55 protein-coding genes and 2 pseudogenes (2 of these 57 only partly in view) are annotated in these 55,667 nt (G+C 60.4%); 38 read left to right on the plus strand and 19 right to left on the minus strand.

The window, feature by feature from the left end; genetic code table 11:
- Both M2397_RS05610 and M2397_RS05615 read right to left on the minus strand, forming a co-directional pair.
- Nucleotides 1-154, minus strand: the start of a protein-coding gene (locus M2397_RS05610; protein ID WP_145338056.1) for an EscU/YscU/HrcU family type III secretion system export apparatus switch protein. 176 nt of this gene lie to the left of the window's left edge; the window shows 154 of its 330 coding nt (coding positions 1-154); its start codon is at nt 152-154; its stop codon lies off the left edge, out of view.
- The gene (locus M2397_RS05615; RefSeq protein WP_259242454.1) at nt 151-1,728 is read right to left on the minus strand and encodes a flagellar hook-length control protein FliK; all 1,578 of its coding nucleotides are present in this window, start codon (nt 1,726-1,728) and stop codon (nt 151-153) included. Before M2397_RS05615 ends, M2397_RS05610 begins: the two co-directional genes overlap by 4 nt.
- Before the next feature lie 200 nt (nt 1,729-1,928).
- On the opposite strand from M2397_RS05615, the gene ccmA reads away from it, so the two are divergent.
- From ccmA to M2397_RS05685, 14 genes and pseudogenes are all read left to right on the plus strand, one after another.
- The gene (gene ccmA / locus M2397_RS05620; RefSeq protein ID WP_259242408.1) at nt 1,929-2,564 is read left to right on the plus strand and encodes a cytochrome c biogenesis heme-transporting ATPase CcmA; all 636 of its coding nucleotides are present in this window, start codon (nt 1,929-1,931) and stop codon (nt 2,562-2,564) included.
- Complete coding sequence (gene ccmB, locus M2397_RS05625) at nt 2,561-3,229, plus strand: heme exporter protein CcmB (protein WP_131699492.1); 669 nt, start codon at nt 2,561-2,563, stop codon at nt 3,227-3,229. Before ccmA ends, ccmB begins: the two co-directional genes overlap by 4 nt.
- Nucleotides 3,230-3,320: 91 nt before the next feature.
- The gene (locus tag M2397_RS05630; RefSeq protein ID WP_131699491.1) at nt 3,321-4,076 is read left to right on the plus strand and encodes a heme ABC transporter permease; all 756 of its coding nucleotides are present in this window, start codon (nt 3,321-3,323) and stop codon (nt 4,074-4,076) included.
- Nucleotides 4,073-4,249: a heme exporter protein CcmD gene (gene ccmD / locus M2397_RS05635; RefSeq protein WP_065924460.1), complete on the plus strand. Its 177-nt coding sequence runs from the start codon at nt 4,073-4,075 to the stop codon at nt 4,247-4,249. The genes M2397_RS05630 and ccmD overlap by 4 nt, the downstream gene beginning before the upstream one ends.
- Nucleotides 4,246-4,701 (plus strand): cytochrome c maturation protein CcmE, encoded by a 456-nt coding sequence (ccmE, locus tag M2397_RS05640; RefSeq protein WP_027607026.1) that lies wholly within the window; start codon nt 4,246-4,248, stop codon nt 4,699-4,701. The genes ccmD and ccmE overlap by 4 nt, the downstream gene beginning before the upstream one ends.
- Before the next feature lie 3 nt (nt 4,702-4,704).
- Entirely contained in the window at nt 4,705-6,693 is a 1,989-nt protein-coding gene (locus tag M2397_RS05645) for a heme lyase CcmF/NrfE family subunit (protein ID WP_259242409.1), read from the plus strand.
- A complete protein-coding gene (locus M2397_RS05650; protein WP_090407195.1) occupies nt 6,690-7,226 on the plus strand; it encodes a DsbE family thiol:disulfide interchange protein in 537 nt (178 codons plus the stop codon). Before M2397_RS05645 ends, M2397_RS05650 begins: the two co-directional genes overlap by 4 nt.
- Nucleotides 7,223-7,696, plus strand: a complete 474-nt coding sequence (locus tag M2397_RS05655; protein ID WP_053130594.1) for a cytochrome c-type biogenesis protein — start codon at nt 7,223-7,225, stop codon at nt 7,694-7,696. The genes M2397_RS05650 and M2397_RS05655 overlap by 4 nt, the downstream gene beginning before the upstream one ends.
- Nucleotides 7,689-8,873, plus strand: coding sequence for a c-type cytochrome biogenesis protein CcmI (gene ccmI, locus M2397_RS05660; protein ID WP_131699488.1), 1,185 nt, complete (start codon nt 7,689-7,691; stop codon nt 8,871-8,873). Before M2397_RS05655 ends, ccmI begins: the two co-directional genes overlap by 8 nt.
- Before the next feature lie 15 nt (nt 8,874-8,888).
- Nucleotides 8,889-9,284, plus strand: coding sequence for a hypothetical protein (locus M2397_RS05665; RefSeq protein WP_131699487.1), 396 nt, complete (start codon nt 8,889-8,891; stop codon nt 9,282-9,284).
- 456 nt (nt 9,285-9,740) lie between these two features.
- The gene (locus tag M2397_RS05670; RefSeq protein WP_259242410.1) at nt 9,741-9,869 is read left to right on the plus strand and encodes a histidine phosphatase family protein; all 129 of its coding nucleotides are present in this window, start codon (nt 9,741-9,743) and stop codon (nt 9,867-9,869) included.
- 83 nt (nt 9,870-9,952) lie between these two features.
- Nucleotides 9,953-10,123 (plus strand): annotated as a pseudogene (locus tag M2397_RS05675) (alpha-D-ribose 1-methylphosphonate 5-triphosphate diphosphatase); the annotation flags it as partial.
- Complete coding sequence (gene phnN, locus M2397_RS05680; RefSeq protein WP_259242411.1) at nt 10,123-10,695, plus strand: phosphonate metabolism protein/1,5-bisphosphokinase (PRPP-forming) PhnN; 573 nt, start codon at nt 10,123-10,125, stop codon at nt 10,693-10,695. The pseudogene M2397_RS05675 and the gene phnN, both read left to right, overlap by 1 nt.
- Before the next feature lie 387 nt (nt 10,696-11,082).
- Entirely contained in the window at nt 11,083-12,576 is a 1,494-nt protein-coding gene (locus tag M2397_RS05685; RefSeq protein ID WP_184746426.1) for a M10 family metallopeptidase C-terminal domain-containing protein, read from the plus strand.
- On the opposite strand, the gene M2397_RS05690 is transcribed toward M2397_RS05685, so the two are convergent.
- Entirely contained in the window at nt 12,566-13,447 is an 882-nt protein-coding gene (locus M2397_RS05690; RefSeq protein WP_259242412.1) for a LysR family transcriptional regulator, read from the minus strand. The genes M2397_RS05685 and M2397_RS05690 overlap by 11 nt on opposite strands.
- 196 nt (nt 13,448-13,643) lie before the next feature.
- On the opposite strand from M2397_RS05690, the gene M2397_RS05695 reads away from it, so the two are divergent.
- Both M2397_RS05695 and M2397_RS05700 read left to right on the plus strand, forming a co-directional pair.
- Nucleotides 13,644-13,832, plus strand: coding sequence for a type II toxin-antitoxin system HicA family toxin (locus tag M2397_RS05695; protein ID WP_065901605.1), 189 nt, complete (start codon nt 13,644-13,646; stop codon nt 13,830-13,832).
- 11 nt (nt 13,833-13,843) lie between these two features.
- Nucleotides 13,844-14,248 (plus strand): type II toxin-antitoxin system HicB family antitoxin, encoded by a 405-nt coding sequence (locus M2397_RS05700; protein ID WP_259242413.1) that lies wholly within the window; start codon nt 13,844-13,846, stop codon nt 14,246-14,248.
- A gap of 6 nt (nt 14,249-14,254) precedes the next feature.
- Here the strand turns inward: M2397_RS05700 and M2397_RS05705 are convergent, their stop codons facing one another.
- Nucleotides 14,255-15,451: an MFS transporter gene (locus M2397_RS05705; protein ID WP_145338040.1), complete on the minus strand. Its 1,197-nt coding sequence runs from the start codon at nt 15,449-15,451 to the stop codon at nt 14,255-14,257.
- 176 nt (nt 15,452-15,627) lie between these two features.
- Here M2397_RS05705 and M2397_RS05710 point away from each other — a divergent pair, with 176 nt between their 5' ends.
- Entirely contained in the window at nt 15,628-16,242 is a 615-nt protein-coding gene (locus tag M2397_RS05710; protein WP_131699480.1) for a DUF5666 domain-containing protein, read from the plus strand.
- Nucleotides 16,243-16,319: 77 nt separating this feature from the next.
- Here M2397_RS05710 and M2397_RS05715 read toward each other — a convergent pair whose 3' ends face one another.
- The 8 genes and pseudogenes from M2397_RS05715 to gcl form a co-directional block, all read right to left on the minus strand.
- Entirely contained in the window at nt 16,320-17,324 is a 1,005-nt protein-coding gene (locus M2397_RS05715; protein ID WP_145338038.1) for a sulfate ABC transporter substrate-binding protein, read from the minus strand.
- 96 nt (nt 17,325-17,420) lie between these two features.
- A complete protein-coding gene (locus M2397_RS05720) occupies nt 17,421-18,245 on the minus strand; it encodes an ion transporter (protein ID WP_115488098.1) in 825 nt (274 codons plus the stop codon).
- Between the two features lie 31 nt (nt 18,246-18,276).
- On the minus strand, nt 18,277-19,152 hold the full coding sequence (locus M2397_RS05725) for an urea transporter (RefSeq protein WP_259242414.1): 876 nt from the start codon (nt 19,150-19,152) through the stop codon (nt 18,277-18,279).
- Between the two features lie 211 nt (nt 19,153-19,363).
- Nucleotides 19,364-19,561 (minus strand): annotated as a pseudogene (locus M2397_RS05730) (pyruvate kinase); the annotation flags it as partial.
- Nucleotides 19,551-20,831, minus strand: a complete 1,281-nt coding sequence (locus M2397_RS05735; RefSeq protein ID WP_145338035.1) for a glycerate kinase — start codon at nt 20,829-20,831, stop codon at nt 19,551-19,553. The pseudogene M2397_RS05730 and the gene M2397_RS05735, both read right to left, overlap by 11 nt.
- A gap of 55 nt (nt 20,832-20,886) precedes the next feature.
- Complete coding sequence (locus M2397_RS05740; protein WP_145338033.1) at nt 20,887-21,777, minus strand: 2-hydroxy-3-oxopropionate reductase; 891 nt, start codon at nt 21,775-21,777, stop codon at nt 20,887-20,889.
- 29 nt (nt 21,778-21,806) lie between these two features.
- The gene (gene hyi / locus M2397_RS05745) at nt 21,807-22,589 is read right to left on the minus strand and encodes a hydroxypyruvate isomerase (RefSeq protein ID WP_259242416.1); all 783 of its coding nucleotides are present in this window, start codon (nt 22,587-22,589) and stop codon (nt 21,807-21,809) included.
- A 10-nt stretch (nt 22,590-22,599) separates the two neighbouring features.
- Nucleotides 22,600-24,375: a glyoxylate carboligase gene (gene gcl, locus M2397_RS05750; RefSeq protein ID WP_131699474.1), complete on the minus strand. Its 1,776-nt coding sequence runs from the start codon at nt 24,373-24,375 to the stop codon at nt 22,600-22,602.
- Between the two features lie 256 nt (nt 24,376-24,631).
- Between gcl and M2397_RS05755 the strand changes: the two genes are divergently transcribed.
- Complete coding sequence (locus tag M2397_RS05755) at nt 24,632-25,072, plus strand: heme-binding protein (protein WP_131699473.1); 441 nt, start codon at nt 24,632-24,634, stop codon at nt 25,070-25,072.
- 119 nt (nt 25,073-25,191) lie between these two features.
- Here M2397_RS05755 and M2397_RS05760 read toward each other — a convergent pair whose 3' ends face one another.
- Nucleotides 25,192-25,797, minus strand: a complete 606-nt coding sequence (locus M2397_RS05760) for a TetR/AcrR family transcriptional regulator (protein ID WP_131699472.1) — start codon at nt 25,795-25,797, stop codon at nt 25,192-25,194.
- A gap of 291 nt (nt 25,798-26,088) precedes the next feature.
- On the opposite strand from M2397_RS05760, the gene M2397_RS05765 reads away from it, so the two are divergent.
- On the plus strand, nt 26,089-27,003 hold the full coding sequence (locus M2397_RS05765) for a DUF808 domain-containing protein (protein ID WP_145338027.1): 915 nt from the start codon (nt 26,089-26,091) through the stop codon (nt 27,001-27,003).
- 71 nt (nt 27,004-27,074) lie between these two features.
- On the opposite strand, the gene M2397_RS05770 is transcribed toward M2397_RS05765, so the two are convergent.
- The 3 genes from M2397_RS05770 to M2397_RS05780 form a co-directional block, all read right to left on the minus strand.
- Nucleotides 27,075-27,584 carry a hypothetical protein gene (locus M2397_RS05770; RefSeq protein WP_145338025.1) on the minus strand — a complete coding sequence of 170 codons (510 nt, stop codon included), beginning with the start codon at nt 27,582-27,584 and terminating at the stop codon, nt 27,075-27,077.
- A gap of 307 nt (nt 27,585-27,891) precedes the next feature.
- Entirely contained in the window at nt 27,892-28,680 is a 789-nt protein-coding gene (locus M2397_RS05775; protein WP_027607049.1) for a VacJ family lipoprotein, read from the minus strand.
- On the minus strand, nt 28,673-29,971 hold the full coding sequence (locus tag M2397_RS05780; RefSeq protein WP_027607050.1) for a serine/threonine protein kinase: 1,299 nt from the start codon (nt 29,969-29,971) through the stop codon (nt 28,673-28,675). The genes M2397_RS05775 and M2397_RS05780 overlap by 8 nt, the downstream gene beginning before the upstream one ends.
- A gap of 236 nt (nt 29,972-30,207) precedes the next feature.
- Between M2397_RS05780 and M2397_RS05785 the strand changes: the two genes are divergently transcribed.
- Nucleotides 30,208-30,576, plus strand: coding sequence for a hypothetical protein (locus M2397_RS05785; protein ID WP_145338021.1), 369 nt, complete (start codon nt 30,208-30,210; stop codon nt 30,574-30,576).
- Nucleotides 30,577-30,655: 79 nt separating this feature from the next.
- On the opposite strand, the gene M2397_RS05790 is transcribed toward M2397_RS05785, so the two are convergent.
- Nucleotides 30,656-32,209, minus strand: a complete 1,554-nt coding sequence (locus tag M2397_RS05790) for a glycosyl hydrolase family 17 protein (protein WP_131699468.1) — start codon at nt 32,207-32,209, stop codon at nt 30,656-30,658.
- Between the two features lie 332 nt (nt 32,210-32,541).
- On the opposite strand from M2397_RS05790, the gene M2397_RS05795 reads away from it, so the two are divergent.
- The 3 genes from M2397_RS05795 to M2397_RS05805 all read left to right on the plus strand — a co-directional run bounded on the left by M2397_RS05795 (nt 32,542) and on the right by M2397_RS05805 (nt 35,622).
- On the plus strand, nt 32,542-33,393 hold the full coding sequence (locus M2397_RS05795) for a glycine betaine ABC transporter substrate-binding protein (RefSeq protein WP_131699467.1): 852 nt from the start codon (nt 32,542-32,544) through the stop codon (nt 33,391-33,393).
- A 262-nt stretch (nt 33,394-33,655) separates the two neighbouring features.
- Nucleotides 33,656-33,967 carry a DUF485 domain-containing protein gene (locus M2397_RS05800; protein WP_027607054.1) on the plus strand — a complete coding sequence of 104 codons (312 nt, stop codon included), beginning with the start codon at nt 33,656-33,658 and terminating at the stop codon, nt 33,965-33,967.
- Nucleotides 33,964-35,622: a cation acetate symporter gene (locus M2397_RS05805; protein ID WP_131699466.1), complete on the plus strand. Its 1,659-nt coding sequence runs from the start codon at nt 33,964-33,966 to the stop codon at nt 35,620-35,622. The genes M2397_RS05800 and M2397_RS05805 overlap by 4 nt, the downstream gene beginning before the upstream one ends.
- A 240-nt stretch (nt 35,623-35,862) precedes the next feature.
- On the opposite strand, the gene gltA is transcribed toward M2397_RS05805, so the two are convergent.
- Nucleotides 35,863-37,152: a citrate synthase gene (gene gltA / locus M2397_RS05810; protein WP_003172803.1), complete on the minus strand. Its 1,290-nt coding sequence runs from the start codon at nt 37,150-37,152 to the stop codon at nt 35,863-35,865.
- Between the two features lie 364 nt (nt 37,153-37,516).
- On the opposite strand from gltA, the gene sdhC reads away from it, so the two are divergent.
- From sdhC to M2397_RS05865, 11 genes are all read left to right on the plus strand, one after another.
- Nucleotides 37,517-37,891 carry a succinate dehydrogenase, cytochrome b556 subunit gene (gene sdhC, locus M2397_RS05815; protein WP_003172804.1) on the plus strand — a complete coding sequence of 125 codons (375 nt, stop codon included), beginning with the start codon at nt 37,517-37,519 and terminating at the stop codon, nt 37,889-37,891.
- Entirely contained in the window at nt 37,885-38,253 is a 369-nt protein-coding gene (gene sdhD / locus M2397_RS05820; RefSeq protein WP_003172805.1) for a succinate dehydrogenase, hydrophobic membrane anchor protein, read from the plus strand. Before sdhC ends, sdhD begins: the two co-directional genes overlap by 7 nt.
- A 3-nt stretch (nt 38,254-38,256) precedes the next feature.
- The gene (gene sdhA / locus M2397_RS05825; RefSeq protein WP_053130512.1) at nt 38,257-40,029 is read left to right on the plus strand and encodes a succinate dehydrogenase flavoprotein subunit; all 1,773 of its coding nucleotides are present in this window, start codon (nt 38,257-38,259) and stop codon (nt 40,027-40,029) included.
- 11 nt (nt 40,030-40,040) lie between these two features.
- Nucleotides 40,041-40,745 carry a succinate dehydrogenase iron-sulfur subunit gene (locus tag M2397_RS05830; protein ID WP_003172807.1) on the plus strand — a complete coding sequence of 235 codons (705 nt, stop codon included), beginning with the start codon at nt 40,041-40,043 and terminating at the stop codon, nt 40,743-40,745.
- A 261-nt stretch (nt 40,746-41,006) separates the two neighbouring features.
- The gene (locus tag M2397_RS05835; RefSeq protein ID WP_131699465.1) at nt 41,007-43,838 is read left to right on the plus strand and encodes a 2-oxoglutarate dehydrogenase E1 component; all 2,832 of its coding nucleotides are present in this window, start codon (nt 41,007-41,009) and stop codon (nt 43,836-43,838) included.
- A 44-nt stretch (nt 43,839-43,882) separates the two neighbouring features.
- Complete coding sequence (gene odhB / locus M2397_RS05840) at nt 43,883-45,106, plus strand: 2-oxoglutarate dehydrogenase complex dihydrolipoyllysine-residue succinyltransferase (protein WP_065924489.1); 1,224 nt, start codon at nt 43,883-43,885, stop codon at nt 45,104-45,106.
- A gap of 101 nt (nt 45,107-45,207) precedes the next feature.
- On the plus strand, nt 45,208-46,644 hold the full coding sequence (gene lpdA, locus M2397_RS05845) for a dihydrolipoyl dehydrogenase (RefSeq protein WP_065924490.1): 1,437 nt from the start codon (nt 45,208-45,210) through the stop codon (nt 46,642-46,644).
- A gap of 204 nt (nt 46,645-46,848) precedes the next feature.
- Nucleotides 46,849-48,015, plus strand: a complete 1,167-nt coding sequence (gene sucC / locus M2397_RS05850) for an ADP-forming succinate--CoA ligase subunit beta (protein WP_003233235.1) — start codon at nt 46,849-46,851, stop codon at nt 48,013-48,015.
- Entirely contained in the window at nt 48,015-48,896 is an 882-nt protein-coding gene (sucD, locus tag M2397_RS05855) for a succinate--CoA ligase subunit alpha (RefSeq protein ID WP_003172813.1), read from the plus strand. Before sucC ends, sucD begins: the two co-directional genes overlap by 1 nt.
- A gap of 415 nt (nt 48,897-49,311) precedes the next feature.
- Nucleotides 49,312-50,625 carry a branched-chain amino acid transport system II carrier protein gene (brnQ, locus tag M2397_RS05860; protein ID WP_024074306.1) on the plus strand — a complete coding sequence of 438 codons (1,314 nt, stop codon included), beginning with the start codon at nt 49,312-49,314 and terminating at the stop codon, nt 50,623-50,625.
- A 143-nt stretch (nt 50,626-50,768) separates the two neighbouring features.
- Nucleotides 50,769-51,506 (plus strand): DUF599 domain-containing protein, encoded by a 738-nt coding sequence (locus tag M2397_RS05865; protein ID WP_145338015.1) that lies wholly within the window; start codon nt 50,769-50,771, stop codon nt 51,504-51,506.
- A gap of 94 nt (nt 51,507-51,600) precedes the next feature.
- Here M2397_RS05865 and M2397_RS05870 read toward each other — a convergent pair whose 3' ends face one another.
- Nucleotides 51,601-51,852 (minus strand): hypothetical protein, encoded by a 252-nt coding sequence (locus M2397_RS05870; protein ID WP_090407089.1) that lies wholly within the window; start codon nt 51,850-51,852, stop codon nt 51,601-51,603.
- Nucleotides 51,853-52,010: 158 nt separating this feature from the next.
- Here M2397_RS05870 and M2397_RS05875 point away from each other — a divergent pair, with 158 nt between their 5' ends.
- From M2397_RS05875 to M2397_RS05890, 4 genes are all read left to right on the plus strand, one after another.
- Nucleotides 52,011-52,487, plus strand: a complete 477-nt coding sequence (locus tag M2397_RS05875) for a PaaI family thioesterase (protein WP_131699461.1) — start codon at nt 52,011-52,013, stop codon at nt 52,485-52,487.
- A complete protein-coding gene (locus tag M2397_RS05880) occupies nt 52,484-52,936 on the plus strand; it encodes a PaaI family thioesterase (protein ID WP_090407082.1) in 453 nt (150 codons plus the stop codon). Before M2397_RS05875 ends, M2397_RS05880 begins: the two co-directional genes overlap by 4 nt.
- Before the next feature lie 89 nt (nt 52,937-53,025).
- Nucleotides 53,026-54,930 carry a molecular chaperone HtpG gene (gene htpG / locus M2397_RS05885; protein WP_259242418.1) on the plus strand — a complete coding sequence of 635 codons (1,905 nt, stop codon included), beginning with the start codon at nt 53,026-53,028 and terminating at the stop codon, nt 54,928-54,930.
- Nucleotides 54,931-54,996: 66 nt separating this feature from the next.
- A protein-coding gene (locus M2397_RS05890) for a dienelactone hydrolase family protein (RefSeq protein WP_167656183.1) crosses the window boundary here: on the plus strand, nt 54,997-55,667 show its 5' portion. 58 nt of this gene lie beyond the right edge of the window; 671 of the gene's 729 nt are visible here — the first part of the coding sequence; it begins with the start codon at nt 54,997-54,999; its stop codon lies off the right edge, out of view.

Genomic DNA, 55,667 nt, shown 5'->3' on the forward strand with positions numbered 1-55,667 from the left:
GCTCGGCGTTCTCATAGATAGGCACTTCATTTTCCCGCGCCAACTTGAGGATGGCTTCAGCCAGGGCGTCATCGCCCTTGGCGGACAGGGTCGGGGCTTGTTGGCCGTCGTACTTGAGGGCAATCGCCTGGCGTGGCGGGTTGGGGTTATTCATGCGGTTTCATCCACCCAGCGTTGTTCCAGTCCGGTTTTTGGCCCGCGGGGTGGCGTGCCGAGGTGGCAATCCAGGTCGCCGACGTTGATGCCCGAAGTCACCAGCCGTTCGCGCAGATTGCCCAGATGACTTTCGATCAGGCTGGCGGTGAAAGGTCGCGTTGCCCACAGCTGGCTGGACAGTTTGCCCTGGGTCAGTTGCGCCTGGACCTGCAACGGCCCCAGGGGCTCCATATCGAAGGCCAGTTCGACGCGCCAGAGCATCTGCTTCGGATCTTTTTTGTCCTTGCGTTCGGGTTGGTCCTTATCCGGCACCGGTTCTTCGCGCTGGAACTTGACCTGCAACGGCACGATGTCCTGCAGGGTGCGCATGGGGATTTCCAACTGCCAAGTGGTTTGCAGGCGGCCGTCGGCGGTGGTGCCGGTTTGCTCCAGGCTCGACAGCTGGTGACTCTGCAACCTGGAAATGGCCCCGGCGGCCAGACGCAGCAGGTTTTCCAGGTCGCCTTCGCCTTCAAGCTTCGCCATCAGCCGCTCGGGCAGTGGAAAGCTGACCGGTGCCTGCCGCGCGCTGACTTGGCCCAGCGTGTTCAGTGGGCTGCGCACAAAATTGGGCAATACCTGGGCCAGCGTGTTGGCCGCAAGAATGGCGTTGAGGTTGGTACTGGCGGGCAGGGCGGGCAATAAGTCCGCGACAAGGCGCAGCAGTGCGCCCTTCATGTCCAGGGGTGGTATCTGAGGATTCTGCCCTGCGAGTAATTTGGCTTCCAGAAAGGCGCCGCTGTTCTGGATCACTTGAGCCAGGACTTTGGGGTTACTGACCTGTGCCAGGTCGGGCAACGCGGCGAGCAAACGGTCGGCGGCGGCGCGCAGGTCGGCGGAAGTACTGTCGCCACGGGGCAGGTTTTGCAGTGCGGTGAAGACCGCATCCAGGGAGCCCTGGCGACTTTGCTGGGTCGACAGTTGCTGGGTGACCGCCAATTGATCCTTGAGCCCGCTCAGCGGCACAAAATTCAGGGTCTGCGCGTTCTGCACCACAGCGCTGAGCAAACTGCCCACGCGCAGCGGTTGTGGGCTTTCCACCGTCAGTGTCGCGCCGGCCAAGGCGTTATTCAGCACCGTCACCAACGAACGATAGATCGCCGGTTGCGCCGTGCCCTGGGGCAGCACCTGAGTGGTCAATACCTTGGCTTGCAACAGCGTACCTTCCGGGACCTTGGCGGTATCGATGCGGGTGAGGGCGGCGACGTTGGCACTCAAGGCCTGTTGCAGGCTGAGGGTCAGGTTGCCCGCTGGCGTCTGACTCACCGCCACATTGCTGCCTAAGGGCAAGGGCTGCGCGCTGCTGGCCTGCACCAGCGTCTGGCGGCCGCCGTCCAAGGTCAGCTTGAGCAGCAACTGAAAGGCCTCACCGCCTTGTTTAAGGGCGATGACTTCGGCATTCGCGGTTTTCCCTGGGTCGATCAGCCCGGTCTGCGGCTCCAGCAGTTTCAGCAGTGCCCCAGGCACAGGCGCAGGGCTTTGCCCGGCTGCCGGGGTGGGAGGAAGCGTAGGAAGGTTGATCTCGCCGGTCATCGTGCGCATCGTCTCTGGGGAAATAGCCCTCTTTAGCGTAGGGCATCGCATGTATAATGCCGCCCGTCTGCAAAGAGAGCGGTAAAAACCTCACAACTATTTGATCCAGCTCTCTAAAATCGGTCGCCAAAGCCGTTATTGTGCTTCTTTCTATAACGGCCGCTGCACCGCCGACTTGAACCGTAAAGGCCCGCGATCTCTTGACCAGCCCTCTTCTTGAAGCCGTAGCGCTCTCCTGTGAACGCGACTTGCGTCTGCTGTTCGAGCACCTCGACCTGCGTGTGGCGGGCGGCGACATGCTGCAGATCAGCGGCCCCAACGGCAGCGGCAAGACCAGTCTGCTGCGCCTGCTGGCCGGCTTGATGCAGCCCACGGCCGGTGAAGTTCGACTCAACGGCAAGCCGCTCAACGAACAACGCACTGAACTTGCGCGCAACCTGATCTGGATCGGCCACGCCGCCGGCATCAAAGATGTGCTCACCGCCGAAGAAAACCTCAGCTGGCTCAGTGCCCTGCATCATCCCGCGACCCGCGACGCCATCTGGCAGGCCCTGGCCGCCGTCGGCCTCAAGGGTTTCGAAGACGTTCCCTGTCACACCCTGTCTGCCGGCCAACAGCGCCGCGTGGCCCTGGCGCGCCTGTACCTGCCGGGCCCGCCACTGTGGATTCTCGACGAACCCTTCACCGCCCTCGACAAACAAGGCGTCACCCAATTGGAAGAACACCTGGCGCGGCACTGCGAGCAGGGCGGCCAGGTGGTGCTCACCACCCACCACACCCTGGCGCGCATGCCCGTCGGTTACCGTGACCTCGACCTGGGCCGGTGGTCGGTATGAGTGTGTTCGCCCTGTTGGTCGCCCGCGAAGCCCGGTTGCTGTGCCGTCGCCCGGCCGAATTGGCCAACCCGCTGGTGTTCTTTGCCATCGTGATCGCGCTGTTCCCGTTGGCGGTCGGCCCCGAGACTAAACTGTTGCAAACCTTGTCGCCGGGACTGGTGTGGGTCGCGGCCCTTTTGTCTGTCCTGCTCTCGCTGGACGGGCTGTTTCGCAGTGATTTCGAAGACGGTTCCCTCGAACAGTGGGTCCTTTCGTCGCACCCCCTGGCACTTCTGGTACTGGCCAAGGTGCTGGCACACTGGGCTTTTTCCGGCTTGGCACTGGTGCTGCTCTCACCGTTGCTGGCGATGATGCTAGGGTTGCCCTCCGAGTGCCTGCCGGTGTTGCTCCTTTCCTTGCTGCTCGGCACGCCAGCCTTGAGTTTGCTGGGGGCGGTGGGCGCGGCACTGACCGTCGGTTTGAAGCGTGGTGGCCTGCTATTGGCCCTGTTGATTCTGCCGTTGTACATCCCGGTACTGATCCTGGGCAGCGGCGCGTTGCAAGCCGCGCTCATGGGCATGCCGGCGACCGGTTACCTCCTGTGGCTTGGCAGCCTGACCGCCCTGGCGGTAACCCTGACACCCTTTGCTATAGCCGCCGGCCTGAAGATCAGCGTCGGCGAATAATGAGGTCTGACCCAGCGACATTGTCAGCTCTTCAACATAAGAAAGACCCTACGCTTCTCGCAATGACGAGAAGCAACCGTGAGAAACAGCAATGAACTGGACCTGGTTTCACAAGCTCGGCTCGCCCAAATGGTTCTACGGCATCAGTGGCAAACTGCTGCCTTGGTTCAGCATCGCAGCCGTGTTGCTGATCGGCATAGGCCTGGTCTGGGGCCTGGCCTTTGCGCCGCCGGACTACCAGCAAGGCAACAGCTTTCGCATCATCTACATCCACGTGCCTGCCGCGATGCTGGCCCAGTCCTGCTACGTGATGCTGGCGGTATGCGGTGTCGTCGGCCTGGTCTGGAAGATGAAACTTGCGGACGTCGCCCTGCAATGCGCCGCGCCCATCGGTGCGTGGATGACCGCCGTGGCGCTGGTCACCGGCGCGATCTGGGGCAAACCCACCTGGGGCTCGTGGTGGGTGTGGGATGCGCGACTAACGTCCATGTTGATCCTGCTGTTCCTGTACTTCGGTCTGATTGCGCTGGGCAACGCGATCAGCAATCGTGACAGCGCCGCCAAGGCCTGCGCGGTGCTGGCGATTGTCGGCGTGATCAACATCCCGATCATCAAGTACTCGGTGGAGTGGTGGAACACCCTGCACCAGGGCGCCACCTTCACCCTCACCGAAAAGCCGGCGATGCCCGTGGAAATGTGGGCGCCGCTGCTGTTGATGGTGCTGGGCTTCTACTGTTTCTTCGGCGCCGTACTGCTGATGCGCATGCGCCTCGAAGTGCTCAAGCGTGAAGCCCGCGCGAGCTGGGTCAAGGCTGAAGTGCAAACCTGCCTGGGAGTGCGTGGATGAGCTTTGCTTCTTTCAGTGATTTTCTCGCCATGGGCCACCACGGCCTGTATGTCTGGACGGCCTATGGCATCTGCCTGGCCGTGCTGGCCCTCAACGTCGTCGCGCCGATCCTGGCCCGCAAGCGTTACCTGCAACAAGAGGCGCGTCGTCTGCGCCGGGAGACCGAAAAGTGAATCCGCTGCGTAGAAAGCGTCTGTTGATCATCCTTGCCATTCTGGCCGGCGTCAGTATTGCCGTGGGCCTGGCGATGAGCGCCCTGCGGGAGAACATCAACCTGTTCTACACCCCGACCCAGATCGCCAACGGCGAAGCGCCGCTGGACACGCGCATCCGCGCCGGCGGCATGGTGGAGAAGGGCTCCCTGAAGCGCTCCGGCGATTCCCTCGACGTCACCTTCGTGGTCACCGATTTCAACAAGGCCGTGACCATCACTTATCGCGGTATCCTCCCGGACCTGTTCCGCGAAGGCCAGGGCATCGTCGCCCTGGGCAAGCTCAACGCCGACGGCGTGGTGGTGGCCGATGAAGTGCTGGCCAAGCACGATGAGAAATACATGCCGCCTGAGGTGACCAAAGCCCTCAAGGACAGCGGCCAGTCCGCACCCACCCCCGCCAAGGAGGGCTAAGCCATGACGTCCGCACTGTTTATTCCGGAGCTGGGCCAGTTGGCGATGATCCTCGCCCTGTGCTTTGCCATCGTCCAGGCCGTGGTGCCGTTGCTCGGCGCCTGGCGTGGTGACCGCCTGTGGATGAGCCTGGCGCAGCCGGCCGCCTGGGGCCAGTGTGCGTTCCTGGTGTTCGCGTTTGGCTGCCTGACCTACGCCTTTATGACCGACGACTTTTCCGTCGCTTATGTGGCCAATAACTCCAACAGCGCCTTGCCCTGGTACTACAAGTTCAGCGCGGTGTGGGGCGCCCACGAAGGCTCGCTGCTGTTGTGGGCGTTGATCCTCGGGGGCTGGACCTTCGCGGTGTCGGTGTTTTCGCGCCAGTTGCCGCAAGTCATGCTCGCCCGGGTGCTGGCGGTGATGGGCATGATCAGCATCGGCTTCCTGCTGTTCCTGATCATGACCTCCAACCCGTTCACCCGCATCCTGCCGCAGATCCCGGCGAACGGTCACGACCTCAACCCGCTGCTGCAAGACATCGGCCTGATCGTGCACCCGCCGATGCTCTACATGGGCTATGTCGGTTTCTCCGTGGCCTTTGCCTTCGCCATCGCCGCCTTGCTCGGCGGGCGCCTTGATGCGGCGTGGGCGCGCTGGTCGCGGCCTTGGACCATCGTCGCCTGGGCCTTCCTCGGCATCGGCATCACCCTCGGTTCGTGGTGGGCCTACTACGAACTCGGCTGGGGCGGCTGGTGGTTCTGGGACCCGGTGGAAAACGCCTCGTTCATGCCATGGCTGGTGGGTACCGCACTGATTCACTCGTTGGCCGTCACCGAAAAACGCGGCGTGTTCAAGAGCTGGACCGTGTTGCTGGCCATCGCGGCATTTTCCCTCAGCCTGCTCGGCACCTTCCTCGTGCGTTCGGGCGTGTTGACCTCGGTGCATGCCTTCGCCTCCGACCCGGAGCGCGGCGTGTTCATCCTGATCTTCCTGCTGTTTGTGGTCGGCGGCTCCCTCACCCTGTTCGCCCTGCGCGCGCCGGTGGTCAAGAGCCAGGTCGGCTTCAACCTGTGGTCGCGGGAAACCCTGCTGCTGGGCAATAACCTGGTGTTGGTGGTGGCCGCGTCGATGATCCTGCTCGGCACCTTGTACCCCTTGGTGCTGGATGCCCTGAGCGGCGCCAAACTGTCCGTCGGCCCGCCGTACTTCAACGCGTTGTTTATCCCGTTGATGGGCCTGTTGATGGTGGTGATGGCGGTCGGCATGCTGGTGCGCTGGAAGGACACCCCGGTCAAATGGCTGGTCGGCATGTTGATGCCGGTGCTGCTCGGCAGCGTGGCCCTGGCCGTGGTCGCCGGCATTGCCTATGGCGACTTCAACTGGGCGGTGCTCGCCACCTTCCTGCTCGCCGCCTGGGTGTTGCTGGCCGGTGTGCGTGACATCTTCGACAAGACCCGCCACAAAGGCCTGGTCAAAGGCCTGCCGACCCTGACCCGCAGCTACTGGGGCATGCAGATCGCCCACATCGGCATCGCCGTGTGCGCCCTCGGCGTGGTGCTGTCCAGCCAGAACAGTGCCGAGCGCGACCTGCGCCTGGCGCCGGGCGAGTCCATGGACCTGGCCGGTTACCACTTCATCTTCGACGGCGCCAAGCACTTCGAAGGGCCGAACTTCACGTCAGACAAAGGCACCGTGCGCGTAGTCCGTAACGGTAAAGAGATCGCCGTGCTACACCCGGAAAAACGCCTGTACACCGTACAAAGCTCGATGATGACCGAAGCCGGCATCGATGCCGGTTTCACCCGTGACCTCTATGTGGCCTTGGGTGAGCCCCTGGGCGATGGCGCCTGGGCCGTGCGCGTGCATGTGAAACCGTTCGTGCGCTGGATCTGGTTCGGTGGTTTGCTCACCGGCTTTGGTGGTTTGCTCGCGGCGCTGGACCGCAGGTATAGGGTCAAGGTCAAGAGCCGGGTGCGTGAAGCGCTGGGCATGCAAGGAGCGGCGGTATGAAGCGTTGGTTGATGGTGTTGCCGCTGGCATTGTTCCTGGTGGTAGCGGTGTTTCTGTATCGCGGCTTGTACCTGGACCCGGCCGAACTGCCCTCGGCGATGATCGGCAAGCCGTTCCCCGCGTTCAGCCTGCCGACCGTGCAGGGTGACAAGACCCTGACCCAGGCCGACCTGCTCGGCAAACCGGCGCTGGTCAACGTGTGGGGCACCTGGTGCATCTCCTGCCGCGTCGAGCACCCGGTGCTGAACAAGCTGGCCGAGAAGGGCGTGGTGATCTACGGCATCAACTACAAGGACGACAATGCAGCGGCCTTGAAGTGGCTGGCGGAGTTCCACAACCCGTACCAGCTGGATATTCGTGATGAAGACGGCAACCTCGGTTTGAACCTCGGCGTGTACGGCGCCCCGGAAACCTTCTTTATCGACGCCAAAGGTGTGATCCGCGACAAATACGTCGGCGTGATCGACGAAGTGGTGTGGCGCGAGCAACTGGCCGCCAAGTACCAGGCGCTGGTCGACGAGGCCAAGCCATGAAGCGCCTGTTAGCCGCTGCCGTCCTGGCGCTGGGCTTGGCCGGGGTGGCCCACGCCGCCATCGACACTTACGAATTCGCCAAGGACGGTGACCGCGAGCGTTTCCGCGAATTGACCAAGGAGCTGCGCTGCCCCAAGTGCCAGAACCAGGACATCGCCGACTCCAACGCGCCCATCGCCGCCGACCTGCGCAAAGAAATCTTCCGCATGCTGGGGGAGGGCAAGGACAACCAGCAGATCATCGACTTCATGGTCGACCGCTACGGTGATTTCGTGCGCTACAAACCGGCCCTCACCGGCAAGACCGCGCTGCTCTGGTTCGGCCCCGCCGGGCTGCTGCTGGCCGGCGTGGTCGTCATGGCCGTGATCGTCCGCCGTCGCCGCGCCGCGCCTACCGATGGTTCCGACGCGCTATCCCCCGAAGAGCGCCAACGCCTCGACCAATTGCTGGACACCAAGACTGATGATTGATTTCTGGCTCGCAGCCGGCTTGCTGCTTCTGATTGCCCTGAGTTTCCTGTTGATCCCTGTATTGCGCGGCCGCCGTGCCCAGCGTGAAGAGGATCGCACCGCGCTGAACGTGGCGCTTTACCAAGAACGTGTGGCCGAGCTGCAAGTGCAGCAGGACGAAGGCGTGCTCAACGCCGCGCAGCTCGACACCGGCCGCGCCGAAGCCGCCCGCGAGCTGCTGGCCGACACCGAAGGCGTGGAAAAACCCCGCGAATCACGCCTGGGCAAACCGCTGCCGTTGCTCGCCGCCGTCCTCGTCCCGGTGCTTGGTCTTGGCCTGTATATGCACTTCGGCGCCAGCGACAAGGTTGAACTGACCCGCGAATTTTCCCAGCCGCCGGTGTCCATGGAAGACATGACCCAGCGCCTGGAACGCGCCGCCGCCGCCCAACCGGACTCGGCGGAAGGTTTGTACTTCCTCGGCCGCGCCTATATGGCCCAGGATCGTTCCGCCGATGCCGCCAAGGTCTTCGAACGCACCGTGGCTTTGGCCGGGCGTCAGCCGGAACTGCTGGGGCAATGGGCCCAGGCGCAGTACTTTGCCGACAATAAACAGTGGTCGCCCAAGGTCCAGGCGCTGACCGACGAAGCCTTGAAGCTCGACCCGAACGAAGTCACCAGTCTCGGCCTGCTCGGTATCGCCGCCTTCGAAGGCCAGCGTTATCAAGAGGCAATCGACTACTGGAGCCGCTTGCTGGCGCAACTGCCACCGCAAGACAATTCCCGCGTGGCGCTGCAAGGCGGCATCGACCGTGCCGCCGAGAAGCTCAAGGAAAGCGGCGGCACCGTTGCGCAAAAGGCGGTGATGAAAGTCCGCGTGGACCTGTCCGCCGAGGTCAAGGCCAAGGCCCTGCCAACCGACAGCGTATTCATCTTCGCCCGCGCGGTAAAAGGCCCGCCGGCCCCCTTGGCGGCCAAGCGCGTCACCGTTGCCGAGTTGCCCGTCACCGTCGAACTCGGCGATGCCGACGCGATGATGCCGCAGTTGAAACTGTCCAACTTCCCCGAAGTCCAACTGGTTGCGCGCATATCCCGGGCCGGTCAACCGACCACTGGCGAGTGGATCGGCCGCAGCCAACCCTTGGCCAGCACCACCACTGCACTGCAGCAGCTGACCATCGACAGTCCGGACAAGTAATTCGAGGAAACGCCTATGACCGCATTTGCACGCATCACCCTGCTCAGCCTGGTATTGGGCCTGAGCGCCTGTGCGGTCCACCGCCCACCTCCCGCGCCGACCGGCCCGACCATTCCGCCGTCAGGCCCATCCACCCAGCCAAGCACCACGCCTTCGGGCCCGGTGACCCCGCCGCCGAAGCCACTGCCGACCAAATCGCCGACCTTCGCCCCACCACCGGGCGCGGCCAGCCACTGGGACGGCAAGATGCAGGTGTACGTGCTGGACGACCAGCCCGACACCTTCTACCGCCAGCGCACCTACTACCGCTGGAGCAACGGCTGGAGCCGCTCCATCAGCCCCAACGGGCCCTGGGAAGACACCGACGTGCAGGGCGTGCCGCCGGGGTTGAGCAAGCAGTACGCGCAATGACAAAAGGCGACCTTCGGGTCGCCTTTTTCATGCCTGTGAACCCCATTCTTCTAAACACTGGAGGGCAAATGTGGGAGGGGCTTGCCCCCGATAGCGGTGTTTCAGTTAATGAATGTCTGACTGACATACCTCTATCGGGAGCAAGCCCCCTCCCACAGGAGATATCCTCAGCCATCAAGCCACAGGGCACTCCCGCTGCAGTGCCGCACCCACAGCCAGCACCTGCTTGCGGCTTGAATCATCCAAGTGCTCGGCTAAGCCCTCCCACGCATAGGTCGCCATAACGCGAACACAATAATGCCGCTTGCGCGGCACTGTGCGCCATTCTAATCCAGGCGACCAAGCCTGATCGCTGATTTGATTGATCACGCGGAGCATGGGAACGATCATTATGCGATAGTCGGCAATATCATCAGGACCAGCTTAACTCCCCACCCTTCAACAAGACGGACCCTCATGAACCTCTACGTCATACGCCACGGCGAAACGTGGGCCAACGCGGAACACCGCTACCTCGGTGCACTCGACCCGGAACTGACCGAGCGGGGCAGGGAACAGGCTGTCTCGCCCTTTGAAACGCACTGAATCACCGCCACAGGTGACTTTCAAAAAACCTCACCAACCCGTCAGGGTTGAGCAAGCACTACGCCTAGCAAATATTGGAGCGGCACTTCGGTAATGTGGCCGCCGCAGGTCTGGCTGCCGAGGGATTGCTGGATATACTTTCCAGTGCGGGGAAAATCGCCATTGGCCTGCGCGCCGACCTGGTCCAAGCCAGGAGCCGCGAAGGGCTTCCTGTGGTGCAACACGTCTGGCGACAAGCGAAGAGGGTGTTTTGATGGTGGGCAGGTTGATCTATCTCATCGGGCCATCGGGTTCGGGCAAGGACAGCCTGCTGGAGGCTGCACGCCCGCGGTTGGCCGAGCGCGGTTGCCGGATTGTGCGCCGCGTGATCACGCGCTCGGCGGAAGCGGTGGGCGAGGCGGCCCGGGGCGTAAGCCCGGAGCAGTTCGCAGTGATGCAGGCCGAGGGCGCGTTTGCCCTCAGCTGGCACGCCAACGGGTTGTCTTACGGCATCCCTGAGGTCATCGACGAATGGCTGGCGACGGGGGAAGACGTGCTGGTCAACGGCTCACGCGCACACCTGGCGCAGACCCGCGAGCGCTATCCGGAGGTGTTGGTGCTGTTGCTGACGGTGGATCAAGCCGTCTTGCGCCAGCGCTTAATAGCGCGGGGCCGTGAGTCTTTGGCGGATATCGAGGCGCGCCTGGCGCGCAATGCGCGGTTTACCCAAGAGCTGATCGCCGGCAATGGCGCCGGGTTGTTCGTGTTGGATAACTCCGGCCCACTGGAACACACGGTCGAACGCTTGCTGTGTTGCCTGAGCCAGGGGCACTCGGTATGCGTCTGAGCCTGCTCGGCACCGATGACGCGCGGTGACCTGCGCTTTAGCATAAGGTCATGTCAAGCGGCGAGATTCTGACATGCTGAGAACTCGTCGGAAAAGGTTAAGTGCATGTATCTGGGGGCGGGCGGATTTTGCGTAGCCGAATCAGGACAGTTTTGTAGGATTTCGTTTTTTTCTTGATAAACCAATAAGTTTTTTTACGCGAAAGTGTGTGTTCAGTTGTTTAAATTGAAAGTGTTTTATTGCGTCTCTTAGCGCATGTTGCGCCACGTTAGAATGTTTCAGTGCGAACTAAATCAGTGCTGTTCCGAGGGTTTTCTGCATGGGAGGTTACTGCCCCGATGCTGATTGATTCGGCTCATTCACTCACTCTCAAGAGCGCACTGTCCCATGATTAACTCTGAACGTTATCCGCTAAGCTTCTCGCTTGAAAATTTACCACCTTCCGATCCCGGCCCCTTCGGTGTGGGCGCCAGTCGCAAACCCACCTTCACGACGGAGCAGGCCGGAAAGCACATCACCCGCGACAACCTGCACTTCCACGACCGTAATAGCGACAAGCGGATCGACCTCTCCTATACGGTAGACCCGACGTTCAGCGCCGCGCAGCAACGCCGTGTGCGCCAGGCGGCGCAATCCTGGGAGGACGTGGCCAACATCAGTTTCAAGGAGCGGGCCGCCGGCGCCGACGGCACAGTACATATCAAAAACAACCCGCGCGGTGACCGTGGCGTCGCCACCTCACCCACGCGCTCCACTGCCAGCACCACGGCCACGGTTGGCACCCTGCGAGAAAGTAGTTCGCCTGCGTTAGGCAGCCACTTTTCAGTGACCGCCGTGCATGAAATCGGCCACGCCATCGGCCTGCAGCATCCGGGCAACTACAACGGCGGCGGTTCTGATTACAACAGTGGCGCCGTGTATGCCGGTGATACAAAGGCACGCAGTGTGATGAGTTACTGGTCGGAGAAAAACCAGGCCGGCCACGACTTTCGGAATTCGAACCCTTCTGCCCCGATGATGGACGACATCGCTGCGGTTCAGCGGCTATATGGGGCCAATCACCAAACCCGCAACACCGACACGACCTACGGCTTCAATTCCAATACCGACCGCGAAGCCATGACCCTCACCAGCGCCAGCGATAAACCCATCTTTTGCGTCTGGGATGGCGGCGGTGACGATACCCTGGATTTTTCCGGGTTTTCCCAAAACCAGAACATCAATTTGAAGGCCGAATCGTTTTCTGATGTAGGCGGTTTGAAGGGCAATGTTTCGATCGCCAAAGGCGTTACAGTTGAAAACGCCATCGGCGGTTCCGGACGGGATGTGCTGACCGGCAATGACGCCGACAACCGGCTCAAGGGCGGGGCGGGGGCTGACACGTTGCGCGGTGGTGGTGGTGCAGACACGTTTACCTACGATAAGGCCAGTGACTCCACCTCGCAGCAGCCGGACCTTATTGAGGACTTCACCAGCGGCACCGATAAGCTCGACGTCGCGGGTGTCTTGAAAGAAGCAGGTATCGGCGCCCTGGTGTTTACTGATCGCTTCAGTGGCCGGGCAGGCGAGGCTGTGCTCAAACACGACGCCGCCACCGGCCGCTCCAGCCTGGAGATTGACCTGAAGGGCCGCGGCAATACCGATTTCATGGTCAAGAGCGTCGGCCAGATCAAACCCGGGGACGTGCTGTGGCAAGGGCAAAAGCCGCAGGTCAGGCCGCTGCCTGCCCCGACGCCACCTTCACCGTTACCTGCACCTGCGCCCTTACCGTCACCTTCACCGCCTGAGTCGAAAACCGATGCCCTTTCGGCATTGAACGAGGTAATCGTCAAGATATTGTCGACATTGCTGCAGATACTGCAGCGCGTCGTCAAGCCTTGATCAGCGCCTGCACATACTCCACAAATGCCCGCGCCTTGGCACTGGCCATACGCCCGGTGGGGAATACCGCCCATAGATCCCTGGGCGGCAATTCCCAGTCGGTCAGTACCGTCTTGACCTCGCCGCTGGCCAGCTCCGGCGCGAACATCCAGGAGGACGACAGGGTGAGCCCCAGATGACTCAGCACGGCGGCGCGCACCCCTTCTGCTGCGGTGACATGCACGCGGCCATGGGCGACGATGGGGTATTGGCTGTCGCCTTGGCTGAAGCGCCAGTGTGAGCCTTCAGCGCGGGTATAGATGATTGCCTGGTGTTGCATCAGATCGGCGGGGGTGGCGGGTTCGCCGAAGCGTGCGAAGTAGGCCGGGGTGCCGAGGATGACGCAGGGCGATTCGCCAATCTTGCGCGCCGTAAGGCTTGAGTCATTCAGGTTGCCCATGCGCAGGGCGACGTCGATGCCTTCCTCCACCAGGTTGAGGCTGCGGTCATCGAGCACCACGTCCACGTTCATCCCCGGATATTGCGCCAGGAACGGCCCCAGGTGCGGAATGATGTGCAGGCGTGCGAAGGTCACCGGCGCGCTGATCCGCAGGTTCCCCGAGAGCCCGGAGCCTGCACCGCGCGCAGCCTCGTCGGCCGCGTTGGCTTCATCAATGGCGCGCTTGGCTTTATCGAAAAACGCCAGCCCCGCCTCGGTTGGCGTCAGACCCCTTGTCGAACGCATCACCAAGCGTACCGCCAGGCGTGCCTCCAATTGCGCGACGCTCTTGGACACGGCCGGTTGGCCGATGCCCAGGCGCTTGGCCGCGGCAGAGAACGAGCCGGTCTCGACAACGTGGACGAAGGTTTCCATGGCGGTGAGACGGTCCATCGGGTGTTCCTTGCTGGATTGGGCGCATCGCGATGCAGCGCGGCGTACCAGCCTAAGGGTAATGCCCATGGGGTGTCATCCGGTTGGCGGTTTTCAACATGGGGCAAAACACCCGTCAGTCAGGCTGACCCAATCTGTGCTTGAGTAAAGATAACTCTAGGGTTACTTTTATTCGGGCCAAGCCAAGGAGGCTGGGGTGCAGAGCAGGCTATTGATCAAGGAGCTGCAAGAGGCGGGTTGGGTGCTGGATCGGGTCACGGGCAGTCATCATATTTTTACCCACCGCTATAACCCGTACACGATCCCGGTGCCGCATCCGAAGAAGGATCTGCCCTTGGGCACCGTCAGAAGCATCAGGAAACGCGCCGGGCTGTTTCAGTTTTAAGGAGAGCATTCATGCAATACCCAATCTGTATCGAATGGGGCGATGACTTCACCGCCACCGGTATCCAGATCCCCGATATTCCAGGCGCAGCCACTGCCGGGGACAGTTTCGAAGAGGCGTACAACGCCGCTGTGGAAGTCGCGCACATCCTGCTGCAGGAGATCGCCGCGGAGGGTGGGGTGATTCCGATGCCAACATCGGTGGCCAATCATCACACCCACGAAGACTATGTCGGGATGGGCTGGGGCATGCTGGAGCTGGACATCTCGCCCTATCTGGGCAAGACCGAGAAGGTCAATGTGACCTTGCCCGGTTATGTCATTCAGCGAATCGACCGGTATGTGCGAGAGCACAAGGTCAAAAGCCGCTCGTCATTTCTGGCGGATGCGGCTTTGGAGAAGTTGGTGCGTTCTTAAGGGCAATCAGGCTGTGGCGACGGCTCCCCGGCGCGAGGCGCTCAGGAACCGCAACAACGCCACCAGCGGAAACGCGCTGCCCACCAGCATCACACCCAGCCAGCCGCCGTGTTCGTACACGCTGCTGGCAATCGCCGAGCCGAAGGCACCGCCGATGAAGATGCTGGTCATGTACAGCGCGTTCAAACGGCTGCGGCTGTTGGCGTCAAGGGCGTAGATGGCGCGTTGACCGAGGACCATGTTCATCTGCACGCAGAAGTCCAGGACCACGCCGGTCACCGCCAGGCCGATCACGCTGTACAGCGGGTGTACAAAGGCCGGCAGGAAGCTCAACACTGCAAACACCATGGCCAGCAGCGACGCGCGGTGGGTGTGGCCGGCATCGGCCAGGCGCCCGGCGATGGGGGCGGCAATGGCGCCGATGGCACCGACCAGGGCGAAGATCGCGATCTGGGTCTGGCTCAGGCCGTGGTTGCGCACCAGTTCCAGCGGGGCGGCGGTCCAGAACAGGCTGAACGTGGCGAACATGCAGCCTTGGTAAAACGCGCGTTGGCGCAGCAGCGGTTGTTCACGCAGCAGGGTGCCCAGGGAGCGCAGCAGTTGGCCATAACTGGCACTGTGATCCGGTTGGCGCTTGGGGATGGTCAGCATCAGCACCACGCTGATCAGCGCCATCAACGCGGCTGCGGCCATGAACATCGCGCGCCAGCCAAAATGGTCAGCCACGACGCTGGACACTGGCCGTGCCAGCAGGATGCCCAGCAGCAGGCCGCCCATGATGCTGCCGACCACCCGACCCCGAGACTCGGCGGGCGCCAGGTGTGCGGCCAGCGGGATCAGGATCTGGACCGACACCGAACTGAAACCGATCAGCAACGACACCAGCAGGAACAGGTTCGGTTGTTCGGTAAAGGCCGCGCCCAACAGGCTGGCAATTGCCACCACGGTCGTGATGATCATCAACTTGCGGTTTTCCAGCAGGTCACCCAGGGGAACCAGGAAAAACAGGCCGAGGGCATAGCCGATCTGCGTCAGCGACACGATCAGGCTGGCCATCGCGGGGGTGAGGCCGACGTCCGGTGCGATCAGTTCGATGATCGGCTGGGCGTAGTAGATGTTGGCGACGATGGCGCCGCAGCAAAACGCAAACAGCATCACCATGCTCCGGGTCATGGTGCTTGTAGCGTGGGAAGTAGCGTTCATGGTGTTCTCATAAAAGCGAGGGAAAGTGAGGCGAGCCTAAAGACAACACCGTAGCCCGGGTAGGCCGCCGGCAGTGATAACACTCATGCCCGGTAATGATGAGTGAATCGTTAATTTTCTGCGCGAACGGCAATGATACAGTCAGTCCCAATTGCCGAAACAGGAAATCCATTGCAATGAAGATCACGTTGAACAAGATGCTCCTGGCTTCCACCCTTGCCGCCGCGATGGCGGTGGGGCTGGCGAATGCGGCCGAGGCGCCGCGCGTCGGTGTGCGTGGCGCCATCACGGCAGTCGACGGCGACGCCCTGCACGTCAAGGTCAACAGCGGTGAAGAAGTCACCGTGCACCTGACCCAAGCGACCCAGGTGCGCGCCGTCACCCTGGCCAAGATCGATGAAATCAAACCTGGCAGCTACATCGGCTCGGCCGCCATGCCCAACGCCGACGGCACCCTGACGGCGCTGGAAGTGCATGTGTTCCCACCGGCCATGGCCGGCACCGGCGACGGGCATCGGGCGTTTGACCTGAAGGAAGGTAGCAGCATGACCAACGGCACTGTCGGCGACCTGGTGGTCAGCAAAGGGCGGACGTTGACCGTGAAATACAAAGGCGGCGAACAGAAGATCGTGGTGCCGGAGGATGTGCCGATCGTCAACCTGGAACCGGGGGACCGCAGCTTGCTCAAGCCGGGGGTGAAGGTGGTGTTGTTTGCGGCGCAGGGGGCGGATGGGAAAATCACTGCCCAAGCTATCTCAGCCGGCAAGGATGGCGTGACGCCGCCGATGTAACTGCAAAACACAGATCCAAATGTGGGAGGGGCAAGCCCCCTCTCACATGTTGACCGAGTTTATTCAGTCAGGTCGGGTTACTGGCCGCTGTAGATCTGGTCGAAAACGCCACCATCATTGAAGTGGGTTTTCTGCACGGTGCGCCAGTCACCAAAGGTCTTCTCTACCGACAGGAAGTCGACTTTCGGGAAGCGGTCGGTGTACTTGGCCAGCACCTTCGGATCACGTGGGCGCAGGTAGTTATTGGCGGCGATTTCCTGGCCTTCCGGCGACCACAGGTACTTCAGGTAGTCTTCAGCCGCCACGCGGGTGCCTTTCTTCTCGACCACTTTATCCACCACCGACACCGGCGGCTCGGCTTCGGCGGAGACGCTTGGGTAGACCACTTCGAACTGGTCACGGCCGAATTCCCGCGCGATCATTTCCGCTTCGTTCTCGAAGGTCACCAGCACGTCGCCGATCTGGTTGGTCATGAACGTGGTGGTGGCGGCACGGCCACCGGTGTCCAGCACTGGCGCCTGTTTGAACAGCTTGCCGACAAAGGCCTTGGCCTTCTCTTCATCGCCGCCGTTCTTGAGCACATAACCCCAGGCCGACAGGTAGGTGTAGCGGCCGTTACCCGAGGTTTTCGGGTTGGGCACGATTACTTGCACGCCATCTTTCAACAGGTCCGGCCAGTCTTTCAGGGCTTTCGGGTTGCCCTTGCGCACGATGAACACAGTGGCCGAGGTGAACGGCGCGCTGTTGTTCGGCAGGCGGCTGACCCAGTTGTCCGGCACCAGTTTGCCGTTGTCGACCAGGGCGTTGATGTCGGTGGCCATGTTCATGGTAATCACGTCAGCCGGCAGGCCGTCGATTACCGAGCGCGCTTGTTTGCTGGAACCGCCGAAGGACATCTGCAGGGTCAGCTTGTCATTCGGGTGCTCGGCTTCCCAGTGCTTCTGGAAGGCGGTGTTGTAGTCCTTGTAGAAATCGCGCATCACGTCGTAGGAGACGTTGAGCAGAGTGACCGGGGCGGCCTGGACGACGCCCGCCAGGGCAAGGCCGGCGGCCAGGAGAGAGGCGCTTACGAGTTTTTTCACTGCTCATTCCTTGTTGTTCGGGAGAAGAGGGGAGGCACATTGCCAGCGACTATAGCCGGGGGCACTTAGTCGCTTAAAGATTAAAAAGAACTTTGCTTATTCCACTTTCTTAAAAAGGGCGCTGCCACAGCGCGAACAGAATGCCGCGTTGGGCTCATGGCTGTTTTTCCTGCACACCGGGCAGTCGTGTTGCAGTTGTTCACCGCGCATGGCACTGGCCAGCTCGGCAGTAAAAATACCCGTGGGCACGGCGATGATCGAGTAACCGGTGATCATCACCAGCGACGAAATCACCTGGCCCAACGGCGTCTTGGGCACGATATCGCCAAAGCCCACGGTCGTCAGCGTCACGATCGCCCAATAGATGCCCTTGGGGATACTGGTGAAGCCGTGCTCCGGGCCTTCAATCACATACATCAAGGTGCCGAACACCGTCACCAGGGTGCACACGCTGACCAGGAACACCACGATCTTCTGCTTGCTGCCGCGCAGCGCCGCCATCAGGTAGTTGGCCTGCTTGAGGTACGGGCTGAGCTTGAGCACGCGGAAAATCCGCAGCATCCGGATGATGCGGATGATCAGCAGGTACTGCGCGTCGCTGTAATACAGCGCAAGGATGCCGGGCACGATGGCAAGCAAATCCACCAGCCCGTAAAAGCTGAAGGCGTAGCGCAACGGCTTGGGCGAGCAGTACAGGCGCAACCCGTACTCGATCAGGAAGATCAGCGTGAAGCCCCATTCAATGTAGGCCAGCACATCGGCGTAGTTCTGGTGGACCTGGTCGATGCTGTCGAGCATCACGATCACCAGACTGGCGAGGATGATCAACAGCAGGATGCCGTCAAAGCGCCGCCCGGCGACGGTGTCGCTTTGAAAAACCATGACGTAGAGCCGCTGACGCCAGTCGTTATTGCTGTCCATAAAACCCGCCTGAATCGAATATCGAGCAAGCCTAGGGGGATTCGAAGGGGCTGTCCATGCGGGGTTTCCTGAGTATTCGGCCGCCGGCACGTACCAGCCAGCAGGCGAGGATAAACGGCGCGGTGAGTGCGGGCAGGTGCAGGGCGGCAAAGCCCGGTGTGAAGACGATCGCCAGGAGGATGCCGAGCAGCGGCAGCCACGGTTGGTGCCGTGCCTGGCTCAGCGCCAGGGCCGCGAGAGCCGGGTTGTAGCTGTGCAGGCCGAGGAGGGCGGCGGTGGTTTCGTCCAGCAACAGGGCGATCAGTACGCCGCTGCTGGCGCCGATCACGGCCCAGACCGCGGCGCGCCGGTTCGCCAGCCACAGGCCGAGGGCAATCAGCGCGCCTGCCAGCGGCTGGTCCAGCAGCATGATTTGCGCCAGGCCGGTGAACGGCGCGCCGAGCGCAGCCAGGGTATCGGCCTCGCTCAGGGCCAAGGTACTGTGCGGAACGCTGCCCAACAGCAGCCAACCCAGGCCGACAAAGGGCGCGGTGTAGGCGGGCAGGTCGTCGGGCTGCGTAGCGTGTTTCAACCACTGCCGCGTGAGGATCGCGCTCAAGCCGCCGCACGCGAGGATCAGCGGCGGCAACAACGCTGACCAGGCGAAATGCTGGCTGATCAACAGGCCCAGCAATACGCCGTTATAGCTATACAGCCCGGCCTGCCGCTCGGCCTTGGGATAGTCGCGACGCTGGGCCGTGAGCAACCCCGCGACGCCACCCAGCAACGCTCCGCCAAACAAGGCCGGAGCGCCGATCAGGATCGCCAACAGGCACAGCAGGCCGCACAGCGGATGGCGTTGCAGGAAAATCTGGCTGAAGCCGTTGAGCAGGGCTTCGGCCCAGTCGGGGCAGGTTGGGTTGTGCATGATGGGTATTCAGTGGGACCGAGTTGGGCCCATCGGAGGCAAGCCCTCCCACACTTGATTGGGTTCACATAGTTAGATGTGTGAATGCCGTCCAATGTGGGAGGGGTTCTACACCCCGATGGGGCCTCTACAGGCGCTGGATCAGCGTCTCTATACGCAAGGAGTTGGTCGACCCCGCCTGCCCGCGCTGCGCCATGCCCTGGGCCTGGGCAATCTCCAGCGCTGTGGAGCACACCTCATCCACCTGGCGAATCCGTTGGTAGCGCCGGGCGTGATCGGCATGGTCAACGCAGCTGAAGTTGAGGCGGAAGATATTCACCCCGGCGTGCACCCGCTCGCGGATGTCGTCGATACCGTTGGTGGCCGGGCCGAGGGTGGCGAGGATCTTGACCTTCCTGTCAGGCGTCATGGTGGGCAGTCTCAAGGATCAGGATGGCACGCAAGTCGTTGACATTGGTGCGGGTCGGCTCGGTAACGATCAAGCCGTCGAGGGCGGCGAAGTAGCCATAACCGTTGTTGTTATCCAGCTCGTCGCTGGCCGACAGGCCCAGGGCTTCGGCTCGCGCATAGCTGCACGGGGTCATGATCGCGCCGGCGTTGTCTTCGGAACCGTCGATGCCGTCTGTGTCACCGGCCAGGGCGTACACGCCGGGCAGGCCTTTGAGGCTGTCGGTCAGGCTCAGCAGGAATTCGGCGTTGCGTCCGCCACGGCCGGCGCCGCGCACGGTGACGGTGGTTTCACCGCCCGAGAGGATCACGCACGGCGCCGCCAGCGGCTGGCCGTGCTGCACGATTTGCCGCGCGATGCCGGCGTGTACTTTGGCCACCTCCCGCGCTTCGCCTTCCAGGTCGCCGAGGATCAGCGGGCTGAAACCGGCCTGGCGCGCTTTCACCGCCACCGCTTCCAGCGATTGTTGCGGGCGCGCGATCAGCTGGAAGTAGCTGCGGGCGAGCACTGGGTCGCCGGGCTTGACGGTTTCCGAGGCCGGATTCTGCAACCAGTTGCGCACGGCGGCCGGTGCGTCGATGCCGTAGCGCTTGAGGATCGCCAGCGCCTGTTGCGAGGTGCTCGGGTCGCCGACCGTGGGGCCGGAGGCGATGACCGTGGCCTGGTCGCCCGGCACATCGGAAATCGCGTAGGTGTAGACCATTGCCGGCCAGGCGGCCTTGGCCAGCCGACCGCCCTTGATCGCCGAGAGGTGCTTGCGCACGCAATTCATCTCGCCAATGGTGGCGCCGGAGGTGAGCAGGGCTTTGTTGATGGCCTGCTTGTCGGCCAGGCTGATGCCTTCGGCGGGCAGCGCCAGCAAGGCGGAACCGCCGCCGGAGAGCAGGAAAATCACCCGGTCGTCTTCGCCGAGGTTGCTGATCAGTTCCAGCACGCGCTTGGCCACTGCAAGGCCGGCGGCATCGGGCACCGGGTGGGCGGCTTCGACCACTTCGATTTTCTGGCACGGCGCGCCATGGCCGTAGCGGGTCACCACCAGGCCCGAGACGTCGCCCTGCCAGCAGTTCTCGACGACCAGCGCCATGGCGGCCGCCGCCTTGCCGGCGCCGATCACGATCACACGGCCGCTACGGTCGGCCGGCAGGTAGGGTTCAAGGACGTGCCGGGGGTGGGCGGCGTCGATGGCTGTGGCAAACAGCTCGCGAAGCAGGTGTTGCGGATCGACCGACATAAGCGGGCTCCCGGGGGATTTTTGTTATTAGAGGTGCAGCCATTTCAACGGGGGGTTATTTATCGCGAATCGAGAAGTTCGCCATATGCTCCAGCCCCTTGATCAACGCCGAGTGGTCCCAATTCCCGCCGCCAATCGCCGCGCACGTGCTGAACACCTGCTGGGTGCCGGCGGTGTTCGGCAGGTTGATTCCCAGTTCCCTGGCACCGGCCAGGGCCAGGTTCAGGTCCTTCTGGTGCAGGTTGATGCGAAAGCCCGGATCGAAGGTGCCCTTGATCATGCGTTCGCCATGCACTTCGAGGATCTTCGATGAGGCAAAGCCGCCCATCAGCGCTTCACGCACCTTGGCCGGGTCGGCGCCGTTCCTGGAGGCAAACAGCAGCGCTTCGGCCACTGCCTGGATATTCAGCGCGACGATGATCTGGTTGGCCACTTTGGCGGTCTGGCCGTCGCCATTGCCGCCCACCAGGGTGATGTTCTTGCCCATGCTCTGGAACAGCGGCAGGGCGCGTTCGAAGGTCTGCGGCTCGCCACCGACCATGATGCTCAAGGTGCCGGCCTTGGCGCCGACTTCACCGCCGGACACCGGTGCATCAAGGTACTGCGCGCCGGTTTCATTGATCCTGGCGGCAAACGCTTTCGTGGCGGTGGGCGAGATCGAACTCATGTCGATCACCACCTTGTGCGGCGACAGGCCCGCGGCCACGCCGTCGGCGCGGAACAGCACGTCGTCGACCTGCGGGGTATCGGGGACCATGACGATAATGAACTCGGCTTCCTGGGCGACTTGCTGCGGGTTGGCCAAGGCCACTGCGCCGGCGCTGATCAGCTCGGCCGGCGCCTTGCCGTGGTGCTCGGAAAGAAACAGTTGATGCCCGGCTTTCTGCAGGTTCGCGGCCATGGGTTGGCCCATGATGCCGGTGCCGATAAATCCGATTTTAGCCATGATGAATGCCTCTTCTTATGTGGTGTTTGTTAGATGGCATTGTGGGTTTTAAGCCAGCCCAAACCCGCTTCGGTAGTGGTCAACGGCTTGTACTCACAGCCGACCCAGCCCGCGTACCCGATGCGGTCCAGATGTTCGAACAGGAAGCGGTAGTTGATCTCCCCCGTTCCCGGCTCATTGCGCCCAGGGTTGTCCGCCAACTGGATGTGGTTGATCTCCCCCAGGTGCGCGGCCATGGTTCGGGCCAGGTCGCCTTCCATGATTTGCATGTGGTAGATGTCGTACTGCAGGAACAGGTTGTCACTGCCCACCTGCTCGCGAATCGACAGGGCTTGTGTTGTGTTGTTCAGGTAGAAGCCAGGGATATCGCGGGTGTTGATCGCCTCCATCACCAGCTTGATGCCCGCCGCTTGCAGCTTGTCGGCGGCGTACTTGAGGTTGGCGACAAAAGTATTTTCCACGGTTTCATCATCCACACCCTGGGGCCGAATCCCCGCCAGGCAGTTGATCTGGGTATTGCCCAGTACCTGGGCGTAGGCGATAGCCAACGTGACCCCGGCGCGAAATTCCTCGACCCGGTCCGGGTGGCACGCCAGGCCGCGTTCGCCCTTGGCCCAGTCACCGGCCGGCAGGTTGAACAGCACCTGGGTCAGGCCGTGAGCGTCGAGCTGGGCTTTGATGTCAGCCGAGCTGAATTCGTAGGGGAACAGGTACTCGACACCCTGGAAACCGGCATCGGCTGCGGCCTTGAAGCGGGCGAGGAAGTCCTGCTCGGTAAACAGCATGGACAGGTTGGCGGCAAAGCGCGGCATAGGGTTCTCCTTAATCGAGCAGGGAAATGGCAGTCGGCGCATCGTTGCCGACCAGGGCCAGGTCTTCGAATTCGTTGACGGCGTTGATCTCGGTGCCCATGGAGATATTGGTCACGCGCTCCAGAATGATCTCGACGATCACCGGCACCTTGAACTCCTCGATCATTTGTTCGGCCTTGCGCAACGCCGGCGCGATCTGTCCCGGTTCGAACACGCGCAGGGCCTTGCAACCCAGGCCTTCGGCGACCGCGACGTGGTCGACGCCATACCCGTTCAGCTCCGGCGCGTTGAGGTTGTCGAAAGACAACTGCACGCAGTAGTCCATTTCAAACCCGCGCTGGGCCTGGCGGATCAGCCCCAGGTAGGAGTTGTTCACCACCACGTGGATGTACGGCAGCTTGAATTGCGCGCCCACGGCCAGCTCTTCGATCATGAACTGGAAGTCATAGTCGCCGGACAGCGCCACCACCTTGCGGCTCGGGTCGGCCTTGACCACGCCCAGCGCCGCCGGAATGGTCCAGCCCAACGGGCCGGCCTGGCCGCAGTTGATCCAGTGGCGTGGCTTGTACACATGCAGGAACTGCGCGCCGGCAATCTGCGAGAGGCCGATGGTGCTGACGTAGCAGGTGTCTTTGCCGAACACCTGGTTCATTTCTTCGTAGACCCGTTGCGGCTTGACCGGCACGTGGTCGAAGTGGGTCTTGCGGTGCAGGGTCGCCTTGCGCTGCTGGCAGTCATGCAGCCAAGCGCTGCGGTCCTTGAGCTTGCCGGCGGCTTTCCACTCGCGGGCTACTTCGATAAACATCGTCAGCGCGGAGCCCGCGTCGGACACGATGCCCAGGTCCGGGGTGAATACGCGGCCAATCTGCGTCGGTTCGATGTCGACGTGAATGAATTTACGCCCTTCGGTATACACCTCCACTGAACCGGTATGGCGGTTGGCCCAGCGGTTACCGATCCCCAGCACCACGTCGGACTTGAGCATCGTCGCGTTGCCGTAGCGGTGGGAGGTTTGCAGGCCGACCATGCCCACCATCTGCGGGTGATCGTCGGGAATGGTGCCCCAGCCCATCAGCGTCGGGATCACCGGGATGCCGGTCAATTCGGCGAACTCCACCAGCAGCTCGCTGGCGTCGGCGTTGATCACACCGCCACCGCTCACCAGCAACGGGCGTTCAGCCTGATCCAGCAGCGCCAGTGCCTTTTCGACCTGGATGCGCGTGGCCAGTGGCTTGGCCAGTGGCAGCGGCTGGTAGGCGTCGATGTCGAATTCGATCTCGGCCATCTGCACGTCGAACGGCAGGTCGATCAGTACCGGGCCAGGGCGGCCGGAGCGCATTTCATAGAAGGCTTTCTGGAAGGCGTATGGCACTTGGCCCGGCTCGAGCACGGTGGTCGCCCACTTGGTCACCGGCTTGACGATGCTGGTGATGTCCACGGCCTGGAAGTCTTCCTTGTGCATGCGGGCCCGTGGCGCCTGGCCGGTGATGCACAGGATCGGGATCGAATCGGCCGAGGCGCTGTAGAGGCCGGTGACCATGTCGGTGCCCGCCGGGCCCGAGGTGCCGATGCACACGCCGATATTGCCGGCCTTGGTGCGGGTGTACCCCTCGGCCATGTGCGAGGCGCCTTCAACGTGGCGAGCAAGGACGTGATCGATGCCACCCACCTTCTGCAAGGCCGAATACAGCGGGTTGATCGCAGCGCCTGGGATACCGAAGGCGGTGTCCACGCCTTCACGACGCATGACGAGGACGGCGGCTTCGATTGCTCTCATTTTGCTCATGATTTTGGTGCCTCTTGCGTTTTGTAATTGTATACAAGTGGTGTCTGTCCAAAGTGTATTCACGGCGGGCGGCGCAGGTCAATCCATTTTATTGATTGGTCTTTGCGTTCGTCGGAATGGCTTTTTTCGACGTGTGGAGCCTTTGTTTGAAAATATTGTATACAAAAACAAATGTTATTGTGTTCTATTTGTTTGGTTGAGCATCTGATCAAACAGACCTCCACCGCTTTCCCAATAACAAAAGAAGGACGGCACCATGAGCGCTTTAACCTTGAAGATTGCCACCCAACTGGCCAGCCAGGCCCTCAGCGCCGGCCGCACCCTTTCGGCCGCGCCGCTGACCATCGCGGTCCTCGACAGCGGCGGCCACTTGATCACCCTGCAGCGCGAAGACGGTGCCAGCCTGCTGCGCCCGCAAATCGCCATCGGCAAGGCCTGGGGCGCGATTGCGCTGGGCAAGGGCTCGCGCTTGCTGGCGCTGGATGCGCAGCAACGGCCGGCGTTTATCGCGGCGTTAAATAGCCTGGGGCAGGGCAGCGTAGTGCCGGCACCCGGTGGGGTGTTGATTCGGGATCAGGCCGGGGTGGTGCTGGGGGCGATCGGGATCAGCGGGGATACGTCGGATATTGATGAGCAGTGTGCGATCACGGCGATCGAGGGGGTGGGGTTGATGGCGGATGCGGGGGTGTCAGCTTAAGTCGTGTGTGACTGTAAGGGCCTCATCGGGAGCAAGCCCCCTCCCACACTGTTGGCTGTGTTCGCAGTTCAAAATGTGGGAGGGGGCTTGCCCCCGATTGGCACAGGCCCCTCGGTGTGTCAGTCGGGTTCACAGCCCTTGAGCACCAACCGAATAATCGTCTGCGCCGCCGCTTCATAATCGGCCTCATCCAGCTTGGCCTTACCGGTCACCGCCGAAATCTGCCAGTCGAAATCCGCATACGTCTGCGTCGCCGCCCAGATGCTGAACATCAGGTGGTTGGGGTCGATAGCCGCAATCAACCCGCGATCCACCCAGCTCTGGATGCAGTCGATATTGTGCTTGGCCTGGGCATTGAGTTGTTCGACCTGCTCGGCACTCAGGTGCGGTGCGCCATGCATGATTTCGCTGGCGAACACCTTGGAGGCGAAAGGCAGGTCGCGGGAGATGCGGATTTTCGAGCGGATGTAATTACTCAGCACCACCGAAGGCTCACCCTCGGGATTGAACGGCGTGGAAGCCACCAGGATCGGCTCGATAATGCTTTCGAGCACCTCGCGGTAGAGGTTGTCCTTGGACTTGAAGTAGTAATAGACGTTGGGCTTGGGCAGCCCGGCCTTGGCGGCGATGTCGCTGGTTTTGGTCGCGGCGAAGCCCTTGTCGGCAAACTCCTCGCTCGCCGCCCGCAGGATCTTTTCTTTGTTGCGCTCGCGAATGGTGCTCATAAAGTGCTCAGTCTCACAGATACGGTTTCTTTTTGACGGCGTCTGTTGCCGCCATTCTGCGTCGCCGCTCCTCCCCATAGCGAGCTATGAGTCATCGCGGCTCCTTGCCTGACGACAACAGCCATTCGCCAAAAGAGAAACGTATCTATGAAACTGAGCACGGGAGGTTTCCTTGCCAGGACAGGCGGTCGAGCATGGTAGCACCGGCCATCCGCGGGCCTCAACAATGTGCCCGCAAAGCCCTGCGCCGCGTTATGCTCCGCCCATCCCTCTCTTAAGGAAGCCCGATTCATGGCAGGAAGCAGCTTGTTGGTGTTGATCGACGACATCGCCGCAGTACTCGATGACGTTGCCCTGATGACAAAAGTGGCCGCGAAGAAGACCGCCGGGGTGCTCGGCGATGACCTCGCGCTAAATGCCCAGCAGGTTTCCGGCGTGCGTGCCGAGCGCGAAATTCCGGTGGTATGGGCCGTTGCCAAGGGTTCCTTCATCAACAAGTTGATCCTGGTGCCCACCGCGTTGTTGATCAGCGCCTTCGCCCCTTGGGCCGTGACACCGTTGTTGATGCTCGGTGGCGCGTATCTGTGTTTCGAAGGTTTCGAGAAACTCGCGCATAAGTTCCTGCACAGCAAGGCTGAAGTCCAGGCCGAACATACGCAGCTGGTTGAAGCGGTGGCCGACCCGGCCACTGATCTGGTGGCCTTTGAAAAGGACAAGATCAAAGGCGCGATCCGTACCGACTTCATTCTCTCCGCGGAAATCATCGCCATCACCCTCGGCACTGTGGCCGATGCGCCGTTGATGCAGCAAGTGATCGTCCTATCGGGCATTGCCGTCGTCATGACCATCGGCGTTTACGGGCTGGTGGCCGGCATCGTCAAGCTGGATGACCTGGGCCTGTGGCTCACCCAAAAGCCCGGCCAGGTGGCACGCAGTATCGGCGGCGGGATTCTGCGGACGGCGCCGTACATGATGAAGAGCCTGTCGGTGATTGGCACGGCGGCGATGTTCATGGTCGGTGGCGGCATCCTTACCCATGGCGTGCCGGTGGTGCATCATTGGGTGGAAACGGTGAGCCAGAGTGTCGGTGGGGTGGCGTGGCTGATGCCGACCCTGTTGAACGCGGGTGTGGGGATTGTCGCCGGGGCGGCGGTATTGGTTGTGGTGTCGGTGGTCGGTCGGTTATGGCGGACTGCGAGGGACTGACATTTCAGTCAGGCCACCGAGGTGTATTAGCGCAGCGAGCGTCGTCACGCCCGCTGCTTGCAGCCTGCCGATTACTGAGCGAAGGCTTTGTAGCCGTTCTGCGCGAAGTTAGAAAGCGTGTTTGCTTCCGAACCCTCCACGTAGTCATAGCTACTGTCAGAACTGGCGCCTAGCATCATTGGCCGGGTGTAAATCGCCCCTTCTATCTGGTTGTTATTTGGTGTCGACTCGGTGCCGCCCTTGGCGTCGGTGTATCGGAATACGCGCTCGGCATTTGCGGCCCGGTCGGCCCGAGTATCGTCCGATGCATTCACGTCGTCCCAGTCACCTGTCTGAGACTTGATCCCCGTCAGATTGTCATCCTTGAGCGCCTCGCGCGCGCTCGCAAAAAGCGGGGTGCTGGTGATGGCGTCGACGCTGCGATGATCGCCAGGTGCCCTGCCCGTATTGCCGGTAGGTGCACTGATAGAGTCGTGCCCCTGCCGGTCTATCGACGACTGGGGGCCTGACGGGCCGTTTGCCTGGGCGTATCCGGTATTGTATTGATTGGAGCCGCTAGGGCTGGGGCGGTCTACATTCATCAAGGTTTTCCGTTTTTAATGATTAGGCATCTGATTAGGGAACCCGTGGGTTCGCGCCTTAGGTGGTTTTATAAAAAGAAACGGTTCCCGGATATCTAGGAAATTTAGTGAGCTGCGTGTGGGGGAAATTACCGGTTTGCGTAACCAAGCTTATGACCATCGGTGTCTATGGGCTGTTGCTGACCCGGAAGCTCGGTCGGATGGTCCGTCGCATTCCTGTGCGGGTGGTTCCAGTCATGCTGCTGTTGCCGCCACTCCGCGCAAAAAAAAGGCCATTCATTCGAATGGCCTTTTTTGTCGGTGTTATTTACTCGGCAATCTGCAATTTGCGTGATTCCGTATAGATATACCGCACCTTTTCATACTCGAACGGCGAGTTCATCTGACCGTAGCGGAAGCTGGTCTGGTAGCGCTTGTCCACCGCGCGCAGGGCCCAGATTTCCGGGTGGTTGGAGCTGACTTCGGAGACGTTCAGGAAGTTGATCTGCGACTCGGCGGTGTAGTCCACCAGCAAGCCGCCGGTGTCACGCAGGTTCGACGGGCCGAAGATCGGCAGTACCAGGTAGGCACCGCCGGGGACGCCGTAGAAGCCCAGGGTCTGGCCGAAGTCTTCGCTCTGGCGCGGCAGGCCCATGGCGGTCGCCGGGTCCCACAGGCCGGCGATGCCGACGGTGGTGTTGAGCAGCAGGCGCCCGGTGGTTTCCAGGGAACGGTGGCCTTTGAGTTGCAGCAGGCTGTTCAACAGGTTGGGCACGTCGCCCAGGTTGTTGAAGAAGTTGCTCACGCCGGTGCGCAGGAAGCTTGGCGTGACGTAGCGGTAGCCGTCGACCACCGGCAGGAACACCCATTGGTCGAAGCGGTAGTTGAAGTGGTACACGCGGCGGTTCCACGACTCCAACGGGTCATACACATTCAGCGCGTTGACCGATGAGCGTTCGAACTCACGCTGGTCCAGGCCCGGGTTGAACTTGAGTTTGCTCAATGGCTCCTTGAAACCGTCGGAGTCCATCACGACAGGCGCGTGAGCCTTGCTGTTGTCGGCATTGGCTACGCCCGCACACATCAGGGCGGCGAGCAGCAGAAGATATTTAGCCACGGAAGAACTCCAGCATGGCGTCGGCGTTGACGCGGTAATTGAGGTTGCCGCAATGGCCGCCCAGCGGGTAGACGGTCAAGCGATCGCCGAAGGTTTTACGCAGGAAACCAAGGTCGCCGGGGCCGAGGATCACGTCGTCGGCGTTGTGCATGACGGCGATTTTCGGGCTGGCGTGCAGGTAGTCCTTGAGGGCGTACAGGCTGACCTGGTCAACCAGTTGCAGCAGGCTGCCGCCGTCGGAGCGGGCGCGCCACATCGGGATCACCTGTTCGGTGAGGTAGCAGTCGAAGTCGCACTGCAGCGCGCGCTTGAGGAACGGCGTGAGGCTGGTGCCTTCGCTGATCGGGTACTTCGGCGGGATGATCAGGCCACGGCGGTTGATCAGGTCCGAAGTAAAGGCGATGTCGGCCGCCGAGAAGCGGAACGAGGTGCCGATCAGCATGGCCATCTGTTCGTTGGTCAGGTGCTGCTTGGATTGCTGGAAGTCGTAGAGCAGGGCGTCATTGAGGTCGATGTAGCCCTTTTGCTGGAAGTAACGGGTCAGCTTGTTCAACACCAGTTCATAGAACGTGGTGGTGTTGTTGATGCCCTTGACCTCGGTCTGTACCAGCTTGTCGAGGTTGGTGATCGAGGTGTAGAGGTTGACCGGCGGGTTGAGCAGCAGCACTTTCTTGAAGTTGAAGCTGCGGCGGGTCTCGTCGAGCTTGCTGACAAACGCCGCATCCAGCGCGCCGAGGCTGTAGCCGGTGAGGTAGAAGTCGGTCACCGGCAGCGAAGCGTTCTGCGCGCGCACGGCTTGCATCACGCGGTACATGTCTTCGGCATCTTCCTGGCTGATGCCGGGGGTGGCGAAGCGCGACGCAGAGGCGATGAAGTCGAAGCTGGTGGGCGACGACAGTTGCACCACGTGGTAGCCGGCCTGGTAATACAGTTTTTTCAGGTATTCGTTGATGCTGCTGTCAAACCGCGCACCGGTGCCTGCGATCAGGAAGATCAGCGGCGCAGCACGATCCTGCTTGGCGATGCGGTAAGTGAGTTTCTTCACTGCCCAGAAATTGTCCGGCAGGCTGAACTCGCGCTCGGGGCGCATATTCAGGGTGTAGTCGGACTGATTGATCTCGTCATCGGTCGGCAATGTAGGCCGAAGGTCAGGCGGAGTGGTGGCGATGGTCGCTTCGAACGGGTTGGTCAAAGGGTAGCCATAGCTGGCTTGGTCGATATCGACGGCCAGTGCTGACGCACTCAAAAAAAGGCTGCCCAGCAGAGCAGCACAGCGCAAGGAACGGAGCATGACTTAATCCCTAAGAGGAAACGTGCTTAATGAAGTTCGCAGGCTATGACCACCGCGTTGCCACCGAAGTGCCAGCCTTCGGCACGAAAAGTCGGAAAATAACGTCGGAATCGGGGTAATAGTAGCGAGACGATACACTTTGCCATGCATTAGTGAACACTAATTGTGTGTATGCACCTTGCTAACGGCCGCCGGCGCATTAAGCTGAGCGCCGTTTTTGCCTACCGGAGTGCTCCATGTCCCGCCGCTTGCCGCTGATTCTGCTGCTTATTGCCCTGCCGTTATGGCTGGCTGCCAGTTATGGCGCACGTTATGGCTTTATGGAAGATGGCCAGTGGGTCGGCATCTGTGCCGACGAGGCCAGCCGCTGGGAATGCCAGGTGCGTTCGAACCTGGGCTTGATGATCCACTTCAAGGTGCTGGGCTGGGCCGCGCTGGTGACGGCGGTACTGGCATTTTTCGTACCAGGCCGTGCGGGATGGGGCTTGGCGGTGCTGGGGCTGGTGTTCGGGTTCCCGGCCCTGGCGTTGTACAACACCACGTTTGCGGTGTTTGCGGTAGTGATTGCGGGGTTGCGGTTGGTCAGGCAGCCGCGGGGCGCCTGATAAGGCCAATCGGGGGCAAGCCCCTCCCACCTTTGGAATACGTTCTCATGTGGGAGGGGGCTTGACCCCGATAGCGGTTTTAAGTCTTGCGCACCCGCAAGCACCGCCACAAAGCCACAACCATCAACCCGCTGACCAGCGCCCAACCCCATGCCTGCTGGTTCAGCAGACCTTCGCGGTACAGCTGCGGCGCAATGCCGGCACCGATGATAAAGGTCAGCAGGGCGATCTCCCGGCGTGGCCCGGTCACCGGGCGAACCAGGTACACCAAGGCCGGCAGCAGCAGTGCTGCACTTGGGAAGCTGCGGTAGCGTGGGTCAAACACCAGTGCCAGCATCATCACTGCGCCGGCGAACCCGGCGATTGCCACCAGCCAGCCGGCGTGTTGTTCCAGCCAGTTGAACAGCCGTTCGCGCCAGCCTTTCCGGGCACTCAGGGCCAGGGCCGCGTGGGCCAGCACCAGCAGGTTCAGCGCCACGAGTAAACCGGCCCATACCCACTCATCGTTGAAGCGCGCAGTCACGCGGGTCAGTTCAGCCCAGGTACCGATGGAGCAGGCAGCCACCACACCCAGCAGTGGCAAGGCCATTGCGGCACGAGTGCTGCGAACGCGACCACCGAGCACCAACGTGCCCAGCAGGATAATCCCGCCCACCCCTAGCCACAGCGGCCAGTACGGCACATTGGTCACCGGCCCGGCGAGGATCCCCTTGTCCTGGCGATCGGCATCGAACAGGCCCCAGTAACCGCCCACGGCGCCCTCACTGGCGCGCTTCCACGGTTGGTCGAACGCTTCGATCAGGTTGTAGTGCCAGCCATTGGCTTCGGCCATGGCCACGAAACCGCGCATGAACTTGGCTTCATTGACCCGGCTCGGCACTGCGGTTTCGCGCTGGCGACCTTCGCTGGGCCAGCCGGTCTCGCCGATCAATATGTCCTTGGGCGCGAATTTGTTGCCAAACGTCTGGCGTACATCGCCCACATGCTTGAGGGCCTGGTCGATGCCGGAGGGGTCATCTTCCCAGTACGGCAGCAGATGGATGGTCAGGAAGTCCACCGCCGGAGCGATTTCCGGGTGCTGCAGCCAGAACTCCCAGACGTCGGCATAGGTGACCGGCTGCTTGATCTGGCTTTTGACTTTATGGATCAGCGTCACCAGCTGTTTGGCGGTGACTTCCTTGCGCAGCAGCGCTTCGTTGCCGACGATCACGGAGGTGACCACATCGGGGTTGGCGTTGGCGGACGCGATCAGCTCGTCGATCTCCTTTTCGGTTGTCACTGGGTCACTGCTGACCCAGGCGCCCGCCATCACCTTTAGGCCGTGCTTGCGCGCCAGGTCCGGCAAGGCTTCCAGGCCGGTCATGGAGTAGGTGCGGATGCATTCGAAGCGGGTGGCCAGCAGTGCGAGGTCGGCGTCCATGCGCTCGGGGCGCAGTTTGAACGGTTGGTCGAAGGGCGATTGGTCCTTGTCGAACGGCGTGTACGACGCACATTGCAGCTTGTGACTGGCACTGGCCACATCGGGCAGCACCACCGGCCGGCCGAGGCCATACCAGTAACCAGCAAGGGCCAGCAGGCCGAGGATCAGAGCGAAGCAATAGGGCAGGGCAGGGAAGCGGGCAGTCGCGGGCATGGTCGGCTTATCTGGGGGAGCAAAGGCGCGCATCTTACCCGGATTTGCGCTATCCCAGTGGGGCTGCATAATTTTGACATGCAAAGTTCAGGCGGGAATGTGGGGTTAAGTCCTACGAAAAGTCCTACTGGCGATGTGATGTCGTTTCTTGCTTGCATGAGGTCGCTGACAGAGCAGGTCGAAGGCCCCGGCAGGTTGATGATCGACGTGTCAGCACTCCACTGATGTCGCAGCAGCCGGATCGATGCGCGTGAAGGGGGCGCGGCGCACCACATAACAACAGGTTGACGTCGCTCGACATCCGTCGGGCGCAGCACTTTCGGGGAAGTACGATGAAGATGCGACGACTCTTGGGCGCAGCTGCCACTCTGGTAGTTGCGATGAGCTCCACACTGGCCAGCGCCGACAGCAAAACTCTGAGCATCGGTTATGTAGATGGCTGGTCCGACAGCGTTGCCACCACGCACGTGGCGGCAGAGGTGATCAAGGCAAAGCTCGGTTATGACGTGAAACTGCAAGCGGTCGCCACCGGGATCATGTGGCAGGGCGTGGCCACCGGTAAACTCGATGCCATGCTCTCCGCCTGGCTGCCCGTGACCCACGGCGAGTACTGGACCAAGAACAAGGACAAAGTGGTCGACTACGGCCCCAACTTCAAGGATGCGAAGATCGGCTTGATCGTGCCGGAGTACGTCAAGGCCAAGTCTATTGAAGACCTCAAGACCGATACCACCTTCAAGAACAAGATCGTCGGCATCGATGCCGGTTCAGGCGTGATGCTCAAGACCGACGAAGCCATCAAGCAGTACGGCCTCGACTACAAACTGCAAGCCAGTTCGGGTGCTGCGATGATCGCCGAGCTGACCCGTGCCGAAGACAAACAGGAATCCATTGCGGTCACCGGCTGGGTGCCACACTGGATGTTTGCCAAGTGGAAACTGCGTTTCCTGGACGATCCAAAAGGGATTTATGGTGCTGCTGAAACCGTCAACAGCATCGGCAGCAAGGGCCTGGAGAAGAAAGCGCCGGAAGTCGCGGCCTTCCTGAAGAAATTCCAGTGGGCCTCCAAGGATGAGATCGGCGAAGTCATGCTCGCTATCCAGGAAGGTGCCAAGCCTGATGCGGCCGCGAAGGACTGGGTTGCCAAGCACCCTGAGCGCGTTGCTGAATGGATCGGTAAATAACCCCCCAATGCCTTGATACACCCCCTGTGGGAGGGGGCTTGCCCCCGATAGCGGAGTGTCAGTCGTCAATGATCTGACTGGCTCGCCGCTACCGGGAGCAAGCCCCCTCCCACATTGTTTTCGTCACCCGCAAATGTTTCTGCGCCCTCTCAATCCCTCGCTACACTCCGTCTACTACTAAGGTCGTCTGGAACCTGTTCCGTAGCCGCATACAGTGGATACGTTCCAATAATAAAAAAGCTGTGCTGCGAGGATAAAAACAATGAACGACAGCATTTACCTCTCGATTCAAAACAGCCCGCGTTTCAAGGAGCTGGTGAGAAAAAGGGAAAGGTTCGCCTGGATTCTCTCGGCGATCATGCTAGGGCTGTACTCCGGATTCATTCTGTTGATCGCCTACGGGCCACAAGTACTGGGGGCTAAACTCAGCCCCGGCTCATCCATCACCTGGGGCATCCCCATCGGGGTAGGGCTGATTGTCTCGGCCTTTGTCCTCACCGGCATCTATGTGCGACGCGCCAACGGCGAATTCGACGACCTGAACAATGCGATTCTCAAGGAGGCTGCGCAATGATCCGTCGTCTATTGGCTGTATTCGGCGCTTCGGTCTTCGCGCCCGCTGTTTGGGCGGCGGATGCATTGACCGGTGAAGTGCACAAACAACCGCTGAATATCGCAGCGATCCTGATGTTCGTGGCCTTTGTCGGCGCGACGTTGTGCATCACCTACTGGGCGTCCAAGCGCAACAACTCGGCGGCCGACTACTATGCGGCCGGCGGCAAGATCACCGGTTTCCAGAATGGCCTGGCGATTGCCGGCGACTACATGTCGGCCGCGTCCTTCCTGGGTATTTCCGCACTGGTGTTCACCTCTGGCTACGACGGCCTGATCTACTCGATCGGCTTCCTGGTGGGCTGGCCGATCATTCTGTTCCTGATCGCCGAGCGCCTGCGTAACCTGGGCAAGTACACGTTTGCCGACGTGGCGTCCTATCGCCTCGGGCAAACCCAGATCCGCAGCCTGTCGGCCTGTGGTTCCCTGGTCGTGGTGGCGTTCTACCTGATCGCGCAAATGGTGGGTGCGGGCAAGCTGATCCAACTGCTGTTCGGCCTCGACTACCATGTGGCGGTGATCCTGGTAGGGATCCTGATGTGCATGTACGTGCTGTTCGGCGGCATGCTGGCGACCACCTGGGTGCAGATCATCAAGGCGGTGCTGTTGCTGTCCGGTGCCTCGTTCATGGCGCTGATGGTGATGAAGCACGTCAACTTCGACTTCAACATGCTGTTCTCCGAGGCGATCAAGGTTCACCCTAAAGGTGAAGCGATCATGAGCCCCGGCGGCCTGGTGAAAGACCCGATTTCCGCGTTCTCCCTGGGCCTGGCACTGATGTTCGGTACCGCCGGCCTGCCGCACATCCTGATGCGCTTCTTCACTGTAAGTGACGCCAAGGAAGCGCGTAAGAGCGTGCTGTATGCCACTGGCTTCATCGGCTACTTCTACATCCTGACCTTTATCATCGGCTTCGGCGCGATCCTGCTGGTCAGTACCAACCCGGCGTTCAAGGATGCTGCAGGCGCCTTGCTCGGTGGTAACAACATGGCGGCGGTGCACCTGGCCAACGCGGTGGGCGGCAGTATCTTCCTGGGCTTCATCTCGGCTGTGGCCTTCGCCACCATCCTGGCAGTGGTTGCCGGTTTGACCCTGGCCGGTGCTTCGGCGGTGTCCCATGACCTGTACGCCAGCGTGATCAAGAAGGGCAAGGCCAACGAGAAGGATGAGATTCGCGTATCGAAGATCACCACTATCGCCCTGGCCGTGCTGGCGATTGGTCTGGGTATCCTGTTCGAAAGCCAGAACATCGCGTTCATGGTCGGCCTGGCGTTCTCGATTGCCGCCAGCTGTAACTTCCCGGTACTGCTGCTTTCCATGTACTGGAAAAACCTCACCACCCGTGGCGCGATGATTGGCGGCTGGCTGGGCCTGGTCAGTGCCGTTGGCCTGATGATCCTGGGTCCGACCATCTGGGTCTCGATCCTGCATCACGAAAAAGCCATCTTCCCGTACGAGTACCCGGCGCTGTTCTCGATGATCATCGCGTTCGTCGGCATCTGGTTCTTCTCCATCACCGACAAGTCGGCGGCGGCAGAGAAAGAGCGTGCACTGTACTTCCCGCAGTTTGTGCGTTCGCAGACTGGCCTGGGGGCGAGTGGGGCGGTTAATCACTAAGGTTGTAGCTGGACAAAGAGATGCCCCGGTCGAAAGGCCGGGGCATTTTTTTGTCTGGAGGTTATGAAGGTGCTTGTGCCAATGCCATCGGGGGCAACCCCCCCTCTCACAGTTAACCGAGTACATCATTTGGAATGCAGTTCAATGTGGGGGGGCTTGCCCCGATGGGGGTAGATCAGTCGACACAAATAAAAACGGCCTCCACTGAGGGAGGCCGTTTTCGGTGCTGCTAAAAGGTGCTTACTTGCGATCTTCCAGCTTGGTAATGTCACGCGACTCGTAGCCGGTGTACAGCTGGCGCGGGCGGCCAATCTTGTACGGGCTGGAGAGCATTTCTTTCCAGTGGGAGATCCAGCCCACGGTCCGCGCCAGGGCGAAGATCACGGTGAACATGCTGGTTGGAATGCCGATCGCCTTGAGGATGATCCCCGAGTAGAAGTCGACGTTCGGGTACAGCGAGCGTTCGATGAAGTACGGGTCGGTCAGGGCGATCTCTTCCAGGCGCATGGCCAGTTCGAGTTGCGGATCGTTCTTGATGCCCAGTTCCTTCAACACTTCGTCGCAGGTCTGTTTCATGACGGTGGCGCGCGGGTCGCGGTTCTTGTAGACCCGGTGACCGAAGCCCATCAACTTGAACGGATCGTTCTTGTCCTTGGCCTTGGCGATGAACTTGTCGATGTTGGACACATCGCCGATTTCATCGAGCATGGTCAATACGGCTTCGTTCGCACCGCCGTGGGCAGGGCCCCACAGCGCGGCGATGCCGGCGGCGATACAGGCGAACGGGTTGGCACCCGAAGAGCCTGCCAGGCGCACGGTGGACGTCGAGGCGTTTTGCTCGTGGTCGGCGTGGAGGATGAAGATCCGGTCCATTGCCTTGGCCAGCACCGGGCTGATCGGTTTGATCTCGCACGGGGTGTTGAACATCATGTGCAGGAAGTTTTCCGCGTACGTCAGGTCGTTGCGCGGGTACATCATGGGTTGACCCATGGAGTACTTGTAAACCATTGCGGCCAGCGTCGGCATCTTGGCAACCAGGCGGATCGCGGAAATTTCGCGATGCTGCGGGTTATTGATGTCGAGAGAGTCGTGATAGAAGGCCGACAGGGCGCCGACCACGCCGCACATGACGGCCATCGGGTGGGCGTCGCGACGGAAGCCGTTGAAGAAGGTCTTCAACTGCTCGTGAACCATGGTGTGGTTCTTCACGGTGCTGACGAACTGGGCTTTTTGCTCGGCTGTTGGCAATTCGCCATTTAGCAGCAGGTAGCAGGTTTCCAGGTAGTCCGATTTTTCAGCCAGTTGCTCAATCGGGTAGCCCCGGTGCAGCAGGATGCCATTGTCGCCGTCGATATAGGTGATCTTCGACTCGCAAGAGGCGGTCGACATGAAGCCTGGGTCGAAAGTGAAACGGCCCGTGGCCGTCAGGCCCCGTACGTCGATAACATCGGGACCAACGGTGCCGGTTAAAATGGGCAGCTCGACGGGGGCTGCGCCCTCGATGATCAACTGCGCTTTTTTGTCAGCCATGTGGCCTCCTATTTATGCTTCAAATCATCAGACAGACCCCCCACGCAGGGCCCGCACCACTATAGTGAGATAAATTCAGATGTCAATTTGCCTAAAGTCTTGCCCCAGAAGGCTTTAAGCGTACTTTTTCCTCGAAATTGCCTGCCATTTACGCCTTTTATCTCGCCAGCGCAATCCGCTATTAGGGTGAGGAGCGCGCGTTGTCATTAGTAACCTAACTGTCTATACTCGGCCACCGACCGCCAAGGGCTTTTGGGCTTGCTTTCATTGGGGGTCGCACTCCCTGGGTGGTGCTTACCTGACCAGTGCACTCCCCAACAACTTTGCCCTGATTGTTAGGGGCTCTTCAGTGTGAAAAAAAGCCGTGAATAGCCAACGACCTGTAAACCTAGACCTAAGGACCATCAAACTCCCCATCACCGGCGTTACGTCGTTCCTGCACCGTGTTTCCGGCATCATCCTGTTCCTGGGCTTGGGCATCATGCTTTATGCATTGAGCAAATCCCTGGGTTCCGAGGAAGGATACGCCGAGGTGAAGGCATGCTTGACCAGCCCGCTGGCCAAGTTCGTAGCATGGGGCCTCCTGTCCGCTCTGCTTTATCATCTGGTAGCCGGTGTGCGCCACTTGATCATGGATATGGGCATCGGTGAGACGCTGGAAGGCGGCCGCCTGGGCTCGAAAATCATCATCGCCATTTCCGTGGTGCTGATCGTTCTGGCAGGAGTTTGGATATGGTAACCAGCGTTACGAACCTATCGCGTTCGGGCCTCTATGACTGGATGGCGCAGCGTGTGTCTGCGGTCGTTCTCGCGGCTTATTTCATTTTCCTGATCGGATACCTCGTCGCAAACCCGGGCATTGGCTACGAGCAATGGCACGGGCTGTTTTCCCACAATGCGATGCGAATCTTCAGCCTGCTGGCCCTTGTAGCCCTGGGCGCTCACGCCTGGGTCGGCATGTGGACCATCGCGACTGACTACCTGACGCCGATGGCGCTGGGCAAGTCCGCGACCGCAGTCCGTTTCCTCTTCCAGGCAGTATGCGGCGTCGCGATGTTCGCTTACTTCGTCTGGGGTGTGCAGATTCTTTGGGGTATCTGATTCATGGCTAACATTCCAACTATTTCATTCGACGCCATCATTATTGGTGGCGGCGGTGCTGGCATGCGCGCGGCGTTGCAGCTGGCCCAGGGCGGTCACAAGACTGCCGTGATCACCAAGGTGTTCCCGACGCGCTCCCACACCGTATCGGCCCAGGGTGGCATCACCTGCGCCATCGCGTCCGCCGACCCGAACGACGACTGGCGCTGGCACATGTACGATACCGTCAAGGGTTCCGACTATATCGGTGACCAGGACGCTATCGAATACATGTGTCAGGAAGGCCCGGCCGCGGTGTTCGAGCTGGACCACATGGGTCTGCCGTTCTCCCGTACCGAACAAGGTCGTATCTACCAGCGTCCATTCGGCGGCCAGTCGAAGGACTACGGTAAAGGCGGCCAGGCTGCCCGTACCTGCGCCGCGTCCGACCGTACCGGTCACGCGTTGCTGCACACGCTTTATCAGGGCAACCTGAAAGCCGGCACCACGTTCCTGAACGAGTACTACGCGGTTGACCTGGTCAAGAACGCACAAGGCGAGTTCGTCGGTGTGATCGCCATCTGCATCGAAACCGGTGAAACCACCTACATCCGCGCCAAGGCTACTGTTCTGGCGACTGGCGGTGCAGGTCGTATCTACGCGTCGACCACCAATGCCCTGATCAACACCGGTGACGGCGTCGGCATGGCTCTGCGTGCCGGCGTGCCGGTGCAAGACATCGAAATGTGGCAGTTCCACCCGACCGGCATCGCCGGCGCAGGTGTACTGGTGACCGAGGGTTGCCGTGGTGAAGGTGGTTACCTGATCAACAAGCACGGCGAGCGTTTCATGGAGCGTTATGCTCCGAACGCGAAAGACCTGGCGGGTCGTGACGTTGTTGCTCGTTCGATGGTTAAGGAAATCATCGCCGGTAACGGCTGTGGCCCGAATGGTGACCACGTGCTGCTGAAGCTCGATCACCTGGGTGAAGAAGTGCTGCACAGCCGCCTGCCGGGTATCTGTGAACTGTCCAAGACCTTTGCCCACGTTGACCCAGTGGTTGCTCCGGTTCCGGTTGTTCCAACCTGCCACTACATGATGGGCGGTGTTCCGACCAACATTCATGGCCAGGCGATCACCCAGAACGCCGACGGCGTGGACGAGATCATCCACGGTCTGTTCGCAGTAGGCGAAGTGGCTTGCGTATCGGTGCACGGTGCCAACCGTCTCGGCGGCAACTCGCTGCTCGACCTGGTGGTATTCGGCCGCGCAGCTGGCCTGCACCTGGAAAAAGCCCTGACCGACGGCATCGAATACGATGACGCCACCGACGCCAACATTGAGGCCGCCCTGGCGCGTCTGAACGCTCTGAACGAGCGGACTGATGGCGAAGACGTGGCAACCCTGCGTCGCGAACTGCAGAACTGCATGCAGAACTACTTCGGTGTATTCCGTACCGGCGAATACATGCAGAAGGGTATTGCCCAGCTGGCCGATCTGCGCAAGCGCATCGCCAACGTCAAGATCAACGATAAGAGCCAGGCGTTCAACACCGCTCGTATCGAAGCCCTTGAGCTGCAAAACCTGCTGGAAGTGGCTGAAGCGACTGCGATCGCCGCCGAGGTTCGTAAAGAATCCCGTGGTGCCCACGCTCGTGAAGACTTTGAAGATCGCGATGACGAAAACTGGTTGTGCCACACCCTGTATTTCCCGGGTGACAAGCGCGTAACCAAGCGTGCTGTGAACTTCTCGCCGAAGACGGTTCCGACGTTTGAACCGAAAATTCGGACTTACTAAGGGTGGCTGCCATGTTGAAAGTCAGTGTTTATCGCTACAACCCTGATCAGGACGCTGCGCCGTTCATGCAGGAGTTCCAGGTCGATACCGGTGGTAAAGACCTGATGGTGCTGGATGTATTGGCACTGATCAAAGAGCAGGACGAGGGTTTCTCCTATCGTCGCTCTTGCCGTGAAGGTGTTTGCGGTTCCGACGGCATGAACATCAACGGCAAAAACGGCCTGGCGTGCATCACGCCGCTGTCTGCTGTTGTTAAAGGCAACAAGCTGATCGTTCGTCCTCTGCCAGGTTTGCCGGTTATCCGTGACCTGGTCGTCGATATGAGCATCTTCTACAAGCAATACGAGAAAGTTAAGCCGTTCCTGCAGAACGATACGCCGGCTCCGGCCATCGAGCGTCTGCAGTCCCCTGAAGAGCGTGAAAAGCTCGACGGTCTGTACGAGTGCATCCTGTGCGCCTGCTGCTCGACCTCTTGCCCGTCCTTCTGGTGGAACCCGGACAAGTTCCTGGGTCCAGCTGCCCTGCTGCAAGCGTACCGCTTCCTGGCAGACAGCCGTGATACCAAGACGTCCGAGCGCCTGGCTTCGCTGGATGACCCGTTCAGCGTATTCCGCTGCCGCGGGATCATGAACTGCGTCAACGTATGTCCCAAAGGCCTGAACCCGACTAAGGCCATTGGTCACATCCGTAACATGCTGCTGCAGAGTGGCGTGTAACTGACGTTGTAACAAGGCAGGACCGTTGTGCCCGTAAATGCTGCGGCGCAGGCTTCAACCGGCGCCGTAGTTTTAACTTGAGCAGCGACTTACAAAGCCGCGGCTCTTATTTTGAAGAAATGAGACAAGCAGGGGCATTCGGGTTGGTACCCGAACTATCAGCGTGATCCTAAGTGGCTTGTTTTGGTCGCTGCACTTGGCCTTTTGCAAGCAAACTCGGTGTTTTCGCCGGTGGTGTCCCCAAATCGAGGGTGACCAAGCATGCAAGAAAGCGTGATGCAGCGCATGTGGAACAGCGGCTATCTTTCAGGTGGTAACGCTGCCTATGTGGAAGAGCTTTATGAGCTCTACCTGCACGACCCTAACGCTGTGCCAGAAGAATGGCGCACCAAATTTCAGACGTTGTCTTCAGACGGCAACGCTGCCACCGATGTATCGCACGCAACAATTCGCGATCAGTTCGTGCTGCTGGCAAAGAACCAGCGCCGCGCCCAGCCGGTTTCCGCCGGAAGCGTGAGCAGTGAGCACGAGAAGAAGCAAGTTGAAGTACTGCGACTGATCCAGGCCTACCGGATGCGTGGCCACCAGGCGGCCCAGCTTGACCCGCTGGGGCTCTGGCAGCGTCCTGCACCTGCAGACCTGTCGATCAATCATTACGGCTTGACCAATGCCGATCTTGATACGACCTTCCGTGCCGGCGACCTGTTCATCGGCAAAGAGGAAGCGAGCCTACGCGAAATTCACGAAGCGTTGCAGCAGACATATTGCCGCACCATCGGCGCTGAGTTCACGCACATCACCGATTCCGAGCAACGCCACTGGTTCCAGCATCGCCTGGAAGGCGTACGCGGCCGCCCGGTATTGTCCGACGACGTGCGCAGCCACCTGCTTGAGCGCGTGACCGCAGCAGAGGGCCTGGAAAAATACCTGGGTACCAAATACCCGGGCACCAAGCGTTTCGGCCTGGAAGGCGGCGAGAGCCTGATTCCGATGCTCGACGAGCTGATCCAGCGTTCCGGTTCCTACGGCACCAAGGAAATCGTGATCGGCATGGCCCACCGTGGTCGCCTGAACGTGTTGGTCAACACCTTCGGCAAGAACCCGCGTGAGTTGTTCGACGAGTTCGAAGGCAAGAAGAAGGTCGAGCTGGGTTCCGGTGACGTTAAATACCACCAGGGCTTCTCGTCCAACGTGATGACCACCGGCGGTGAAGTTCACCTGGCCATGGCCTTCAACCCATCCCACCTGGAAATCGTTTCTCCAGTGGTCGAGGGTTCGGTCCGTGCTCGCCAGGATCGTCGTAACGACACCACCGGTGAAAAGGTCCTGCCGATTTCCATCCACGGTGACGCGGCATTCGCCGGTCAAGGCGTGGTCCTGGAAACGTTCCAGATGTCGCAGACTCGCGGCTTCAAGACCGGCGGTACCGTTCACATCGTCATCAACAACCAGGTGGGTTTCACCATCAGCAACCCGTTGGACGCGCGTTCCACCGAGTACGCCACCGACGTTGCCAAGATGATCCAGGCGCCGATCCTCCATGTGAATGGCGATGATCCGGAAGCCGTACTGTTCGTGACCCAACTGGCTGTCGACTACCGCATGCAGTTCAAGCGTGACGTGGTGATCGACCTGGTTTGCTACCGCCGTCGCGGTCACAACGAAGCCGACGAACCAAGCGGCACCCAGCCGTTGATGTATCAGCAGATCACCAAGCAGCGCACCACCCGTGAGCTGTATGCCGAAAGCCTGACCAAGGCCGGTATATTGGATGACGCGCGTGTTCAGGCGAAAATCGATGAATACCGCAACGCGCTGGACAATGGCCTGCATGTCGTAAAAAGCCTGGTCAAAGAGCCGAACAAAGAGCTGTTCGTGGATTGGCGTCCGTACCTGGGGCACACCTGGACCGCGCGTCACGACACCTCGTTCGACCTCAAGACCCTGCAGGAACTGTCCGCCAAGCTGCTGGAAATTCCGGAAGGCTTCGTGGTGCAGCGCCAGGTTGCGAAGATCTACGAAGACCGTCAGAAGATGCAAGCCGGCGGCCTGCCGATCAACTGGGGTTATGCCGAAACCATGGCGTACGCGACCCTGGCGTTCGAAGGTCACCCGATCCGCATGACCGGCCAGGACATCGGCCGTGGTACGTTCTCGCACCGTCACGCGGTATTGCACAACCAGAAAGACGCGGGCACCTACATCCCGTTGCAGAACCTGTACGAAGGCCAGCCGCGTTTCGACCTGTACGATTCGTTCCTGTCCGAAGAAGCCGTACTGGCGTTCGAATACGGTTACTCGACCACCACGCCGCAGGCGCTGGTGATCTGGGAAGCCCAGTTCGGCGACTTCGCCAACGGTGCCCAGGTGGTGATCGACCAGTTCATCACCAGCGGCGAGCACAAGTGGGGCCGTCTGTGCGGTCTGACCATGTTGCTGCCACACGGTTATGAAGGTCAGGGTCCGGAGCACTCCTCGGCCCGTCTGGAGCGTTACCTGCAGCTGTGCGCCGAGCACAACATCCAGGTGTGCGTGCCGACCACCCCGGCCCAGATCTACCACTTGCTGCGTCGCCAGGTGATCCGCCCGCTGCGCAAGCCGCTGGTAGTGCTGACCCCGAAATCGCTGCTGCGTCACAAATTGGCCATCTCGACCCTGGAAGATCTGGCGGACGGTTCGTTCCAGACCGTGATTCCAGAAATCGATACGCTGGACGCGGCCAAGGTCACTCGCCTGATCCTGTGCAGCGGCAAGGTCTACTACGACCTGCTGGAAAAACGCCGTGCCGAAGGCCGCGAAGACATCGCCATCGTGCGTATCGAGCAGCTTTACCCGTTCCCGGAAGATGACCTCATGGAGATCATCGCGCCTTACACCAACCTCACGAATGTGGTGTGGTGTCAGGAAGAACCGATGAACCAGGGCGCTTGGTACAGCAGCCAGCATCACCTGCGTCGCAGCATCGGTAACCACAACAAGGCCCTGGGCCTGGAGTACGCCGGCCGTGATGCTTCCGCTGCACCTGCGTGTGGTTATGCGTCGATGCACGCCGAGCAGCAGGAAAAACTGCTGCAAGATGCTTTCACTGTTTAACGCCTTCGCGCTGACTGAAACCGAATTTTAAGGACCCACAGATAATGGCTATCGAAATCAAAGCCCCGTCATTCCCGGAATCGGTTGCCGATGGCACCGTTGCCACCTGGCACAAGAAACCAGGTGAGGCCGTCAAGCGTGACGACCTGATCGTCGACATCGAGACCGACAAAGTCGTGCTGGAAGTGTTGGCCGAAGCTGACGGCGTGCTGGGCGCAATCGTTGCCGAAGAAGGCGCTACCGTTCTGTCGAACCAGGTGCTGGGCTCGATCGAAGAGGGCAGCGCTGCCGCTGCTCCTGCTGCCGCTGCTGCACCGGCCGCTGCTTCGGCGCCTGCTGCCGCTCCGGCTGCGGGTGGCGAAGATCCAATCGCTGCACCGGCTGCGCGTCAGCTGGCTGAAGAAAACGGCATCAACCTGGCTTCCATCAAAGGCACTGGCAAAGACGGCCGTGTGACCAAGGAAGACGTGGTTGCCGCGGTTGAAGCGAAGAAAAACGCTCCGGCTGCCGCGCCTGCCAAGGCTGCTGCACCGGCTGCCGCCGCGCCTGTGTTCGCTGCCGGCGACCGCACCGAGAAGCGTGTACCGATGACCCGCGTTCGCGCCACCGTGGCCAAGCGTCTGGTTGAAGCACAGTCGAACATGGCGATGCTGACCACGTTCAACGAAGTCGACATGACCGAAGTCATGGCCCTGCGTTCGAAGTACAAGGATCTGTTCGAGAAGTCTCACAACGGCGTGCGCCTGGGCTTCATGTCGTTCTTCGTGAAAGCGGCCACCGAAGCGCTGAAACGCTTCCCGGCAGTCAACGCTTCCATCGACGGCGGCGACATCGTTTACCACGGCTATGCAGACGTCGGCGTTGCCGTGTCCAGCGACCGTGGCCTGGTGGTTCCGGTCCTGCGTAACGCCGAGCTGATGAGCCTGGCCGAAATCGAAGGCGGCATCGCCGGCTTCGGCAAGAAAGCCCGTGACGGCAAGCTGACCATCGACGAGATGACCGGTGGTACCTTCACCATCACCAACGGTGGTACCTTCGGTTCGATGATGTCGACGCCGATCGTTAACCCGCCACAAGCTGCAATCCTGGGCATGCACAACATCATCCAGCGTCCGATGGCCATCAACGGCCAAGTCGTGATCCGCCCAATGATGTACCTGGCGCTGTCTTACGATCACCGTCTGATCGATGGTAAAGAAGCCGTGACTTTCCTGGTGACCATCAAGAACCTGCTGGAAGACCCGGCTCGTCTGCTGCTGGATATCTGATAGAAGCAGCTGCAGGCCTCAAGTGACAGATTGCCGGATAAGGCAGTTGGGCTTGGGGCTTGCGGCTTGAAAGCTTGCTGCTAAATAGAGGAACTATTTTCATGTCGCAGAAATTTGACGTTGTAGTGATTGGTGCGGGTCCTGGCGGCTACGTTGCCGCCATCAAGGCCGCACAACTGGGCCTCTCGACTGCTTGCATCGAAAAATACACCGACAAGGAAGGCAAACTGGCACTGGGCGGTACTTGCCTGAACGTTGGTTGCATTCCTTCCAAGGCGCTGCTGGACAGCTCCTGGAAATTCCACGAAGCCCAAGACGGCTTCGCGATCCACGGCATCAACCATGCTGGCGTGACCATGGACGTGCCAGCAATGGTCGGCCGTAAAGCCAACATCGTTAAAGGCCTGACTTCCGGCGTTGCGACCTTGTTCAAGGCCAACGGCGTAACTTCCCTGCAAGGCCACGGCAAACTGCTGGCCGGCAAGAAAGTTGAAATCACCAAGCCGGACGGTTCGGTAGAAATCATCGAAGCCGAGAACGTGATCCTGGCTCCAGGCTCGCGTCCAATCGACATTCCACCGGCTCCTGTCGACCAGAACGTGATCGTTGATTCGACCGGCGCCCTGGAATTCCAGGCTGTGCCTAAGCGCCTGGGCGTGATCGGCGCTGGCGTGATCGGCCTGGAACTGGGTTCGGTCTGGTCCCGCCTGGGTTCCGAAGTGACCGTGCTGGAAGCCCTGGACACGTTCCTGCTGGCTGCCGACACCGCAGTGTCCAAGGAAGCGCTGAAAACCCTGACCAAACAAGGTCTGGACATCAAGCTGGGCGCTCGCGTGACCGGCTCTAAGGTTAACGGCGAAGAAGTCGTTGTGACCTACACCGACAAGGATGGCGAACAGACCATCACTTTCGACAAGCTGATCGTAGCCGTAGGTCGCCGTCCAGTGACCACCGACCTGCTGGCTTCCGACAGCGGCGTGAACATCGACGAGCGTGGCTTCATCCACGTTGACGATCACTGCGCTACCACCGTTCCTGGCGTCTACGCCATCGGCGACGTGGTTCGCGGCATGATGCTCGCGCACAAAGCTTCCGAAGAAGGCATTATGGTTGTCGAGCGCATCAAGGGTCACAAAACCCAGATGAACTACGACCTGATCCCGTCGGTTATCTACACCCACCCGGAAATTGCATGGGTCGGCAAGAACGAACAGCAGTTGAAAGCTGAAGGCGTTGAAGTTAACGTCGGCACCTTCCCGTTTGCCGCTTCTGGCCGTGCCATGGCAGCCAACGACACCGGTGGTTTTGTCAAAGTCATCGCTGATGCCAAGACTGACCGCGTATTGGGCGTCCACGTGATTGGCCCAGGCGCAGCAGAACTGGTTCAGCAGGGCGCGATCGGTATGGAATTCGGCACCAGTGCCGAGGACATCGGCATGATGGTCTTCTCCCATCCGACCCTGTCCGAAGCGCTGCACGAAGCCGCGTTGGCAGTGAATGGTCATGCCATCCACATCGCCAACAAGAAGAAGCGCTAAGCGAGATAATAAGAAACCACGGCGGAGTTGCCCGTCGTGAGCCTTGCGCGCAAGACTCACCGCGGAATATCCGCTGGACGCAGTCTTGCGCAGCTTTACGGGCCTTGAGCCCCGCAAGTTGCGCAAGCAGCAGTCACAGGTGGCGCGGCACTCATAATGAGCGCAGCGCCGAATGCGCAGTACCTAACGAAGACGGTAAAAAGCATGAATCTTCACGAGTATCAGGGTAAGCAGCTGTTCGCTGAATACGGCCTGCCAGTTTCCAAGGGCTACGCAGTAGACACCCCGGAAGCAGCAGCAGAAGCTTGCGACAAGATCGGCGGCACCGAGTGGGTTGTCAAAGCCCAGGTCCACGCTGGTGGTCGCGGTAAAGCGGGCGGCGTTAAGCTGGTTCGCAGCAAAGAAGACGCCAAGGCCTTCGCACAGCAGTGGCTGGGCAAGCGTCTGGTGACCTACCAGACTGATGCCAATGGCCAGCCAGTCACCAAGATCCTGGTTGAATCGTGCACTGATATCGCTAAAGAGCTGTACCTGGGCGCTGTCGTTGACCGTTCGAGCCGTCGCATCGTGTTCATGGCTTCCACCGAAGGTGGCGTGGACATCGAGAAGATCGCTCACGAAACCCCAGAAAAAATTCTGAAAGCCACTATCGATCCACTGGTTGGCGCCCAGCCATTCCAGGGTCGCGAGCTGGCTTTCCAGTTGGGTCTGGAAGGCAAGCAAGTTGCCCAGTTCGCCAAGATCTTCGTAGGTCTGGCCAAACTGTTCCAGGATCACGATCTGGCCCTGCTGGAAGTGAACCCGCTGGTGATCAAGGCTGACGGCGATCTGCACTGCCTCGACGCCAAGATCAACATCGACGCCAACGCCATGTACCGTCAGCCTAAGCTGAAGACTTTCCACGATCCGTCGCAAGACGATCCGCGCGAAGCGCACGCTGCCAAGTTCGAACTGAACTACGTAGCCCTGGAAGGTAACATCGGTTGCATGGTCAACGGTGCTGGCCTGGCCATGGGTACCATGGACATCGTCAACCTGCATGGCGGCAAACCAGCCAACTTCCTCGACGTGGGCGGTGGTGCTACCAAAGAACGCGTAACCGAAGCCTTCAAGATCATCCTGTCCGACTCCAACGTCGCTGCAGTACTGGTCAACATCTTCGGCGGCATCGTTCGTTGCGACATGATTGCCGAAGGCATCATCGGTGCAGTGAAAGAAGTCGGCGTTAAAATCCCGGTTGTTGTTCGCCTTGAAGGCAACAACGCTGAACTGGGCGCTAAAGTACTGGCAGAAAGCGGTTTGAACATCATCGCGGCTACCAGCCTGACCGACGCTGCTCAACAAGTTGTCAAAGCTGCGGAGGGCAAATAATGAGCGTCCTGATCAATAAAGACACCAAAGTTATCTGCCAGGGTATTACCGGTTCGCAAGGTAGTTTCCACACCCAGCAAGCCATCGAATACGGCACCAAGATGGTTGGCGGCGTAACGCCGGGCAAAGGCGGCACCGAGCACCTGGGCCTGCCAGTGTTCAACACCGTGAAAGACGCTGTAGCTGCCACTGGCGCCACCGCCAGCGTGATCTACGTTCCAGCTCCTTTCTGCAAGGACTCGATCCTGGAAGCGGCATTCGGCGGCATCAAGCTGATCGTTTGCATCACCGAAGGCATTCCTACCCTGGACATGCTGGACGCTAAAGTTAAGTGCGACGAGCTGGGCGTAGTCCTGATCGGCCCTAACTGCCCAGGCGTGATCACTCCAGGCGAATGCAAGATCGGCATCATGCCAGGTCACATTCACTTGCCAGGTAAAGTCGGTATCGTTTCCCGTTCCGGCACCCTGACCTACGAAGCTGTGAAGCAGACCACTGACGCCGGTTTCGGTCAGTCGACTTGCGTCGGCATCGGCGGTGACCCGATCCCAGGCTCCAACTTCATCGACATCCTGAAGCTGTTCCAGGAAGACCCGAAGACCGAAGCGATCGTGATGATCGGTGAGATCGGCGGTTCGGCTGAAGAAGAAGCGGCTGCCTACATCAAGGCACACGTGACCAAGCCGGTTGTTTCCTACATCGCTGGTGTGACTGCCCCTGCGGGCAAGCGCATGGGTCATGCTGGCGCAATCATCTCTGGCGGCAAAGGCACTGCAGACGAGAAATTCGCTGCACTGCAAGACGCAGGCGTTAAAACCGTGCGTTCGCTGGCAGACATCGGCAAGGCCTTGGCTGAGCTGACCGGTTGGGCTGTCAAGTAAGCCTCGCGCTTAGCTGACGCTTTACCAGCAAAGGCCACCTTCGGGTGGCCTTTGTGCATTCTGAAGTTGGCGAAGATCAAAATGTGGGAGGGGGCTTGCTCGCGAAAGCGGTGTATCAGCCACTCGTGAGCTGACTGACACGCCGCTTTCGCGAGCAAGCCCGCTCCCACATTCGATCGCATTTCAAAATTTAGATATAAAAACGCGACATAAAAATGTCGCTTATCGGACAGTTCGCCCCCCAACAGTGCGTTTGACCCGCAAATTCGTTAGGCTAGCCGCCTCTTTATGCGTCCGCCTCCCAAAAGGAAGCCGCGCGCTAGACCGGTCGGTGCCCATAAGGGCCGGCAGCATTTCCCTCATCCATAGGGAATCCCTCTCTAAATTCCGATTCAGTAGTGTGGTATTTCCTCAAATGAAAGTGTTGAAAAGCCAGGACATCCTGGCGTTGGGCTTCATGACCTTCGCCCTGTTCGTGGGCGCCGGCAACATCATCTTCCCGCCTATCGTTGGTTTGCAGTCCGGGCCTCATGTCTGGATGGCGGCGCTGGGCTTCCTGATCACTGCCGTCGGCCTGCCGGTGGTCACCGTGATCGCCCTGGCCAAGGTCGGCGGCGGCATGGACGCATTGAGCAGCCCGATCGGCAAGATCGCCGGTGGCCTGCTCGCGGCGGCTGCGTATCTGGCGGTAGGGCCGCTGTTCGCCACCCCGCGTACCGCGACCGTGTCGTTTGAAGTGGGCCTGGCACCGCTGACCGGCGAAAGCCCGCTGGCGCTGTTCCTCTACAGCTCGGTGTATTTCCTGGTGGTGTTCTTTGTCTCCCTGTACCCAGGCCGACTGCTGGATACCGTGGGTCGCTTCCTGGCGCCGCTGAAGATCATCGCGCTGGCCATCCTCGGCATTGCCGCGTTTGCCCTGCCGGCCGGTGAGGTGGGTGTCGCCACCCCGGAATACGTTGCTGCACCGTTCTCCCAGGGCTTTATCAATGGTTACCTGACCATGGACACCCTGGGTGCGCTGGTGTTTGGCATTGTGATCGTCAACGCGATCCGTTCCCGTGGTGTCGAATCGCCCAAGCTGATCACCCGCTACGCGATCATTGCCGGGTTGATTGCCGGCGTAGGTTTGGCGCTGGTGTACATCAGTCTGTTCCGCCTCGGGGCGGGCAGTCATGAAGTCGCTGCCGGCGCTGCCAATGGCGCGGCTGTATTGCACGCTTATGTGCAACACACCTTCGGCTCCCTGGGCAGTGGTTTCCTGGCGGTGTTGATTTCGCTCGCGTGCCTGGTCACCGCGGTCGGCCTGACGTGTGCTTGCGCCGAGTACTTCAGCAAAATCCTGCCGCTGTCCTACAAGACTCTGGTAGTGATCCTGGCGCTGTTCTCGCTGTTCGTGTCGAACCTGGGCCTGACCAAGCTGATTGCGTTCTCGATCCCGGTACTCACCGCGATCTACCCGCCGTGCATCGTGCTGGTGGCCCTGAGCTTCTGCAAAGACTTCTGGCAGGAGCAGGGCCGTATCGTCGGGCCGGTGATGCTGGTGTCGTTCATCTTTGGCTGCATCGACGCGCTCAAGGGCGCAGGCCTGGCAGGCTGGATGCCTTCGCAGCTGGCGAACCTGCCGCTGAGCGAGCAAGGCCTGGCGTGGCTGGTGCCGTCGGTGATGACGCTGGGTGTGGCGGTCGTCATTGATCGTATGCTGGGTAAGCGCAGCGAAGCCATCGCATAACAAGCGGGTTTCATGCAGTACGGAAATGCCTCGTATCAATCGATACGGGGCATTTTTTTTGAGCGGCGGGCCGTGTCTTTTTCTTTGCGCTAACGTCGAACAGACGCAAAAAGTTTTTCAATCTCCTTTCTGCAAGGACCCGCATGTCGTTCGTCGAAGCCAATCAGATTCACCTGCTTGCTGCCCTCTGGTTCGTCCTGTGTTGGGGCGGCTACACCCGTTATGCCACCTGGAAAGCCCGAGACACTGCTTGCCTGGCCAGCGTGCTGCATTTGTATCGCGAGGACTGGATGCGCCGCATGCTGCTACGCGACAACCGGATTGCCGACGCCAGCGTGATCGGCAACCTGGAGCGTAATGCCTCATTCTTCGCCTCCAGCACCTTGATCATCCTCGCCGGCATTCTCACTGTGCTGGGGGCCTCCGAGCGGGCGGTGTCATTGCTGGCCGACATACCCATGGTGCAGCAGGCCTCCCAGGGCATGTCGGAGATCAAGCTGCTCTGCCTGGCGCTGGTCTTTGTCTATGCCTTCTTCACCTTCAGTTGGTGCATGCGCCAGTACAACTTTGCCGCGGTGCTGGTAGGGTCGGCGCCGATGATCGGTGAGCGGCATGTGTCGGAGCAGGAGCGCAAGGCGTTTGCCCTGCGTGCGGCGCGAGTGATCTCCATGGCCGCCAACCAGTTCAACTTTGGCCTGCGTTCTTATTACTTCGGCATGACCATGCTGGCGTGGTTCGTCAGCCCCTGGTTGTTCATGTTGATGAGTGCCGGGGTGGTGTTCGTGTTGTATCGTCGGGAGTTTCATTCCGACGTACTGCAAGTGATGGTGTATACGCAGACGGATACACCGATGCCTGAGGCCGCCAAAGAGGAGATTTAATGCGTGACGCGGCGGGTTAAAAACAGCAGACAAAGTAAAGCCCGCTATATAAGCGGGCTTTCTTTTTGCAGCGAAGCTATTTCATGCTGCGGTATCAGGAACCGGTGGCAGGAGTAGCAGGTGCTGCTTCTTTTGCGGCGGCGTCGTTCGATTCAGCCTGAGCTTTGGCAGCATCGGCGTTTTCTTTCGCAGCGTCGTTCACTTTATCCTGAGCTTTCGCCATGTCTTTTTGAGCTTGCTCAGAATGCGCTGCGGCATCTTGGGCTTTGTCTTCGGATTTCTTGTCGCAAGCAGCGAGACCGAGGGCAGCGGCCAACATCATGGAAATAGCTAAAGTCTTACGCATGGGGTGTTTCTCCTTAGTGAAGATATCTACTGGCCTTTCGAGCATGGGCGTTCAGCATTAGTTCCTTTTATTCCACAGATATATAAACAACGGTCTCAGAGGAACTTTCGCGCGTACCGTCTATTTCGCACATCAACACTAATAAGAGTCTGCAACGAATGACCGAAAATCCCTTGTTAGAGCGCGCGAAGCGCTTTGTCTCGGCCTTGCGCCATTGCCAGGTGCTGGGTATCACCACTCATCATGCCAGCGAGGAGGGCATCACGTTGGTCATGCCCTACGCCGCACAACTGGTGGGAGATCCCCTGACCGGCGTGATCCATGGTGGCGCGCTGACCTCTTTAATGGACACTGCCTGCGGCATGGCCACCCTGTGTGTCCTGCCGGAGTTCGAGGTGTGCCCGACCCTGGACCTGCGTGTCGACTATATGCATCCCGCCGAGCCACATAAGCCGGTATATGGATTCGCCCAATGCTACCGAGTGACCACCGACGTGATCTTTACCCGTGGCTTTGCCTACCAGGACGACCCGCAACAACCCATCGCCCATGTGGTGGGCACCTTCATGCGCATGGGCAAGCGTCTCAAGGGCACCCACGGATTGGGCAGCGCCATCAAGGGAGAGCAGGCATGACACATCGATTCAAGACTCGCCTGGAACAGGCCCATCAGCGAGGCAACTACGAGGCCCTGCTGGACCTGATCCCCTACGCCAAACTGATCGGTATCGAATGCACCCGGCTGGGGGATGAATTGCTGTTTCGCCTGCCGGCCCACAAGGACAATATTGGTAACCCCATATTGCCTGCGCTTCACGGCGGGGTGATCGCCGGCTTTATGGAGCTGGCAGCGGCGTTGCACCTGCTGGTGTTTACCGGAGCGCCGGGTATCCCGAAAATCATCGATTTCTCGCTCGATTACCTGCGCGCCGGCCAGTTTCGCGACACTTACGCCAAATGCCAGGTGTGGCGCCAGGGCCGACGGGTGGCGAATGTCGCGATCACCGCCTGGCAAAGCACCGCTGCCGAACCGATTGCCACCGCTCGTGCGCATTTCAAGATCGAGGAAGGAAGCCGCCCTTGAAATCCTGGTCTTAGCCCCCAACTTTGATGACAACCCGCCGCCAACCCTCAAGGGCGCGGCCACTGCCATCCAATTGGAGTTTGATGACCATGAGTGTGGAAACTCAAAAGGAAACCCTGGGCTTCCAGACCGAGGTGAAGCAACTGCTGCACCTCATGATCCATTCGCTGTATTCCAACAAGGAAATCTTCCTTCGCGAATTGATCTCGAACGCCTCTGACGCTGTCGACAAATTACGTTTCGAAGCCCTGTCCAAGCCTGAGCTGCTGGAAGGTGGCGCGGAACTGAAAATCCGTGTGAGCTTCGACAAAGACGCCAATACCGTCACCCTCGAAGATAACGGTATCGGCATGAGCCGCGACGATGCGATCACCCACCTGGGGACCATCGCCAAATCCGGCACCGCCGACTTCATGAAAAACCTGTCGGGCGACCAGAAGAAAGATTCGCACCTGATCGGCCAGTTCGGCGTGGGCTTCTACTCGGCCTTCATCGTTGCCGACAAGGTTGAAGTGTTCAGCCGTCGTGCCGGCCTTGACGCCAGCGAAGGCGTGCATTGGGCTTCCAAAGGTGAGGGCGAATTTGAAATCGCCACCATCGACAAGGCTGACCGTGGTACCCGCATCGTCCTGCACCTCAAATCCGGTGAAGACGAGTTCGCCGATGGCTGGCGCCTGCGCAATATCATCAAGAAGTACTCCGACCATATCGCCTTGCCGATCGAGCTGCCGAAAGAACAAGCCGCTGCCGAAGGTGAAGAGAAGCCTGCCGAGGAATGGGAAACCGTCAATCGCGCCAGTGCCCTGTGGACCCGTCCGCGTACCGAGATCAAGGACGAGGAATACCAGGAGTTCTACAAACACATCGGTCACGACTACGAAAACCCGCTGAGCTGGAGCCATAACAAGGTCGAGGGCAAGCTGGAATACAGTTCGCTGCTTTACGTGCCGGCCCGTGCGCCGTTCGACCTGTACCAGCGTGAAGCGCCGAAAGGCCTGAAGCTGTACGTGCAGCGCGTGTTCGTGATGGACCAGGCAGAGTCGTTCCTGCCGCTGTACCTGCGCTTTATCAAGGGCGTGGTCGACTCCAATGACCTGTCGCTGAACGTGTCGCGGGAAATCCTGCAAAAAGACCCGATCATCGACTCTATGAAGTCGGCGTTGACCAAGCGCGTACTCGACATGCTGGAAAAACTGGCGAAGAACGAGCCTGAGCAATACAAGGGCTTCTGGAAAAACTTCGGTCAGGTCATGAAAGAAGGCCCGGCAGAAGATTTCGCCAACAAGGAGAAAATCGCCGGTCTGCTGCGCTTTGCTTCCACCCAGGGTGAAGAGGGCGAGCAGGTCGTTTCCCTGGCCGAGTACCTGGCTCGTGCCAAGGAAGGTCAGGACAAGATCTACTACCTGACCGGCGAAACCTACGCACAGGTCAAGAACAGCCCGCACCTGGAAGTCTTCCGCAAGAAAGGCATCGAAGTGCTGCTGCTGACCGACCGTATCGATGAGTGGCTGATGAGCTACCTCAACGAGTTCGACGGCAAATCCTTTGTCGACGTAGCCCGTGGCGACCTGGACCTGGGTAACCTGGACTCCGAAGAAGAGAAGAAAGAAGCCGAAGAAGTCGCGAAGGCCAAAGAAGGTCTGGTTGAGCGGATCAAGGCGTCCCTGGGCGATGCCGTCAGCGAAGTGCGGGTTTCCCACCGTCTGACCGACTCCCCGGCGATCCTGGCCATTGGCGAGCAGGACCTGGGCATGCAGATGCGCCAGATCCTCGAAGCCAGCGGCCAGAAGGTCCCGGACTCCAAGCCGATCTTCGAATTCAACCCGGCTCACCCGCTGATCGAGAAACTCGACGGCGAGCAGAGCGAAGAGCGGTTTGGCGACCTGTCGCACATCCTCTTCGACCAGGCGGCCCTGGCCGCTGGCGACAGCCTCAAAGACCCGGCCGCCTACGTGCGCCGACTGAACAAGCTGTTGGTTGAACTGTCGGTCTGATACCGATGTGGAAAAACCCGCTTCGGCGGGTTTTTTCGTTCTGGTGCACCTCAACTGGAGTAAATGATGAGCCAAGTCACTGTGCGTTCCGTGGTCTATCAGATTGATGGCCAGTCTTATGAAAGCCGCCTGGCGTTCGATGCCAGCGAAAAGAACCCGCTGCCCGGCCTGCTGATGGCGCCGAACTGGATGGGTGTGAGTGCGGGTGCCGAAGAAATCGCCAAGAGCGTTGCCGCCAAGGGCTACGTGGTGCTGATCGCCGACCTCTACGGGCAAACCGTGCGCCCGTCGAATGGCGATGAAGCCGGTGCCGCAATGATGCCGTTGAAGAATGATCGCCCGTTGCTGAACAAGCGCATGCAGGCTGCCCTTGAGCAGCTGCTGGGCCAGACCGAAGCGGCAGTGGACACCTCGAAGCTGGCCACCTTTGGTTTCTGCTTCGGCGGTTGCTGCTCCCTGGAGCTGGCGCGTACCGGTGCGCCATTGAAGGCAGCCGTATCGTTCCACGGCACCCTCGACACGCCGAACCCGGCAGATGCGAAAAACATCAAGGGTTCAGTGCTGGTGCTGCACGGGGCTTCCGACCCGCTGGTGCCGAAAGAGCAACTGCCAGCGTTCGAAGCTGAAATGAACACGGCGGGCGTGGATTGGCAATTGCTGAGCTACGGCGGTGCGGTGCATTCCTTCACTGACCCGGATGCCAATGTGCCGGGCAAGATGATGTACGACGCGAAAAC

Source organism: Pseudomonas sp. BIGb0381 (assembly GCF_024809815.1).
Classification (GTDB): Bacteria; Pseudomonadota; Gammaproteobacteria; order Pseudomonadales; family Pseudomonadaceae; genus Aquipseudomonas.

Bases quoted from the DNA above. Each gene is read 5' to 3' on its own strand.
- M2397_RS05615 (WP_259242454.1), bottom strand. From the start codon at position 1,728: ATGACCGGCGAGATCAACCTTCCTACGCTTCCTCCCACCCCGGCAGCC.
- ccmB (WP_131699492.1), top strand. From the start codon at position 2,561: ATGAGTGTGTTCGCCCTGTTGGTCGCCCGCGAAGCCCGGTTGCTGTGC.
- M2397_RS05630 (WP_131699491.1), top strand. From the start codon at position 3,321: ATGAACTGGACCTGGTTTCACAAGCTCGGCTCGCCCAAATGGTTCTAC.
- ccmD (WP_065924460.1), top strand. From the start codon at position 4,073: ATGAGCTTTGCTTCTTTCAGTGATTTTCTCGCCATGGGCCACCACGGC.
- M2397_RS05645 (WP_259242409.1), top strand. From the start codon at position 4,705: ATGACGTCCGCACTGTTTATTCCGGAGCTGGGCCAGTTGGCGATGATC.
- M2397_RS05650 (WP_090407195.1), top strand. From the start codon at position 6,690: ATGAAGCGTTGGTTGATGGTGTTGCCGCTGGCATTGTTCCTGGTGGTA.
- M2397_RS05655 (WP_053130594.1), top strand. From the start codon at position 7,223: ATGAAGCGCCTGTTAGCCGCTGCCGTCCTGGCGCTGGGCTTGGCCGGG.
- ccmI (WP_131699488.1), top strand. From the start codon at position 7,689: ATGATTGATTTCTGGCTCGCAGCCGGCTTGCTGCTTCTGATTGCCCTG.
- M2397_RS05665 (WP_131699487.1), top strand. From the start codon at position 8,889: ATGACCGCATTTGCACGCATCACCCTGCTCAGCCTGGTATTGGGCCTG.
- M2397_RS05670 (WP_259242410.1), top strand. From the start codon at position 9,741: ATGAACCTCTACGTCATACGCCACGGCGAAACGTGGGCCAACGCGGAA.
- phnN (WP_259242411.1), top strand. From the start codon at position 10,123: ATGGTGGGCAGGTTGATCTATCTCATCGGGCCATCGGGTTCGGGCAAG.
- M2397_RS05685 (WP_184746426.1), top strand. From the start codon at position 11,083: ATGATTAACTCTGAACGTTATCCGCTAAGCTTCTCGCTTGAAAATTTA.
- M2397_RS05690 (WP_259242412.1), bottom strand. From the start codon at position 13,447: ATGGACCGTCTCACCGCCATGGAAACCTTCGTCCACGTTGTCGAGACC.
- M2397_RS05700 (WP_259242413.1), top strand. From the start codon at position 13,844: ATGCAATACCCAATCTGTATCGAATGGGGCGATGACTTCACCGCCACC.
- M2397_RS05705 (WP_145338040.1), bottom strand. From the start codon at position 15,451: ATGAACGCTACTTCCCACGCTACAAGCACCATGACCCGGAGCATGGTG.
- M2397_RS05710 (WP_131699480.1), top strand. From the start codon at position 15,628: ATGAAGATCACGTTGAACAAGATGCTCCTGGCTTCCACCCTTGCCGCC.
- M2397_RS05720 (WP_115488098.1), bottom strand. From the start codon at position 18,245: ATGGACAGCAATAACGACTGGCGTCAGCGGCTCTACGTCATGGTTTTT.
- M2397_RS05725 (WP_259242414.1), bottom strand. From the start codon at position 19,152: ATGCACAACCCAACCTGCCCCGACTGGGCCGAAGCCCTGCTCAACGGC.
- M2397_RS05735 (WP_145338035.1), bottom strand. From the start codon at position 20,831: ATGTCGGTCGATCCGCAACACCTGCTTCGCGAGCTGTTTGCCACAGCC.
- M2397_RS05740 (WP_145338033.1), bottom strand. From the start codon at position 21,777: ATGGCTAAAATCGGATTTATCGGCACCGGCATCATGGGCCAACCCATG.
- hyi (WP_259242416.1), bottom strand. From the start codon at position 22,589: ATGCCGCGCTTTGCCGCCAACCTGTCCATGCTGTTTACCGAGCAGGAC.
- gcl (WP_131699474.1), bottom strand. From the start codon at position 24,375: ATGAGCAAAATGAGAGCAATCGAAGCCGCCGTCCTCGTCATGCGTCGT.
- M2397_RS05755 (WP_131699473.1), top strand. From the start codon at position 24,632: ATGAGCGCTTTAACCTTGAAGATTGCCACCCAACTGGCCAGCCAGGCC.
- M2397_RS05760 (WP_131699472.1), bottom strand. From the start codon at position 25,797: ATGAGCACCATTCGCGAGCGCAACAAAGAAAAGATCCTGCGGGCGGCG.
- M2397_RS05765 (WP_145338027.1), top strand. From the start codon at position 26,089: ATGGCAGGAAGCAGCTTGTTGGTGTTGATCGACGACATCGCCGCAGTA.
- M2397_RS05770 (WP_145338025.1), bottom strand. From the start codon at position 27,584: ATGAATGTAGACCGCCCCAGCCCTAGCGGCTCCAATCAATACAATACC.
- M2397_RS05780 (WP_027607050.1), bottom strand. From the start codon at position 29,971: ATGCTCCGTTCCTTGCGCTGTGCTGCTCTGCTGGGCAGCCTTTTTTTG.
- M2397_RS05785 (WP_145338021.1), top strand. From the start codon at position 30,208: ATGTCCCGCCGCTTGCCGCTGATTCTGCTGCTTATTGCCCTGCCGTTA.
- M2397_RS05790 (WP_131699468.1), bottom strand. From the start codon at position 32,209: ATGCCCGCGACTGCCCGCTTCCCTGCCCTGCCCTATTGCTTCGCTCTG.
- M2397_RS05795 (WP_131699467.1), top strand. From the start codon at position 32,542: ATGAAGATGCGACGACTCTTGGGCGCAGCTGCCACTCTGGTAGTTGCG.
- M2397_RS05800 (WP_027607054.1), top strand. From the start codon at position 33,656: ATGAACGACAGCATTTACCTCTCGATTCAAAACAGCCCGCGTTTCAAG.
- M2397_RS05805 (WP_131699466.1), top strand. From the start codon at position 33,964: ATGATCCGTCGTCTATTGGCTGTATTCGGCGCTTCGGTCTTCGCGCCC.
- gltA (WP_003172803.1), bottom strand. From the start codon at position 37,152: ATGGCTGACAAAAAAGCGCAGTTGATCATCGAGGGCGCAGCCCCCGTC.
- sdhD (WP_003172805.1), top strand. From the start codon at position 37,885: ATGGTAACCAGCGTTACGAACCTATCGCGTTCGGGCCTCTATGACTGG.
- sdhA (WP_053130512.1), top strand. From the start codon at position 38,257: ATGGCTAACATTCCAACTATTTCATTCGACGCCATCATTATTGGTGGC.
- M2397_RS05830 (WP_003172807.1), top strand. From the start codon at position 40,041: ATGTTGAAAGTCAGTGTTTATCGCTACAACCCTGATCAGGACGCTGCG.
- M2397_RS05835 (WP_131699465.1), top strand. From the start codon at position 41,007: ATGCAAGAAAGCGTGATGCAGCGCATGTGGAACAGCGGCTATCTTTCA.
- odhB (WP_065924489.1), top strand. From the start codon at position 43,883: ATGGCTATCGAAATCAAAGCCCCGTCATTCCCGGAATCGGTTGCCGAT.
- lpdA (WP_065924490.1), top strand. From the start codon at position 45,208: ATGTCGCAGAAATTTGACGTTGTAGTGATTGGTGCGGGTCCTGGCGGC.
- sucC (WP_003233235.1), top strand. From the start codon at position 46,849: ATGAATCTTCACGAGTATCAGGGTAAGCAGCTGTTCGCTGAATACGGC.
- sucD (WP_003172813.1), top strand. From the start codon at position 48,015: ATGAGCGTCCTGATCAATAAAGACACCAAAGTTATCTGCCAGGGTATT.
- brnQ (WP_024074306.1), top strand. From the start codon at position 49,312: ATGAAAGTGTTGAAAAGCCAGGACATCCTGGCGTTGGGCTTCATGACC.
- M2397_RS05865 (WP_145338015.1), top strand. From the start codon at position 50,769: ATGTCGTTCGTCGAAGCCAATCAGATTCACCTGCTTGCTGCCCTCTGG.
- M2397_RS05870 (WP_090407089.1), bottom strand. From the start codon at position 51,852: ATGCGTAAGACTTTAGCTATTTCCATGATGTTGGCCGCTGCCCTCGGT.
- M2397_RS05875 (WP_131699461.1), top strand. From the start codon at position 52,011: ATGACCGAAAATCCCTTGTTAGAGCGCGCGAAGCGCTTTGTCTCGGCC.
- M2397_RS05880 (WP_090407082.1), top strand. From the start codon at position 52,484: ATGACACATCGATTCAAGACTCGCCTGGAACAGGCCCATCAGCGAGGC.
- htpG (WP_259242418.1), top strand. From the start codon at position 53,026: ATGAGTGTGGAAACTCAAAAGGAAACCCTGGGCTTCCAGACCGAGGTG.